The sequence below is a fragment of the Thermosinus carboxydivorans Nor1 genome (assembly GCF_000169155.1).
Classification (GTDB): Bacteria; Bacillota; Negativicutes; order Sporomusales; family Thermosinaceae; genus Thermosinus; species Thermosinus carboxydivorans.
In genome coordinates this window covers 115,343-172,681 of sequence record NZ_AAWL01000002.1, presented here as the reverse complement: position 1 = coordinate 172,681, position 57,339 = coordinate 115,343, and the positions used below count along the sequence as shown (strand labels likewise).

Here is a 57,339-nt window from a genome sequence, read left to right as displayed (position 1 = left end):
ACAGGAGGTGCAAAATATGTCAGTAATTTCCATGAAACAGCTCCTGGAGGCTGGTGTCCATTTCGGTCATCAAACCAGGAGATGGAACCCCAAAATGGCTCCTTATATTTTTACGGAGCGTAACGGTATTTACATTATTGATCTGCAGAAAACGGTCAAAAAAGTGGAGGAAGCATATAACTTCATCCGCGACGTGGCTGCCCAAGGTCAGTCAATATTGTTTGTAGGTACGAAAAAACAGGCGCAGGAAGCGGTGAAAGAGGAAGCGACCCGCTGCGACATGTTCTATGTTAATGAAAGATGGCTCGGCGGTATGCTGACCAACTTCCAGACTATCCAAAAGCGGATTAACCGTTTGCGTGAACTTGAAGACATGGAAGAAAAGGGCGTTTTTGATGTGCTGCCCAAAAAGGAAGTTATGGCTCTGCGGCACGAGATGGAAAGACTGCAAAAATTCCTGGGCGGCATTAAGAATATGAATAAATTGCCCGGCGCCCTGTTTATTATTGATCCGCGCAAAGAGCGCATCGCCGTAGCCGAAGCGCGTAAACTCGGTATTCCCATCGTGGCGATCGTGGATACCAACTGCGACCCGGATGAAGTCGATTATGTCATTCCGGGCAATGATGATGCAATTCGTGCTGTCAAATTGTTGACTTCTAAGATGGCCGATGCTGTTCTTGAGGGCCGTCAAGGCGAACAACTGGCGGCAGAAGAATAACTCGTTTAGGAAGGTAAGGGGGCGGGAAACTGCACCCTTACCTTTATAAGTAGACAGGAGGATTGGATATATGATTACGGCTGAAATGGTAAAAGAACTGCGCGAACGTACTGGTGCAGGCATGATGGATTGTAAAAAAGCGCTGACCGAAACTAAGGGCGATATGGAAAAAGCTATTGACTATTTAAGGGAAAAAGGACTTGCTGCAGCGGCGAAAAAGGCCGGTCGGATTACGGCGGAAAGGCATTGTCGAATCGTACATACACGGTGGCGGCCGTATAGGCGTGCTGCTTGAAATTAACTGTGAGACTGATTTCGTGGCCAAGACAGATCAGTTTAAAGCATTGGCCAAAGATATTTGCATGCAGATTGCTGCGGCTAACCCCAGCTATGTGAGCCGTAGCGACGTTCCGGCTGAAGTAATTAATCATGAGCGGGAAGTTTTGCGGGCGCAAGCGCTTAACGAAGGAAAACCGGCCCATATTGTTGAAAAAATGATTGAGGGACGCCTGGAAAAATTTTATAAAGAAGTCTGCCTGCTCGAACAGCCTTTCATTAAAGATCCCGATAAGACAGTGCAACAATTAATTAACGAGCAAATTGCCAAAATCGGTGAAAATATCACGGTAAGAAGATTTACACGGTATCAGCTTGGGGAAGGCATCGAGAAAAAAGCAAATGATTTTGCTGCTGAAGTTATGGCTGCGGTGAAAAAATAAGAGAACACCTTTGTGTTCTCTTTTTTCCAAAATAGGCTATAATAACCGTGAATAATAAAAGGATTTTCGGTGCAGATATAGAATTTGATTGATGAACGGGGGCTTTTTCGCTTTGAATGTCGCAAATACAAACGTGTGGTGATTAAACTCAGTGGCGAAGCATTGGCCGGTGCCCAGGGCTATGGCATTGACCCGGCCGTTGTTGAATCAATTGCCCGTGAAATTAAGGAAACCAAAGCTACAGGCCTTGAAATCGCAATTGTAGTCGGCGGCGGCAATATTTGGCGCGGCCTGGCGGGAAGCGCTAAAGGAATGGATCGGGCTAGCGCCGATTATATGGGAATGCTCGCGACTGTGATGAATTCTTTAGCCTTACAGGACGCACTTGAAAACTTAGGGGTCGATACACGGGTTCAAACGGCTATAGAAATGCGTCAAGTTGCAGAGCCTTATATCCGCCGGCGGGCGATACGCCACTTGGAGAAGGGACGGGTTGTTATTTTCGCTGCTGGAACGGGAAACCCATACTTTTCTACAGATACCACTGCAGCATTGCGTGCTGCTGAAATAGAAGCTGATGCAATTCTTATGGCTAAAAAGAATGCTGATGGAGTTTATGACAGTGACCCCCGCTATAATCCGGACGCTAAGAAATTTAAGGAACTCGAATATATTGAAGTTCTGAAGCGCGGTTTAGGGGTCATGGATTCAACAGCTACCACGCTTTGTATGGATAATAAAATTCCCATCATTGTGTTCAGCATTGACGAACCCGGCAATATTTTGAAGGCTGCTCTTGGTCAAGAAATTGGCACTATTGTGGGAGGAACGAAAAATGGGCATTAAGGAAATTCATGCCAGTCATGAAGAAAAGATGAAAAAAGCTTTAGAAGTGTTGCGCAAGGAGTTCGCCTCTTTGCGGGCTGGCCGGGCAACTCCCTCGCTCCTGGATAAGGTGACAGTTGATTACTATGGTATGCCGTCGCCGATCAACCAGGTAGCGAATATTTCAGTTCCTGAACCACGGCTTATTGTTATTCAGCCTTGGGAGAAAAGCATGCTTGCCCCCATTGAAAAAGCTATTTTAAAATCTGACCTTGGTCTTACACCTACAAATGATGGAAATGTTATACGTCTTTCCATTCCACAATTGACCCAACAACGTCGCAGTGAACTGGTTAAAGTCGTCCATAAGAAAGCGGAGGAAGCTCGGGTAGCTATCCGCAATTTACGGCGCGATGCCAACGACGCTATCAAAAAGCTGGAAAAAGAAAAACAGGTGTCTGAGGATGAGGCCAAAAAGGCACAGGAGGATATGCAAAAGCTTACCGACAAGTACATAAAGGAAGTTGACCAAGTAATGGCCGCTAAAGAGAAAGAAATAATGGAAGTGTAACATATGCGGCAAAACGGCGAAACAGCGGTCGATACCGTTGGTCGGCCATTACAGGAAGCCCAGACATTATTAGAAAGCCGCGGCTTCCAATGCAGCGTGCGGATTACTTGTCCCCCCCGCCCCACATTTAAGGTGGAACAGGAATGTCTTTATGTTGTGCGTCAGCACTTAGCTGCTGATGGTGTTTATCTTTTGGTTGTTGCTGCCAAAATGGGAAAGGAGGTGTAAACATGGCCTATAAAATTACAGAAGAATGTGTTGCGTGTGGTTCTTGCGCGGCGACCTGTCCGGTTGGCGCGATTAAAGAGGGTAATCCTACCTACGTCATCACCGAAGAGTGTGTTGAATGTGGGGCCTGTGCGGCGGTTTGCCCGGTTGGTGCTATTAAGGCTCCATAATCTCGGAACCCCCTCGCAAGAGGGGGTTTAAAAGTTTAGGCGGCGCAGAAGCCTAGAATTTGGAGGTCTCACTGTGTGGAAAAAGTGGTTTAGCAACAAAAGCGACGTTGACCAGAACCAAAGTTATCTGCAAAATTCGCTTGATCCCAATTCAATTCCTGCACATATTGCGATTATTATGGATGGTAACGGACGTTGGGCTCAGAAACGCGGATTGCCGCGAACTTTGGGCCATCACGCTGGAGCGGAGACACTACGTAACATTGTAAAGACGGCGGCCGAACTCGGCGTCAAGGTATTGACGGCTTATGCTTTTTCCACCGAAAACTGGAAACGACCAGCCGAAGAGGTAGATGTCCTCATGCGGCTGTTATCAGACTATCTTGATAGTGAAATTGATGAGCTGGATAGTAATAACGTCCAAATCCGTTTTATTGGCAAAACGGATGAATTGGCACCCAGTTTATACCATAAAGTAACGCAAGCCCAAAAACGAACTAGCAAAAACACCGGTCTAATCTTAAACCTAGCCGTTAATTACGGCGGTCGGGCCGAACTCACACGGGCAGTGCAATTAATCGCCCGAAAAGTTGCCGCAGGCGTTATAGCACCCGACAACATTTCTGAACAGACCATTCAGGATCATCTCTATACGGCTGATTTGCCTGACCCGGATCTGTTAATACGTCCTAGCGGCGATTTGCGTCTAAGTAATTTTCTGTTGTGGCAATCAGCCTATACGGAATTCTGGTTTACTAACACCAATTGGCCTGACTTTACTCCGGACCATTTAATCCAGGCTATCGCTGATTATCAACGGCGCGACCGACGCTTTGGCGGACTGAAAACATCAAAGTAGGTGTTTGAATTGCTTGGCAAACGTATTTTAACAGCCCTAATCGGCATACCAGCGGCTATTTATCTCATAAATTCAGGCGGGTGGATGTTTATCGGAGCGGTTACACTTTTAGCGGTTATTGCTTGGCATGAGTATTCCACCATGTTAGGTTGCCGGCAAATAAATGGCCACTACGGGCTGGGACTTGCCGGAACATTGCTCCTAATTGGCTGTGCTGTTTTGGGCAATCACCAGGAAACAATATTTATTATATTTTTGTTCCTTTTTCTTTGTTTGGCTAAAGCGGTTAGCAGTTCTAGCAGCTTCACTATAGAGGATGCGTCTTTTACTTTTTTCGGCATTGCCTATGTGGGCTTGACATTTTCCCACCTTGTTTTGCTCCGATTTTCCGACAACATTACCTCATATACTGCAGGTAACGTAATTATGCCGGCCGGTGCTGTTTACCTATGGTTAGCTTTCGTCGGAACATGGGCAAATGATACTTTTGCTTATTTTGTTGGTACTAAGTTCGGCAAAACCAAGCTGTGTCCCGCTATTAGTCCCAATAAGACGTGGGAAGGCGCTATTGGCGGACTAATAGGCAGCTTGCTGGGGACGGCGATTTTGGGGAGTTTATTTCACATCCCGTTATCTCACGGATTAATCATTGGTTTATTGGCAGGAATAGCTGCCCCATTAGGCGACTTAGCAGAATCGGCAATTAAGCGCTATACGGGTGTAAAAGATTCCGGCCGGTTGCTCCCTGGACATGGCGGCGTACTCGACCGTTTTGACAGCATAATGTTTGCAGTTCCGGCGGTATATTACTACATATATGCTTTTCTATTGAACTAACGGGGTGGTGAGCATTGAAAAATATTGCTATTCTGGGAAGTACGGGTTCGATTGGGACACAGGCACTGGAAGTGATTGCTGGGCGCCCCGATGAGTTTCGGCTTGTTGCCCTTGCTGCGCACAAAAATGATGAACTTTTGGCTCGGCAAATTGAGCGTTTTAACCCTGACCTGGCGGTTTTAGTAGATAAAGAAGCCGCTCGCCGGTTGGAGCAGAGGAATGTAGGCAAGACACGTATTCTAGCAGGGGAAGAAGGTTTGCTGGCAGCCGCCACGTATGACCCTGTCCATACGGTTGTGACATCGATGGTAGGGTTTGCAGGCCTCAAACCTACTTTAGCTGCCATTGCAGCGGGGAAAACAATTGCTCTGGCAAATAAAGAAACATTGGTGGCCGCCGGCGAACTGGTCATGACAGAGGCACGAAGGCGCGGAGTGACGATTTTGCCTGTCGACAGTGAACACAGCGCAATTTTTCAGTGTTTGCAGGGGGAACATAAAAAAAATATTAACAAACTAATTCTGACTGCTTCAGGCGGCCCCTTTCGCTGTTGGACACGGGATAGAATGAGTAAAGTGACGGTGAAGGAATGCCTTGCTCATCCTAATTGGTCAATGGGCAAAAAAATCACCGTTGATTCAGCGACCTTAATCAACAAAGGGTTGGAAGTGATTGAAGCCCGGTGGCTATATGACGTTCCTTATGAACAGATTGAAGTAGTCATTCACCCGCAGAGCATTGTTCACTCCATGGTCGAATTTGTTGACGGCAGCATCATGGCGCAAATGGGGCGCCCGGATATGCGGCTGCCTATTCAGTATGCTTTATCGTATCCTGACCGTCTTCATAATTCTTTTCCGCGCCTTGACATTTATAACCTTGGGCCATTAACTTTTGAGGCTCCCGATTTAGTTGCTTTTCCGGGACTAAAAATCGCGTATGATGCCGGTCGTGCCGGCGGTACCGTGCCGTGTGTCATGAATGCGGCGAATGAGATTGCCGTAAATGCCTTCCTGCACGGCGAAATTACCTTTCTCGATATAACTTACGTGATTCAAGAGGTACTTAATAGCCATGAAAAAACAGATGCACCAGGGTTGCCAGAACTGTGCGCCGCCGACCGGTGGGCCCGCAAGGAAGCACAGAACATAATCGCTTCTTTGAAGTAAATTATAGGGGCAGGTGAATATTATTTGTCCACTACCGTAATTGCCACTGTCTTTGTTTTCGGTCTGCTGATTTTCTTTCACGAACTGGGGCATTTCATTACTGCTAAAATGGTAGGCATGCGTGTCCATGAATTTGCTATCGGCTTTGGGCCTAAGCTGTGGAGTTGCAAAAAAGGAGAAACGGTTTATTCGCTGCGGGTTATTCCGTTAGGCGGATTTAACAAAATTGCCGGGATGGATCCGGATGAAGAGCAGGATGAGCGCTCTTTCCATGCTAAGCCGATTTGGGCCCGTATGTTGGTAATTGTTGCCGGTTCGGCCATGAATTTCGTCCTGCCGGTTCTCCTGTTTATGCTTGTGTTTATCTTTACCGGTATTGATACCCCTTCCGACGAGGCCATCATTGGCAGTGTTTTTCCGGATCGCCCCGCGGCCCAGTCCGGACTAGCCCCGGGCGACCGCATTCTGGCGGTGAATAATCAGGAAGTTTCTTCATGGCGACAGTTTGTCAGCCTAGTACAGCCTAATGCCGGCAAAGAGCTGATCATCAAATTCGAAAGAAATGGACAAAGCCATGAAATCCGGGTGGTACCAGAATATGATGCTAAAGCGAATCGCGGCATCATTGGCGTTGTTCCGCAGATTCTGAACTATCGTCCGGGAGTGGCTGAGTCTTTTGGCTTGGCCGTAAAACAAACGTATATGGTAGCAAGCAATATGCTGGCCGGTATCGGGCAGATGATTACCGGTAAAGCTCCTGCTGACGTTGCGGGTCCGATTGGCGTTGCTCAAATGGCTGGGCAGGTAGCACAGCTTGGTGTTACGCCGCTACTTCAATTCGCGGCCTTTTTAAGTATCAACTTAGGGCTAATTAATCTGTTTCCTGTGCCCGTTCTTGACGGCGGCCATGTTGTTACCCTTGCCGTCGAGGCCATTCGCGGCAAACCATTAAATCGCAACAGTCTGCAGTTTATTCAAATGATCGGCTTTACCTTGCTAATGCTCCTGTTGATTGTCGCGACCTTTAAGGATATTAGCCGGCTCCGTCTGTTTTAATAATTTCTAAAAACTATGGATGGGATGATATAGTTTATGCGGCGAAAAAAGACTTGCCCAATCCGCATCGGCAATGTGATTGTTGGCGGAAATGCCCCCATTTCCGTGCAGTCCATGACGAATACTAAAACAGAAAATGTCGAAGCAACGGTCGCGCAGATACGGCGCTTAGCCGAGGCCGGCTGTGACATCGTCCGGGTTGCTGTGCCGAACATGGCGGCGGCCGAGGCTATTGAGTCTATCAAAGAACAAGTTAGTCTTCCCGTCGTTGCTGATATTCATTTTGATTATCGGTTGGCCCTTGCCGCTATAGAACGCGGCGCCGACGCGCTACGGTTAAATCCAGGGAATATCCGTGAGCCTGAGCATGTTATGGCTGTGGTAAAACAGGCTAAGAAAAGACGTATTCCGATCCGTATTGGGGTTAATGCCGGCTCGCTGGATCCGGCGCTACTCGACAAGCATGGGGGACATCCAACTCCCGAGGCGATGGTAGAAAGTGCCTTGCAGCATGTAACAATTTTGGAAAACTTAGATTTTTATGATATAAAAATTTCGCTTAAAGCCAACGACGTTCCAATGACGATTGAAGCCTACCGGCTCATGTCTGATACCGTCGACTATCCGCTTCACCTCGGAATTACCGAGGCCGGCACGGTCCGGTCTGGTATTATTAAATCGGCGGTCGGTATAGGCGCCCTGTTAGCTGAAGGAATTGGCGATACTATTCGGGTATCACTGACCGGCGACCCGGTAGAAGAAGTCAGAGTAGGCAATGAGATATTGAAATCACTTGGTTTGCGCAGTTATGGTCCAACGTTGGTTTCTTGCCCTACATGCGGGCGGTGCGACATCGACCTCGAGAAGTTGGCCATACAGGTTGAGCAGCGGCTAAGCGGCATCCGTAAACCGATTAAGGTAGCGGTTATGGGCTGTGTTGTCAATGGCCCCGGTGAAGCCCGTGAGGCTGATATTGGTATTGCTGGCGGCAAGGGACAGGGACTGGTATTTCGGAAAGGTGAAATTGTCAAGAAAGTAGATGAAGATGAACTGATACCGGCGTTATTTGCCGAATTAGACAGGCTTATTAAGGAGGCAGAATAAAATGCGCGCATCAAACCTATATGCTCCTACACTACGGGAAACACCTGCAGAAGCAGAAGTAATCAGCCATCAATTAATGCTGCGAGCAGGGATGATCAGAAAAGCGGCTGGCGGGATCTATACCTACCTACCTTTAGCCTGGCGGGTATTAAAAAAAATCGAGACCATTATCCGCGAAGAGATGGACGCTAAAGGTGGCCAGGAACTGTTAATGCCCATTGTCCAGCCGGCAGAGATATGGAAGAAGACTGGGCGCTGGGACGTTTACGGCGACGAAATGTTCCGACTGAAAGATCGCCATCAACGCGATTTCTGTCTCGGTCCTACCCACGAAGAAATGATTACCACTCTTGTCCGGGATGAAGTGCGGTCTTACCGACAATTACCGCTATTGCTTTACCAAATTCAGAACAAGTACCGCGATGAAATCCGGCCGCGCTTCGGTCTGATGCGGGGGCGTGAATTTATTATGAAAGATTTGTATTCCTTTGACCGTGACGAAGAAGGACTTAACGAAAGCTATAATAAAATGTATGACGCCTATACCCGGGTGTTTACCCGCTGTGGTCTCACCTTCCGGCCGGTTGAGGCTGATTCGGGAGCTATTGGCGGCAGTGGGTCCCACGAATTTATGGTCTTGGCCGAGTCGGGTGAAGCGGCAATTGTTTACTGTACAACCTGTGACTATGCGGCTAACGTGGAGAAAGCCGAACTAAAGCCTATCCACGCGATGGAAGAAGAGCAGTTAGCGTTGGAAATAGTCGAAACTCCCGGCCGCAAAACCATTGGGGATGTTACGGCGTTTTTGGGAATTAGCCCCGAAAAAACGGTTAAAACGCTGGCGTATCAGACGGAAAAAGGACTGGTACTGGCTTTGGTTCGCGGGGATCATGAAGTTAATGAAATTAAACTTAAAAATGAGCTCAATTGTCTACAGCTCGAATTAGCGTCGGAAGCAGCGGTAATCGGAGCTTTAGGCTGTGAGCCTGGTTTCATCGGGCCGGTTGGCGTAAAAGATATTACAATTGTGGCTGATGCTACGGTCATGAACTTATTTAACGTTGTTTGCGGCGCCAATAAAGTAGACAAACATTACCGCAATGTCAATCCCGGGCGGGACTTTACGGCAACTATAGTAGCAGATATCCGGTTGATTCAAGAGAACGATCCTTGTCCGCGCTGCGGTGCTCCCGTCAAAACAGCGCGTGGCATTGAAGTCGGACAGGTCTTTAAGCTCTATACAAAATACAGCAATGCCTTAGGCGCTACTTATCTTGACGAAAATGGTCAGGAGCGGCCTATTGTCATGGGATGCTACGGTATAGGCGTAACTAGGACAATGGCAGCTGCTATCGAGCAAAACCATGATGAAAATGGGATTATTTGGCCGGTGCCTATTGCTCCTTTCCATGTTGTAGTTATTCCGGTCAACGCCAAAGAAGAAGCGCAAATGTCGCTGGCTGAAGAAGTATATACAGAGTTGAACAAAGCGGGAGTGGAAGCCATATTAGATGATCGCAATGAGCGTCCCGGTGTTAAGTTTAAGGATGCTGACCTGATTGGCTATCCCTTGCGAGTTACTATTGGACCAAAGGCGCTGAGCGAAGGCCGTGTGGAAGTCAAAGTGCGCCGTACCGGCGAAATTATTTATTTCGACAAAGCAAATTATGTTAGGGAGGTTCAGGCGCTTCTTGCACGATTATAGTCATGACCAAAACGCGTGATAGTATCTATCACGCGTTTTGATTTACTCTGCCTCTTAGTCATTGGCCACTAGCCTACGTTAACGTGTTTGGGATTATCGGGCAGCTTGCTGATTTTAAAGGTGTTCTTTCTATAGAGAGATTGTGCTAAAATAGGATAGGAGTGCCATAGTGGGAGAGGTAATTCATGCACAACTATTGTATTATACCCGACCGCGATTGCCGAGAATTTTGGAAATTTGTCGATAACTTGGCAATCGCGAACAAATATAAGGATATTATAAAACGAAGCATCATAACCCGGGTTGAAGTGAATACCGCCGAGGGTACATGGGATTTATTTATTAATCTTGCCCAACCATTGCCGTCGAAGGTCTTTGATTTGGCAGCTCAATATTTGTCTGCGTCATGCGGCTTAAAGAGGGTAACTTTTCATCAAACAGTGGGCGATCTTGACACATTTCTTACTAACGAATGGCCAAAGTTAGTCGCTCAGGTGTCTCAGGGTAACCAGGCCATTGCCGTACTGCTTGGTCACGCTAATTACCATTTTGATGGGTATACGCTTACCATTGAAGTTGAAGGCGAGTTATCGGCTGAGATGCTGATCAGCAAGAAAATAGATAAAAGTATCAGGGACTATATTCTTTATGAATTTGGCCAGCATTGCCAAGTAAAGTTTTTTTCTTCCAAGCCGGCGGCCGATATCATTTCTGATGAAGACCTGATGACGCCTGAATATCTGGAAGCACTTACAGAATGTCAAGATCTGCGGGAGAAGCAGGACGACAATCCAGTTATTTTCGGTCGAAATATTAAAGACGATCCGGTGCCAATCAGTAGTATTCAGGATGAAGCTCGCAACATTGTTATTGAGGGAGAGATCATCGGCTTTGAGACGCGTGCCCTCCGTTCCGGTCGGACGCTGCTCACCTTTGATCTAGCCGATACCACAGATGGCATAAGCGGCAAGGTGTTTTTTGATGATGCTGAAGAAGCCAGCAAAGTAGCTAAAATCCTCAGTGAGGGCATGTGGGTCAAGGTAAAGGGCACCATTCAGTTTGACAAGTTTGGCAATGAATTGATGATGTTTGCTGATAGTATGTGCCGAACTCATAAACAGGAACGCATGGATACAGCCGCCATCCCGCGGGTGGAACTTCATGCCCATACGCGGATGAGTAATATGGATGCCGTTGTCTCTGTGAAACAACTTATCAAGACAGCGGCAAAATGGAAGCATCCCGCTATTGCCATTACGGACCATGGCGTAGTTCAGGCTTTTCCTGAGGCCTATGAGGAAGCCGCGAAAGCCGGTATAAAGGTAATCTACGGAATGGAAGGCTACCTCTTTGACGATGATATAACGCAGGCCCGTCATATAATTATTTTGGCCAAAAATGCAATAGGACTGCGAAATTTGTACCGCCTTGTTTCATTGTCTCACTTAAAATTTCTGCATCGGACACCCCGCATTCCTCGCACGGCACTGGAAGAACACCGTGAAGGCCTCATCTTAGGCTCAGCCTGCGAAGCCGGTGAACTTATTCAGGCCATTCTGGCAGGGGCTTCGGAGGAAGAGCTTCTAAAAATTGCTTCATTTTACGATTATTTGGAAATTCAGCCTATCGGTAACAACGCCTTTCTGGTGCGCGAAGGCAAGGTAGCCGATGACGAAGGATTGCGGCGATTAAATTTACGCGTTTGCGAATTAGGGGAAAAACTTAACAAGCCCGTTGTTGCTACCTGTGACGTTCATTTTCTAAACCCGGAAGATGAGGTCTATCGCCGGATTTTAATGACTGGGCAAGGTTTTGCCGACGCCGACCAGCAGCCGCCCCTTTACTTCCGTACTACCGACGAGATGTTAAGCGAGTTTGCTTATCTGGGAGCGGAAAAGGCATACGAGGTAGTAGTCGAAAACTCCAGGCGCATAAGCGAGTTGATTGAGCATTTTAAACCTATTCCGGATGAACTTTATGCGCCCAAAATTCCCGGAGCGGAGGAGCAAATCCGGTCAATGGCCTACCAACGAGCAATCGAGCTTTACGGTGATCCGTTGCCCGAGATTGTTGCTTCTCGCCTAAAATATGAGTTGGATTCCATTATTAATAACGGTTTTGCTGTCTTGTATCTTATCGCTCACAAGCTGGTCAAAAAATCTTTGGATGATGGTTATCTTGTCGGATCGCGCGGTTCAGTCGGTTCTTCTTTCGTGGCTACCATGACAGGTATTACCGAGGTTAATCCCTTGGCTCCCCATTGGCGTTGCCCGGCGTGTAAACACTCCGAATTTATTACTGACGGCAGTTATGGTAGCGGTTTTGATTTACCTGATAAACATTGCCCTCAATGCCAAACACTAATGCAAAAAGACGGGCATGATATTCCTTTTGCTGTGTTCATGGGTTTTCACGGTGACAAAGTACCGGATATCGATCTGAACTTTTCCGGGGAATACCAGCCGATTGCGCATAAGTATACAGAGGAACTCTTTGGGCGGGACAATGTATTTCGGGCTGGTACTATTGCCACTATTGCCGATAAAACTGCCTACGGTTTTGTTAAAAATTATTTCGCTGATAAAGGTTATGCCGTCCGTAATGCTTACATTAATAAACTTGTCAGCGGCTGCACGGGCGTGAAGCGTACGACCGGACAGCATCCCGGCGGCATAATGGTAGTTCCGCGCGATATGGATGTGCATCATTTTACTCCCATCCAATATCCCGCTGATGACAAAAACTCTTCAACAATTACTACCCATTTCGACTATCATTCCATTAGTAGCCGTCTCGTAAAACTGGATATTCTGGGACATGACGATCCGACCGTTATTAAAATGTTGGAGGATCTTACCGGTATTGATGCTAAACAGATTCCTTTCGACGATGCAAAGACTATGAGTCTTTTCTCGTCAACGGAAGCGTTGGGATTGACGCCCGAGCAGTTGGGCACCACTGTGGGCACCTTCGGTATTCCAGAGTTTGGCACAAAATTTGTCCGACAGATGTTGGAAGATACGAAACCAAAGACATTCAGCGAGTTGGTCCGGATTAGCGGTTTTTCTCATGGTACGGATGTCTGGCTGAATAACGCCCAGGATTTAATAAAAAAGGGCATTGCCAAACTTTCTGAAGCCATTTCTGCCCGGGACGATATTATGGTTTACTTGATTCAGAAAGGTTTAGAACCTCAAATCGCTTTTAAGATCATGGAAGGCGTCCGTAAAGGAAAAGGGGTAAAGCCAGAAGATGTAGAGTATATGCGCTCAAAAGGCGTGCCAGAGTGGTATATTGAGTCGTGCCAGAAAATCAAATACATGTTTCCCAAAGCCCACGCGGTAGCGTATGTAATGATGGCATTTCGCATTGCCTATTGTAAAGTTCATTACCCGCTGGCATTTTACGCTTCCTATTTCACTGTACGGGCTACTGACTTCGACGCCGACCTGATAATCCAGGGCGAAGCCGCCTTGCGTTCCAAAATCAATGAGTTTGAACAGAAAGGCAATAATCTTTCGGCAAAAGAAAAAAGCCAATTAACCATAATGGAAATGGCTTTGGAGATGTACTTGCGCGGGTATATCTTTCACCCTGTCGATATATACCGTTCAGATGCAGCAAAGTTTTTAATCGTTGACAATGGGCTGTTGCCGCCAATAGGTTCGCTGCAGGGTGTTGGTGATACGGCTGCCCGCAATATTGTCCAAGCCCGCAAGGAACGTCCTTTTTCTTCGCTTGATGACTTACGCACTCGTGCGCGGGTGTCAAAGACAGTCATCGACACTTTGAAAGCTCATGGTTGTCTTGACGATCTTCCCGAAACTGACCAGATCATGCTTTTTGCTTAAATTTAGGGGTTAGGATAAAAATTTATAAGATGTTGGGATAGAGTACTTAACACAATCCCTATAATGGCTTTTCGCTTTACCTTTAGCAAGTTTTTGGTTATCATTTAAATGTTGGAGACGAATTTAGGAGGAGGCCTTTGTGCATACGATTGCCCTTATTGCCCATGATCGCAAAAAACAGGAAATGCTTGATTTTGTAATTGCCCACCGTGAAATATTGGCTAAACACAATTTAGTGGCCACGGCGACAACGGGAAAACTCATTAGCGAAAAAACCGGGCTGAAAGTTATCTCATATTTATCGGGCCCGCTTGGCGGGGATTTACAAATCGGAGCGCGGATCGCCTGCAAAGAGATTGATCTAGTTATTTTTTTGCGCGATCCTCTTACGGCTCAACCCCATGAACCAGATATTACTGCCTTACTGCGGGTGTGCGACGTTCATAATGTTCCAGTAGCGACGAATGAACGGGGTGCGCATTTGATGCTTACCGCATTACCATAAACGGGGATTTGGTGGGGAACGAGGATAGGAGAGAGAATTTGTGCCGATATTATTACTGGCTGCGGGAATTGTACTGCTGGACCAGTCGTCGAAAATTTATGTTTTGTCACGAATGCTGCCTGGCGATTCTATTCCGATTATTTCTGGCATTTTTCATATAACTCTGGTCCTAAATCCCGGAGCGGCATTTGGACTATTTGAACACCAAAGGATATTTTTTATCGCCGTAGCAGCCCTAATGCTAGGGGCAGTTGCTTATTATGTTCCACGGATCCCGACAGGCATGATGCTGCTGCGTTGGGGCACGGGGCTTATGGCTGGCGGCGCGGCCGGTAATGTAATCGACCGAATTAGGACTGGCTATGTTGTCGATTTTTTCGATTTTCGCATTTGGCCGGTTTTTAATATCGCTGATATTGCTATTGTTACCGGCGTGGCTTGCATTATCTTTACCCTGTTAAAATCGGGGCAGGAAAAGGATGACAGCCTTGACAAATAAAACATTTTCATTTATAGCAGAAGATGTAGACAAAGGAAAGCGGCTCGATTTGTTTTTAGTCGAGCGGCTGCCAGAATTATCGCGTACTCACATCCAAAGAATAATAGCTGCCGGCGAGGTAACGGTCAACGGCAAAGCAGGCAAGGCCAATTATAAATTAGCGCCCGCCGATTATGTCACCATCCGTTTGCCTGAGCCTAAACCAGCCGAAATAAAGGCTGAAGCCATTTCCCTTGATATTTTGTATGAGGACGAAGATATTATTGTAATAAATAAGCCCCGAGGAATGGTTGTACATCCTGCGGCCGGAAATTATGAAGGCACTCTTGTCAACGCCTTGCTCCGGCACTGTGATAGGTTGTCGGGAATTAACGGCGTTAGCCGTCCGGGGATTGTCCATCGTTTGGATAAAGATACATCAGGAGTAATGATGGTCGCTAAAACGGATCGTGCTCATCTTGATTTAGCGCGGCAAATCAAGGAGCGAACTGCCGGGCGTAAGTATGTGGCAATCGTTCATGGCAATATTAAAGAAAATCAGGGTATTATTAACGCGCCTATTGGCCGGCACCCTACAGATCGAAAAAAAATGGCCGTAGTTTTTACTAACAGCAAGGAAGCAATTACCACATTCCAAGTACTCGAACGCTTTGGCGACTATACGCTGGTAGAATGTAGATTGTTTACGGGGCGAACACATCAAATCAGAGTACATATGGCCTATATCGGTCACCCGGTTGTAGGCGACCCTAAGTATGGCCCTGGGCGTCAACGCTTCGCTATTATGGGGCAAGCGCTGCATGCTGCTGAATTGACCTTTCAGCATCCAGTAACAGGAGAACGTATGAGCTTCACAGTACCATTACCGGATGATATGCGCGCAATATTGGAGGAGCTGCGCCGCAGGTAGGATCTTTAAGGAGGATGGCAATGGCTGGATTAATAGAGAAAACGGTAATTATGGATGCCCAGGCGATAAGACGGGCGCTAATTCGCGTTGCTCATGAAATTATCGAAAAAAACAAAGGTACCGGGGATCTGATTTTAGTCGGCATCCGCACGCGGGGCGTGCCGTTAGCCGAGCGTCTGGCCCAAGAAATAAAAAAAATCGAAGGAGTAGAGTTGCCAGTCGGCATTCTCGATATTACGCTTTACCGGGATGACTTGTCTACGCTTGGCCATCAGCCCATTGTCCATGGGACACAAATTCCCGTCGATATAAATGGCAAAAAGGTTATCCTTGTTGATGATGTTTTGTACACCGGACGGACCGTCCGGGCGGCCCTTGATGCTATTGTCGACATCGGGCGACCGCGTTTAATTCAGCTGGCGGTTTTAATTGACCGCGGCCATAGGGAATTGCCGATCCGGGCCGACTATGTGGGGAAAAATGTACCAACGTCGCGGAAAGAGGTGGTCAGTGTGCAAGTAGAACCGGTAGATAAGGCCGACAAGGTTGTTATTAAAGAATTTGCCGAGTGAAATAAAGGCTGATGCGCTAGCAGCATCAGCCTTTATTTATCATCAATAAGGCTTGTTACAAGATTTTCGTCCGGTGTGACATAAAGAGTTTTTTGGTGCTCATAAATCACAAATCCTGGTTTGGCGCCGGCGGGCTTTTTTACATGCCGGCGTCTGGTAAAATCAACAGGGACATTAGATGATTGCCGGCCTTTGCTAAAGTAGGCCGCTACTTGTGCTGCTTCCCAAAGGTCTAGATCGGCAGGCTCTTCGCCGTGACACTGCAGGATAACGTGTGCTCCCGGGATGTCTTTGGCGTGCAGCCAAATGTCATCGGGGCGGGCAACTTTGAAGGTCACAAGATCATTTTGGGTATTATTCTTGCCTGCGATGAATTTAAAGCCGCCCCGCGTTGTCCCGGTTAAGGGTGTCGATGATGCCGGCACCTGTCGTCGGTTGCGACTATCTTGGGGAAGATAGCCTGCAGCAGCGAGTTCTTGACGGATTTCGGCAATTTCTAGCGAAGAAGTGGCCTGATTGAGAGATAGCTGAATACTTTCCAGATAAGCTAGCTCCTGACGGCATTGTTGCAGCTGGGCGGCAACTAATTTTTGGGCTCGCTTCAGCTTGTTATATTTAGCGTAAAGGGATTGGGCATTTTCAACTGGTGTTAGAAGAGGGTCTAGTTCGATGGTTACATAAGAGTCGTCTCCGTGACTATCATACAGATTTGGCAATTTTACCTGATTAACGCCTTTAGGGATTTGGTAGACATTCGCCATAATAATGTCGGCTAGCTGGCGCCATGTTTCGGCGGAAAGGGCTTCGTCACTTTCTTGCTTAAGGGTAGTTATTTTTCTTTGCAGGCGCGCTAACTCCGCCGACAAAACTTTTTCCAGAACGTCTTTGCCCGGTAGCCGCCGGATTTTATCGAGACCGAGAGCGAAAATAACCGCTTCGTTCATTGTTGGGAAAAAGCAAGTTTTATAGCCGTTTAAATGTTCAAGAGGGTAGGCGGCGAGAGCAATAAGGGAATCTTGATCGTCTACAACCACGGCGGGTTGAATCGAGCCATTGCGCAAAGGACTCACAAGGTCCTGAACTGCTTCGGCCAGAGAAGCAAAGTCGGCCGTATCAAGCTGGTCTATTTTAATATCGGCAGGCAGGCCTGCACGCCACACGAGCTCTTTGGCGGTGAGAGGGCCAATACCCACGGATACGTCAATTATCGCTTTGGTCAATAATCCATTTTTAACCGAACAGAGTTTAGTCAGGAAAGTTTCGGTTGTTATATCCAGTAAGTTGACGCCGTCCCGTGCCGGCGGATGCAGATAGGGCCTGCCGGGAAGCACTTGGCGGCGACGACTCAGGGAAGCCGGTATGCGCCGGATGGCGTCCACAATAGAATTGTCACGTATAAAAATGATATTGCTATATTTACCCATAAGTTCTACCGCTAGTGTTTTACTGGCGATACCGCCGGGATTCATCGCGAACGTCAATCGTTATGTAGGCAATGCGGTCTAGACCGTGTTGGGTGACGGCAGCAATGCGTCCGTCAACCAAGTGTTTACGAAGCAGCATGCAAAATGCTGATGGTATAGCCGGATTTTCCGGCGGGGTGTCGCTTAGGTACAAGCAGGGACTAGCGGGGTTTACAGAAATAATCAAGCGCAGTGTTTCGTGAGGCTGACGTACCCAGATTACCAGTGTATAATCATCTGGCTGAAAAATTTTATCAATCCGTCCGCCGGTTAGTTTGGCATTTAGTTCCCACAGCAGCGGTGCGAGCGTTAATCCTTCGATATTCATAGTCGTCCTCCATCATAATTTGGCATTAGTATAACATTAGCGCTTCAGCAGGTCAAACCTGGTCTAATTATTGTCGCACAGGAATAACATGGTTAAAGAAATCCATGTAGTGAGGTGGCTGGTATATGAATAGCGACAAATGGTATGCACGGACTGCAGATGAAGCGATAGCGTTCTGGCAGACCAATCCTTACGATGGTTTGTCATCTAGCGAAGTAAAAGCACGCTTAAATAAATTCGGGTTCAACCAAATGGCGGAAAAGCCGCCGGAGCCCTGGTGGAAATATTTTTTGGCCCAGTTTCAGGATTTTATGGTTTTGGTACTTTTGGCTGCAACGCTAATTTCTGCTTTTTTGGGTGAATACTCTGACGCCATAACCATCCTGGCGATTGTAATTATTAACGCCATTTTGGGTTTTATCCAGGAATACCGGGCCGAACGGTCTATGCAAGCTTTAAAGCAACTTGCCGCGCCGACGGCCAGGGTAATACGAAACGGCATGATTCAGCAAGTTGCCGCCCGCGAACTAGTGCCGGGAGATATTCTTGTCCTGGAAGCAGGGGACAAAATTGCCGCCGATGGACGCCTGATCGATGACCATAATTTGGAAGTGGAGGAGGCGGCCCTCACGGGGGAGTCGCTCCCTGTCCGTAAAGTCGCAAACCGTCAGTTCGGGGAAAACGCGCCATTGGGTGATCGAAAAAATATGATTTACGCCGGTACCAGTGTGACCCGTGGCCGGGGTAAGGCAGTCGTCTGCGCCACCGGTATGCGAACAGAAGTGGGGCATATTGCCGGGCTTATTCAGGCATCAGAAGAAGCGGACACACCCCTGGAGCGCCGTCTGGAGAATCTCGGACGATGGCTGGTCTGGGGCTGTTTGGCCATCTGCTTTGTTGTTATGGTCACCGGCATCTTTAAAGGAGAACCCTTGTTTCTTATGCTAATGTCCGGTATCAGCTTGGCGGTCGCGGCCATTCCGGAGGGATTGCCGGCGATAGTAACTGTTTCGCTTGCCCTTGGCGTACAGCGAATGATCAAACGCAATGCCATTGTTCGCAAACTGCCCGCCGTAGAGACGCTAGGGTGTACCACTGTCATTTGTTCCGATAAAACAGGCACGCTGACGCAAAATGCCATGACGGTTCGCCGGATTTATGCCGGAGGGCAGCTTTTCGACGTTTCTGGGACGGGTTATGACATTAAAGGAGAATTTTTCTTAAACGGGCAGGAATTTGACCCAAAAAAGGATAAGTCTTTACAACAATGCTTATTAATTGGCACTCTTTGCAATAATAGTGTGGTAAAACAGAACAATGTAAGTATTACAGGACTCTGGCGCAGAAAAAACGGTTCAGGATGGACAGTGGAAGGCGATCCTACCGAGGGGGCGCTTGTTGTTGCCGCGGCGAAAGCTGGTATTTGGCGCGAAACCGTTGAAAGAATGCAAAGTCGCACGGCGGAAATTCCTTTCGAATCGGAGCGCCGCCGGATGTCTGTCGTCTACCGGATGGCTGACGGAAGCCATGCTCTTTACGTTAAAGGTGCACCCGATACGGTTTTGGAACTTTGCCGTTATTATTACAACGGCACGACCGAAGTGCCCCTAACGCCGGAATTAGTTGCGTCCATCACATTGGCCAACGAGAGCATGACATCGCAAGCCCTGCGTGTTTTGGCCGTTGCCTATCGGAACCTTTCCCCTGCTGAAGCGGTAAATGTCAGCGACGCAGATGAGAGGGAACTTGTTTTTGTGGGCCTTATCGGCATGATTGATCCGCCACGGGAAGAGGCCAAAAGAGCTATAGCCTTGTGCAAGCAAGCCGGCATCAAAACTGTGATGATTACTGGCGATCATCGCAACACCGCCATTGCTATCGCCAAAGAACTGCAAATGTATAAGGATGATTCTGATAAAGCCCTTACCGGAGCGGAACTTGACGCTTTAAGCGATGTCCAGTTAGCAAAAATAGCCAATCAGGTATCAGTCTATGCCCGTGTGTCGCCGGCCCACAAGCTGCAAATTGTTCGTGCCCTCCGGCAAAACGGCCATATTGTGGCGATGACGGGCGATGGTGTTAACGATGCCCCTGCTATCAAGGAAGCCGACATCGGCATCGCCATGGGGATCACGGGAACTGACGTATCTAAGGAAGCTTCCTCCATGGTGCTCTTAGATGATAATTTCGCTACTATTGTCGGTGCGGTGGAGGAAGGCCGGGGCATTTACGATAATATTCGCAAGTTTATCCGCTATCTATTATCATGCAATATCGGCGAAGTGCTTACAATGTTTATTGCCGCCCTTGCGGGAATGCCTCTTCCGCTATTACCTGTCCAAATCTTGTGGGTCAATCTTGTTACGGACGGCCTGCCGGCCATGGCGTTAGGCGTTGATCCCAGCGACCCGGATATAATGAACCGGCCGCCCCGCCATCCAGCGGAAAGCATTTTTTCGCGTGGCTTAATCCGTAAAATTGTTACCCGCGGTATTCAAATTGGGTTAAGTACGGTCTTAGTTTTTGCCGCTGTATATTATTGGAAAGGCGATTTGCCGCTGGCGCGCACGATGGCCTTTAGTACATTGGTCTTCTGTCAATTGTTCCATGTTTTTGATTGTCGTTCCGAAGTATTAACCATTCATGAAATCGGCATACTTACCAATAAGTTTCTTGTATTGGCTGTTTGCTGTTCCATTACCATGCAATTAGCCGTAATCTATATTCCTATCTTGCGCGGTATTTTTGAAACAGCTCCTTTGTCGCTTATCGACTGGGTATGTGTGCTGGTTGTTTCCGGCTGGACCTTTATTCTTAGCACGTTACGGCATTTCTTGCGGCGGAGCCCCGGACGACGCTATGCCGTAAGTTATAGATAATTGCCAAGAGCGCATCAGGAGGAAAGAATAATGCAGTTTACAAAATGGCACGGACAAGGCAACGACTTTGTTATTGTAAATGGCTTTCAAGAGAAAATTGAGGACTATGCCCAAGCAGCGGTTAAAATTTGCGACCGCCACTTTGGGATAGGCGCCGATGGGTTAGTTATCGTCGGGCCGTCACAAGTTGCTGATTTTCGTATGCGCATATTTAACTCCGACGGTAGCGAAGCGGAAATGTGCGGCAATGTAACTCGCTGCGTCGCTCGCTATGTCTATGAGTACGGTCTTACGGATAAAACCAAAATTACTTTGGAGACTCTTGCCGGCCCCATCAAGCCCGAACTTATTTTTGAAAACGGTGTTTTGCGAACCGTCCGGGTTGACATGGGTGAACCGCGGTTAAAGCGGGCGCAGATTCCTATGATTGGCGAACCCGACTCAGAAGCCATTAATGTACCGCTGATAGTTAACGATAAGACCTATGATATTACTTGTGTGTCGATGGGCAATCCTCACTGCATAATTTTTGTGGACGATGTGGATGAAATTAATTTAGCGGCTGTAGGGCCGCTTATCGAAAACCATCCAACCTTTCCCCGTAAAACAAACGTTGAGTTTGTTCAGGTTCTAAACGACCATGAAATGCGGATGCGCGTCTGGGAGCGAGGCGCGGGTATTACCTTGGCCTGCGGAACCGGGGCGAGCGCAACACTGGTGGCAGCCGTATTGAACGGTAAGACGGGACGGGTGGCCACCATTCACCTGGATGGCGGCGATTTAGTTCTTGAATGGGGCAACGATAACCATGTTTATATGTCTGGTCCAGCCGTAGAAGTATTCCGTGGCGAATACTTATTGAGTTTGTAGATGACGGAGCCTCTCATTGAGGCTCCTTTTTAACTACGTACCTGGTATTTAAAGGAAATTTTTTGCAAACGATAAATATAATAATAATAAAAAAATAAGAGAATAGGGGGTGACGAAATGAGGATAGTTTGTGCCGCTGTCGTGGTTATGCTCTTGCTGTGCAATCAGGCTCTGGCAATTGCACCTGTTAACGCGGTGATGATGAAAGAAGCGCAAAGATATGGGATAGAGAAGGCCTATGTGTCCCTAGATGAATTTCTTATCGCTTGGACAGCCTATGAAGGACAGGCAGTTGTATTGGATGAAATGACTGAGCGCGCCCATTTGTATACACCGTATCTGCTTTTGGCCTGCGATGCGCGGGAAAAGACCCAAAAGTCTCAGCCTGTAAAACTAAGCGACAGCGAAAAGATATTGGCCGATTATGCCGGTTTTCTATCGTTCAGCGTCACTTTGGTCGGGGATAGTAAAGACTTTGCAAAAACAGTAAACGCCATTATAAAGCAGGGTCGGCGGAGTATTACTGCCGATCAGATTAACATACCTGGTGAAGCTACTGTCATTGTTAACAAAGGGGCGCAAAAACTCTACGTTATGCAAGCCTATCTTTATTTTAAAGAACGGAATATAGACGCGAACAAGCCAGCCATATTGGTTGTTACAGCGTATGACCAAAAAAAACGCGGCTTTTATTTTGACTTGCCAAACATTAAATAGAACGCGAATTAGATACTTTACGGAGGGCAGATGCTCCTCCTTTTTCTATTGCTTTTTTCCGGCGAAAAAAGGAATTATAGGAAGTAAGGCGAAGTAATTTAAAAAAAACATGGTTTAAATATATTTTTTGCCGTCAATAATAACAACGCGAAGGAAGGTGCATCATCTAGTGCTCAAAAGTATGACCGGATTTGGTCGTGGGGAATATATCGACAGCAATCATCGCTTTACCGTCGAAATCAAAGCTGTAAATCATCGTTATACCGAAATTGGTATCCGAGCGCCAAAAAATCTGAGTGCTTTGGAGGACAAAATTCGCCGTAGCATTGCCCAATCTTTGTTCCGAGGTCGCGTTGATATATATATTGCCATGGAAGAATTTGGCGAGCAGCGACGAATGGTTAGGGTTGACAAAGAATTGGCAATGGCTTACCATAATGCAATGAGAGAATTAGCCAGATTATTGAACAGCTCGACCGTGGATTTTACCCCGCTTATTGCAAGATTTCCTGATGTTCTGAAAGTGGAAGAAGAAGAGCAAGATGTTCTAAAGTTATGGCCCAAACTATCGGAAGCAATGGATGCAGCCATTGGCAATCTTCTCGCTATGCGTTTGGCCGAAGGCGCCAACATACAAGCTGATTTGACAATGCGAATTGCCAAAATAGAGACTTATGTTCAGCAGATTGAAGAGCGGATGCCCGAAGTGCTGGAAGAATATCGCGCCAAACTGCTGGCGCGTATGCGCGATGCCTTGACCGCTATAGGGGTAGAGCCTGACGAGACGCGGCTGCTCCAAGAAGTGGCTTGTTTTGCTGACCGGACTAATATTGCGGAAGAATTGGTGCGGCTAAAGAGTCATCTTGCCCAGTTTCGTTCTACTCTGGATGTCGGTGAAGCTGTGGGAAGAAAGTTGGACTTTATCGTGCAGGAGATTAACCGCGAAACCAATACCATTGCCTCCAAGGCCAACGATTTCACTATTGCGAATATTGTTGTTGAAATTAAAAGTGAGATTGAGAAGGTCAGAGAGCAAATCCAAAACATAGAGTAATATAGAATGTAATATAGTGTGAGTCGTGGCCAGAATTTTGTTAGGGGGAATTTATTATGGAAATTAAACTTATTAATATCGGTTTTGGCAATATTGTATCGGCTAACCGCATTGTTAGCATTGTTAGCCCCGAATCGGCTCCCATCAAACGAATTATTCAAGAGGCCCGTGACAGAGGGATGTTAATTGACGCGACTTATGGCCGCCGTACTCGCGCCGTCATTATCGCCGATAGTGATCACGTCATTCTCTCAGCTGTTCAGCCCGAAACGGTTGCCCATCGTTTGGCCAGCAAGGATACAAGCGAAGATACGGCCGAATAGATACTGAAAGGAGACTCGCAAATGACGCAGCAAGGGATCTTAATTGTGCTTTCCGGGCCGTCCGGGACAGGAAAAGGGACGATTTGCCGGGAATTGCTGCGTAATGATCCTAATTTAAATTACTCAATCTCAGCCACTACCCGCTTACCCCGTGCCGGGGAGGTGAACGGGGTTAACTATTGGTTTGTATCTCGCGAAAAATTTCAGGCCATGATTGAAAACGATGAGCTTCTTGAATGGGCCGAAGTGTATGGGAACTTTTATGGAACACCGCGGCGGTATGTAATGGACTTACTAAGCAGTGGCAAGGATGTTGTGTTGGAAATCGATATCCAGGGCGCGTTGCAGATTAAAAAGAAGTTTCCGCAGGGCGTATTCATATATATCTTGCCGCCTTCTTTGGACGAACTGGCGGAGCGCATTCATAAACGCGGGACTGACAGTGCGGAAGCGATTAAACAACGGTTAAGCTGTGTTACGGCCGAACTTAGTTGCGCTTATAACTATCATTATTTTGTGGTAAACGATGAAGTGGATCGCGCAGTGCAAAAAATAGCCGCAATCATAACGGCGGAAAAGTGCCGGGTGGAGCGCAACAATGGGTTGATTGATAGCATTTGTCAAACTTCACGGCGCGCAGCGAAACTTTAGAAGGAGGGATTCAGGTTGATTCATCCGTCCTTAGACGTATTAGTAGATAAAGTTGACAGTAAATATACATTAGTTGTTCTTGCCGCAAAGCGAGCTCGGGAAATCATGAACGGCGAACCGCCGCTTGTTGAAAGCAAATCGAATAAACCCGTCACCATAGCCTTGGAAGAGGTTGCTCAAGGCAAAATCACTTATGAGCGTACCAAGACAGGTATTAAGTAGGAGGACACCGTGTTGAAGGGCAAAAATATTGTCCTGGGCGTTAGCGGCGGCATTGCCGTGTATAAAAGTGTGGAAATAGTTAGCCGCTTGCGGAAAGCCGGAAGTTCGGTTCATGTTATTATGACCAAATCGGCTACCAAATTTGTTACGCCCCTTACTTTTCGGGAGATAAGCGGTAATCCAGTAGTAGTTGATATGTGGGAAGAACCCAAAAACTGGAATGTTCAGCATATTGCATTGGCCACTTTGGCCGATTTATTTTTAATAGCCCCTGCAACCGCCAACATAATTGGCAAAATTGCCAACGGAATTGCCGATGATATGCTTTCAACGACCGTGATGGCTACCCAAGCGCCGATAGTATTGGCGCCAGCCATGAATAGCAATATGTATCTAAATCCTATTGTCCAACATAACTTGCAAAAACTGGCTGAATTGGGCTATCACATCATTGAACCCGCAACAGGCATGCTGGCCTGCGGGGTGGAAGGCCCCGGGCGCTTGCCCGAGCCGGAGATAATTGTTGCCAAAGTGGAGGAACTGCTCCGGTCGCGTGGAGTATTGGCGGGCAAGCGAATTTTGGTTACTGCCGGCGGTACCCGTGAACCGCTTGACCCTGTTCGTTATTTAGGCAACCGGTCAAGTGGCAAAATGGGCTATGCTATAGCTGAAGCGGCAGCTCGCCGCGGTGCGGAGGTCATTCTCGTCTCCGGCCCCACCGCATTAACCCCGCCACTGGGTATTTTCGTAAAGAAGGTGGAAACGGCGGAAGAGATGCGGCAGGCCGTTTTGACCGAATATGCTGCCTGCGATGTAGTTATTAAGGCGGCGGCTGTGGCCGATTATCGACCGCGTGAAGTAGCAGAGCATAAAATTAAAAAAACCGGCGAGTCGCTTACCCTTGTTTTGGAAAAAAACCCTGATATTTTACGGGAACTGGGGGCGTTGAAGCGGCACCAAATCTTGGTGGGGTTTGCCGCTGAAACGCAGGACTTGCTTAGTAACGCTAAGGAAAAATTGGCCCAAAAAAATCTTGATATGATAGTAGCTAATGATGTTACGCTACCGGGGGCGGGGTTTAACGCCGACACTAATATTGTTAAGCTTATTTATCGTGATGGTAGTGTTGAAGAACTAGAGCGAATGCCGAAAACGCGTGTTGCCGAAATTATTCTTGATAGAGTTTGCGATTTATTGACAAAAAAAGGTTGATTTTTTCCTTGTTTTACTTTAAAATTGCTTTGGTGAAAATTACATATACTATACTCATCAAGAGTTGGTGGAGGGACTGGCCCGATGAAACCGCGGCAACCATTTGGCAAGTCCAAAACGGTGCCAATTCCGGCGTACGGCGCGAGATGGGGAGTATACGACAAAAGTCTCCCTTGTGGGAGTTTTTTTATTGATTAGGAGGTGCACAAATGGAAAAAAAGCGGGTATTATTTACATCGGAATCGGTTACCGAAGGGCATCCGGACAAAATTGCCGATCAAATTTCTGACAGTATTCTCGACGCAATCCTTGCCCAAGACCCCATGGCTCGTGTCGCTTGTGAAACTTTAGTAACAACCGGACTTGTCCATGTGGTAGGGGAAATCACAACTTCTTGCTATGTCGATATTCCGAAGATTGTGCGGGAGACCATTAAAGAGATTGGTTATACCCGTGCAAAATTTGGTTTTGACGGCGATACCTGTGGTGTAATGACATCAATTGACGAGCAGTCACCTGATATTGCGATGGGCGTAAATAAAGCACTGGAAGCTAAACGTGGCGAGATGGATGAAGTCGAGGCGATCGGTGCCGGTGACCAAGGCATGATGTTCGGCTATGCAACTAATGAGACCCCTGAGTTCATGCCACTGCCCATAGCTTTAGCTCATCGTCTGGCTCGCCGGCTGGCTGAGGTTCGTAAAAATGGCGAACTTGCTTATCTGCGTCCCGATGGAAAAACCCAGGTGACAGTAGAGTATGTAGACGGCAAGCCGGTCCGCGTGGACACCATTGTCGTTTCGGCCCAACATAGTCCTGATGTGGATCTTGCCACCATTGAAAAAGATATCATCGCCAAAGTTATTACTCCTGTTGTTCCCGGGGACATGCTGGATGCTCAAACCAAATATTATATTAATCCTACCGGCCGGTTTGTCGTTGGTGGACCACAGGGAGATGCCGGCTTGACTGGGCGCAAAATTATTGTTGATACCTATGGCGGTATGGCCCGTCACGGTGGCGGTGCTTTTTCCGGCAAAGATCCCACTAAAGTCGACCGGTCAGCTGCTTATGCAGCTCGCTATGTGGCTAAAAATGTTGTAGCCGCCGGCTTGGCCGATAAGTGTGAAATTCAGTTGGCCTACGCAATCGGTATTGCCCGCCCTGTATCGATTATGGTTGAAACTTTCGGCACTGCTAAAATTGCCGAAAGCCGCATTGTCGAACTTATTCAAAAACATTTTGACCTTCGTCCGGCCGGTATTATCAAGAGCCTTGATTTGCGTCGCCCAATCTACCGCCAGACGGCAGCCTATGGCCATTTTGGCCGAACGGATATTGATCTTCCGTGGGAACGAACCGACAAAGCGGAAATTTTACGGCGGGAAGCAAATCTTTAATTTAAACCGCTGGTACTGGCAATACTAACATCATAGTGATAAACCAAAGGGGGTTAGTATTGCAGTGCCTGCTTCAAAAGCAATTAAGAAGTCGGTATATTCGGTGGGTGGTCTTAAGGGTGATCATTGTCGTGACCGCATTGAGCACACCTTGAGCCATCTTGACGGGGTTACCGATGTCGATGTTAATCTAAATACCAGACAAGTTACCGTTGAGTATGACGCTAATGTAATCGCCAGCGGCTATATTGAAGAAACTTTGCAAATGCTCGGGTATTCCATCCGCGGGTAGGCTATTATGCGGTACCGTTTTACGCCGCTGGGGAAGAGTCGCTTGAAACGTTTCTTTAAACGTCAGCCTATGGATACGGGTTTTGAATTAGATGAGTTTCTGGTCGGGTATGAACAAAACGATGACAGGTAGCAGGTATTTTCCGACCTAAGCAAGAATTATACCGTACAGCGAAGTAGGATGTACTGTTTGCTGCAAACAGTACTCTTCTTTTTTATGAGGTGAAGAACATGGGGCGCATTGCGGAAGTGGCCGTTAATATTGCCGTACGTACTATCGCTGCTACCTTTTCTTATCTCATTCCGCCGGAATTGGCGTTTGTTGGCAGGGGGTGGCGTGTGCGGGTGCCTTTCGGCCAACGCGAGGCCGAGGGCTTTGTTGTTGCCGTTAAAGAGCAGGCCGAAGCGGAAGGATTAAAGCCTGTATTAAGCGTGTTGGATGATGAACCTTGGTTTGATGAAAATATGCTGCAAACAGCCGAGTGGATGAGCAATTACTATTTGTGCCCGCTGGCTGAAGCTTTGCGCCTGTTTGTGCCAGGAAAAGGAGAATTAAAAAGCCATATCGCTTACCGCTTGAACGAAAGCGAGAGCAAGCCAAGTTCTTCCTTATCATGCCAAATTTCAGACGAAATGAACCAAGTCCTTAATTATTTACGCGCAAAGAGCTTGACTGCACAACACCAACTGGTTAAAAAGTTTGGGCCGAACGTGTTAACTGCTCTCCGTAAATTGGAGCGGTTGAATTTGGTCGAACGGGCTGCAATGAGCATATCGAAGTTTCGCCCCCGGTATGAGCAGCGGCTAATGCTTGCTGTGAACCGCCGAGAAGCCGCAGAAACTCTTGACCGCCTAACTGGCAAGCCAGCGCAACAGCGGCTGCTGACAGTCCTTATGGAAGAGTCAGAACTAACACCAAATCGCTTAAAACAGTATAGGATTAGTGCGGATACTGTTAAGCGGCTTATTGCGGCCGGCTTAGTCCGCAGTGAACGGCGGCGGGTGATGCGAAATAGTTATGCACAGTTATGCCGCGAGCCGGCCCCGCAAGAAAATAGAATGGCACTGACGAATGAACAGCGTCAGGCCGTTACCCAAATATTAGCAGCTATTGCTTCAAGAGAGCATAAGTCTTTTCTTATTCATGGTGTTACCGGGAGCGGTAAAACGCAAGTATATATTGAAGCGGCAGCGGCAGCAAGACAGCAAGGGCGGCAGGTTATTGTGATGGTGCCGGAAATTGCCCTGACAGGTCAAACCGTTTCCCGGTTTAATGAACGGTTTGGTGAAGACGTGGTCGTGGTTCATAGCCGTCTATCAGCAGGTGAGCGTCACGATGCCTGGCAACGTATCCGGGCTGGCGAAGCGGGGATAGTGATTGGCGCTCGTTCTGCCGTATTTGCTCCTTGTACCCAAATTGGCCTTATTATATTAGACGAAGAACACGAGTTTACATATAAACAAGAAGAGAGTCCCCGCTATCATACGCGTGAGGTCGCCCTCATGCGGGCAAGACAGGCAGGAGCGTCGGTAGTGCTTGGCAGTGCGACTCCGTCATTAGAAAGTTATTATCAAGCCCTTGCGGGGAGACATGTTTTGTTAACATTGTCTGAACGCGTGGATGGCCGAGCCCTGCCGGCAGTAACGGTGGTCGATATGCGCGAGGAACTGGCGGCCGGGCGTCGGGGAGTAATTTCTCAGCCGCTACGCGAACTGCTAACGCAGACCAGGCAAGAAGGAGGGCAAGCCATTATTTTGCTGAACCGCAGGGGTTATGCCACGTTTGTGTTATGCCGAGAATGCGGGCATGTCTTGCGGTGTGAGCACTGTGATGTCTCGCTTGTTTATCACGCTACGGATAAAACGATTAGGTGTCATTATTGCCAAAAAACAAGGCAGGCGCCTAGCCTTTGTCCGGCTTGTGGCAGCCGTTATATTCGCTATTTCGGCACAGGTACGCAAAAGGTGGAAGAAGAATTGGCCGCGCTTTTTCCCGAAGCCCGGGTGGTAAGAATGGATCAGGATACTACGACCGGCAAGATGGCACATGAACGCATACTCTCTGCGTTTTCGCGGGGAGAATATGATATACTGCTAGGAACACAAATGGTTGCAAAAGGTATTGATATTCCCAATGTAACCGCTGTTGGCATTATTGCCGCTGATACATCATTGAATCTTCCGGATTTTCGTGCAGCGGAAAAGACATTTGCCTTAATAACGCAGGCGGCCGGCAGAGCAGGGCGGGGTAGTCAGCCCGGTCATGTTGTCGTCCAGACGTATAATCCCGAACACTATGCAATTAAAGCCGGCGCCGCCCACGATTACCACGCGTTTTATAATATTGAAGCTGCTTATCGCCGTCAACTGCATTACCCTCCTTTTGGAGGATTGATTAAATTAACTGTACACGGGACTGAAGAAACTCTTGTCTGTGGCCATGCGCAAAATTTGGCCGATGAATTGAACCGGGCGCTTAGTAGTATCGGAAAAACGCAAGTAGTAGGCCCGTTTCCTGCCCCAATTGCCAAGATTGAAGACATTTTCCGCATGAATATTTTGATCAAAAGTAATGCGATGGCAGAAGTTAAAGAAACTCTCGTCAGTATGGGGGTTGCTTCGCGGCGCGACGTTATCCTTGATATCGATCCACTTAACCTATTATAGCTATTATAGGTAGATAGCGTTTTTCCACTTTTTATGTTAGAATTGGACATAAGTAAGTAAGTACCGATTAAGGAGGTTGGCATGTCAGTCCTAGAGATAAAAAAAGCCGGCGATAAAGTTTTAAAAGAAAAAGCCGCGCCGGTAGGCAAAATTGACCGCAAAGTCAAACAATTACTGGATGATATGGCCCAGACCATGTATGCTGCGGAAGGAGTAGGGCTGGCAGCACCGCAGGTAGGCGTTTCATTACGAATTATTGTTGTCGATGTCGGTGACGGGCTTATCGAATTAATTAATCCTGTGATTGTTGCAGCAGAAGGCAGTGAAACAAATACCGAGGGCTGTCTCAGCGTTCCGGGGGTATATGGTGAAGTGGAAAGGTACGCCCAGGTAGTTGTCGAAGGTTTGGAGCGTTCAGGAAAAAAAGTGCGTATTACCGGGACCGGTTTGCTGGCACGAGCACTGCAGCATGAAATTGATCACCTTGACGGCGTGCTTTTTATTGAAAAAGCCAAAACATTATATAAGGGGCAAGGACAGGAATAATGGGGAAGCTGCGTGTTATATTTATGGGCACTCCTGATTTTGCCGTGCCGACACTAGAAAAACTGTTGGCTGCCAAGCACGACATCGTTGCCGTCGTCACTCAACCTGACCGTCCCAAAGGTCGGGGGCAGCGGATGGCAGCTTCGCCCGTTAAAGAGTTTGCGATAAGCCAGGGACTCCCTGTTTTACAACCAGAGAAAATTAAAGATCCTGTCTTTATTAACCACATGCTGCAGCTACGACCGGACGTTATCGTTGTCGTAGCTTTCGGCCAAATTCTCCCTCAAGGGTTGCTCGATCTGCCTCCGCTTGGCTGCATTAATGTTCACGCTTCTTTGCTTCCCCGATACCGGGGCGCAGCCCCTATTCACTGGGCAATTATAAACGGTGAAACGAAAACAGGCGTTACTACCATGTGGATGGATATTGGCATGGATACGGGGGACATGATATTAAAAGCTGAAACTCCTATCGGACCTGACGAAACGACAGGAGAGTTGCACGATCGGCTAAAATGGATGGGAGCTGAATTGTTAGTCCGATCGCTAGAACTGCTAATGGCTGGCAATGCCCCCCGGATACCGCAGGATAACAGCGCGGCCAGTTACGCGCCGCTGCTAACTAGGGATATTGAACAGGTGGACTGGCGCCGGTCGGCCCTAGAGGTCCATAATCTGGTTCGCGGTCTTAACCCCTGGCCCGGGGCGTATACGACGCACAGCGGTAAAACACTTAAAATTTGGCGTACACGGATTATCGACGGGCATGCCGGATCTGTTCCGCCTGGTACGGTGGTTGACGTGCGCCATCACGGGGTAGTAGTTGCTACCGGTCGAGGCCTTATTCAGCTCACGGAAGTTCAACCGGAAAGTAAGAAAAGGATGCAGGCCTGCGAGTACGCGCGGGGGTATAACCTTTGCGCAGGTGACATTTTAGGATAGAGGTGTAGATAATGATTGAAGTAGTACCCCGTCCTAAAAAACGATTGTTTTTAACCCTCGCCATCACCAGTTTGGGTTTAGCGGCCCTTTCTACATACGGCTTATGGAAAGTCAGTTTTCCCGGCCTGGCAAATATTAGCGCCTATCTGCCGCTTATATTAGGGGTTTTGTTAGCCGGCATTGTCCTGGCTATTACCGTAGGGGTAACAGGTATTATTTTGGCTATCTTGGGTGTACCCACTCCCGGAATTTTTCAGGGACTAGCCTGGTCAACCATCAATCTTCTCTTCCCGTTGGCGACCTCCATAGGCCGGTTGTTCGATATCAATAAGGAGCGGGTAGAGCGGTCTTTCATTGAGGTTAGCAATCATCTGGTCCGTAAGAGGGCGGTCAAAGTACAACCGGAACAGTTGCTTATTCTTACGCCCCACTGTATCCAGCAGGAGGCTTGTCCCCATAAAATCACTCGCGATGTTGCCAATTGCCGTGCCTGCGGCGCTTGTCAAGTCGGCGATTTGCTTGACCTGTCCCGCCGGTATGGGGTTCATCTCGCTGTCGTCACCGGCGGTACGCTGGCCCGAAAAATAATTAAAACCATTCGCCCCAAAGCGGTTCTGGCTATCGCCTGTGAGCGGGATCTGACGAGCGGGATTCAGGATGTCTTTCCCCTTCCGGTAATCGGCGTTCTTAATGAACGGCCTTGCGGTCCATGCTGCAATACACGGGTTAATCTGGAAGTCGTGGAACAAGCTTTGCGGGATTTTCTGAAATAGGGGATTAATGTGAACGCAAGAGAAGTGGCGCTAAAAGTTATCAACCGTGTGGATATCGACGGTGCTTATGCGAATATTGCCCTGGCTCAGGAAATGAGCCAGCGGGATCTTACTGATCGGGACCGACGCTTCATTACCGAACTGGTTTACGGCACGGTAAAAGCAGGCGCAACTCTAGATTGGATTTTGAGCCACTATAGTAGCCGCCCGCTGGACAAGATTCACCCGGTAATCCGCAATATTTTGCGTATGGGGATTTATCAGATCTTTTTTTTATCGCGGATTCCTGTTTCGGCCGCGTGCAATGAGGCTGTAAAGCTAGCCCAAAAATATGGTCATGCCGGGACAGTCAAATTTGTAAATGCTGTTTTGCGCAGTGCCGGGCGAAGCCCCGACAAGGTCGTTTATCCTGATAGGGAGCGGGACCCAGAAAAATACATTGCTCTTCGCTATTTTCACCCTGAATGGCTGGTTAGGCGCTGGGTTGCCAGATTTGGCGCCGCTATATGTGAGCGCCTGTGTGAGGCTAATAACGAGACGCCACCCCTTTCACTGCGAACCAATACCTTAAAGACAAGCCGGGCAGACCTATTGCGCCGCCTCGCCGGCGAAGGCGTGGTTTGCGAGCCTTCGGCCTGGGCGCCGGAAGGAATTTTATGTCACGAGTATCCTGCTTTAAGCAAGTTGGCATCGCTTCGCGCCGGCTTGTTTCAAGTTCAGGATGAGAGTTCAATGACGGTAGCCCATGTACTGTCACCGCGGCCAGGGGATTTTGTAATCGATGCTTGCGGCGCTCCGGGCGGTAAGAGTACCCATATCGCCGCTCTTATGGGAAATAAGGGAAAGGTGCTAGCTACAGACATTTACGAGCATAAGCTGGCTTTGATGCGTGATAACGCCGTCCGTTTAGGCATTTCCATTCTTGAAACGCAATTATTGGATGCCGTTAAACTTGGCGAATTATATCCCGGACAAGCTGACCGGGTGCTGGTCGACGCCCCCTGTTCCGGCCTTGGCGTCTTGCGGCGCAAACCTGACTCACGGTGGCGCAAAAACGAACAGATGCTAACAGACTTACCGCGTCTGCAACTCGCCATTTTGGCCAGCGCGGCCAAATGTCTAAAGCCTGGGGGAATTTTAGTCTACAGTACTTGTACTACGGAGCCGGAAGAAAACGGAGAAGTGGTAAAAAGCTTTCTAGCAACAAACCCTGAATTCATCCTTGAACCGGCTGGCCGCTATCTACCTGTGGGCCGGCAGGAGGAAATGGTACAGCTTTGGCCGCATGCGGACGGTGTAGACGGTTTTTTCATTGCCCGGATGGTGCGCAGAGGATAGGTGACCACTATGAAAACCAATATCTTTGGTTATTTTGCCCAAGAAATTTCCGACCTTATCGCTCAGTACGGCCTGGAAAAATATCGTGGACGCCAAATCGCCGAGTGGATTTACCGCCGGGGAGTGAGCCGCTTCGCCGATATGACCAATTTGCCCTTAAAAAAGCGGGACCTGTTGGCAGAGAATTTTACGATTGACACAGTCTATGTCATGGCAGCGCAGCATTCCGCCGACGGAAAAACGAGCAAGTTCCTGCTAAAGTTTACTGACGGCGCTGCTGTGGAAACGGTACTTATGCGTCATTCTTATGGCAACAGTCTTTGCGTTTCCACCCAGGTAGGATGCGGTATGGGGTGCATTTTTTGTGCTTCTACCTTGCAGGGTGTAGCTCGTAACTTAAGTGGCGGAGAGATATTGGCACAGGCTATTTATGTTAATAACCTGCTGCTCAGCGCGCAAACACGCCTTAATTCCATTGTTATCATGGGTTCCGGCGAACCTTTAGCTAACTATGACAATGTTTTACGGTTTATTCGCCTGTGTCATGAACCATATTGTCTTAACCTAAGCTACCGCAGCATTACATTGTCCACCTGCGGCTTAGTACCTGAGATGCGTAAACTTGCTGCTGAGGGTCTACCCATTACTTTAGCCGTGTCACTTCACGCGCCTAATAATGAGCTGCGCTCGCAAATAATGCCGATTAACCGGCGTTATCCTATCGAAGAAGTTGTTGAGGCAGCAGATTATTATGCGGCAACGACAGGGCGGCGGGTCACTTATGAATATACGCTTATAAAAGGCGTTAACGACGGACTCGAGCAGGCGTATGAACTTGCCAGGCTGCTAGCCGGGCGGCTGGCCAACGTGAACTTGATTGCTGTTAACGCCGTGCCAGAACGAGGGCTGTTGTGTCCCGATGAAAAACAGATTGCCGCCTTTGAGCAAACTCTATTGCGGCAAAATATTAATACCACAGTCCGGCGAAAAATGGGCGCAGATATTCAAGCTGCTTGTGGTCAGTTGCGAAAAAAAGTTTTAGCCCAGCAAGAAGCAAGGTAGTCCCGACCTTGCTTTTCTTGTTCGGCCAATATATAACGTATATAAATGGCGGTTTTTGACTAAAATGGAAATATTGCGTATAATAGACACAGTAATTGTTATGGAGTGTATTATGGCCAAGTTTTTACGCGCGTTGGAAGCATTTTTTACGAATTATATCGAAGGTTTATTTAACAAGGGAAAGACCGCAGGGCTTCAACCGGTGGAGCTCGCTAAGGAACTTGTTAAAGAGATGGAAAACCAACGGTCAGTAGGAGTAGAGAATATTTACGTGCCTAATCATTATACCGTTTTTCTCACTCCTCCCGATTACGAACGTATTACACCTTACGGACAAACTATCGCCGACGAAATTGCGGCATATCTTGCCAAACAAGCTAACCAGCGGGGCTATGTTATGCAGGGGCGGCCCAAGGTGGAGTTTATGTCCGACGCAAAGTTGCAGCAGGGCCAATTCCGGTTTGCCAGCCGGTTTACCGTTGTTTCGCCTAGCGAAAATTTAGCGGAAAAATCGCGAGATTTATCAGAAACTAAGGTTTATAAAAAGCTCGCCTCGCTCGAGGCGGCGCGCAAATCGGTTCCGCTTACCGGCATGATTACAGTAGTAGAAGGGCTAGATGCCGGCTTGAAGACTGATGTTGGCGTTGACCGCGTCAATATCGGACGGAGGGAGGGGAATGAGCTGCCGCTCACTGATATGAATACCTCCCGTTTGCATGCTTACATTGTTTTTGAGGAAGGCGCCCATGTCATATATGATGCAAGAAGTCTCAATGGGACTTATGTAAATGGGCATCGGATTACACGCAAGAAATTGTGCAACGGTGACCGCATTAAAGTAGGCAATTCGCTGATCTTGTACGAGGTGAATTAACGTGCCGGGAAAAGCGTTAGCTATGGCTATAGCCGGGACGATATTGCAGTATACTTTGCTGCTGCTTCTGTACTATTTTTTATTTCGGGTAGTCAAAATTATCTATCTTGACTTGCAAAACCCTAAAATAACAAACCCTACACTAGTTCATCCAGCCGATCTCAAGCCGGCGACACTTAAAGTGCAGGCGGCTTCGGTGCAACTCGCTCAGCCTGTTTTTGAATTGGCAGAAACGACGTCGATTGGGCGCAGTGATGCGAACGATATCGTAATTAATGAAGCCTACGTTTCTCATGAGCATGCTTGCATAAGTTTTTACAAGCAGCAGTATTGGCTTGCTGACCTTAACAGTACCAACGGAACATTTGTTAACGGCCAGCGAATAACCGGAGAAGTGCCTTTACGCAGTGGGGATATCATTAAAATCGGGTCAGTCAGTTTTAAGTTTGAGAGGTGATAGGATTGCCGGCCTTTGCAAAATCCGACATCGGACAGGTCAGAAAAAATAATGAGGATAGTTATGCCTGTATTTACCCTCGTTTATATATTGTTGCAGACGGAATGGGTGGCCATGTAGCGGGTGAGATCGCCAGTAGCCTGGCAACCAAAACGGTCAGCGAATATGTGCAGCGGCACGATGATGATAGTCCGGAAGTTATTTTAGATCAAGCAGTAAACGAGGCCAATAGAATTATTTATCAAATGGCCCAGTCTAATCCGGAATATGCCGGTATGGGGACGACCATTGTTGTTGCTTTTGTCGATGGGGAAAAAGTTTACTGGGCTTATGTAGGGGATAGTCGCATTTATTTAATTAGTGAGGATGGCATGCGGCTTCTCACCGAAGACCACTCTGTCGTTTGGGAACTGGTAAAAAGCGGTACCATCACCTTAGAAGAAGCGAAAAATCACCCACATCGGAACATCCTCACCCGTGCCTTGGGGACGAGTGAATCAGTACGGGTGGATCTGGGTAAAACTGATTGGCGGGTGGGTGATTTTTTGCTGTTATGTACTGATGGTTTGACCAATATGGTCAGTGAACAGGATATCTTTCAGACCATCCAACGCTATAAAGCAGACGGAGAAAAGGCTCTTGACGAATTAGTCGGGCGGGCTAACGCAGCTGGCGGATTAGATAATATTACGGCAATCCTAGTGCAGCGAGAAAAGTGAGGTTTCGCAGCATATGCAAAGTTCAGACTCTATTCGACGCTGTGAGCGGGGGCTGCTATTTATTGCCGGCCTAATTCTCCTTAATGGCATTGCCGCAGTACAATTGGCTGGCGGCAGCATAAATCTTTCCTACCTCGCAGCAAGTGTTGCGCTTTGTTTAGCATGGTTTGCCGCCCATAATATAGTGAGAAGTAATAAGGGCTGCAAGGGTGACCCGCTGCTTCTTCCCACTGTCGCCGTCCTCGTCGCTATAGGGTTGACGATTATCTTACGCCTGAAACCACAGCTTTTTTTGATGCAAACATTGTGGGTTGCCATAGGGCTCGTTGCTTTTCTTGTTGTCTGTAACCTTGGCCGGCGACTGGAGGAAATAGCCATCTATAAATATACGCTCGGCATGATTGGGATTGTCCTGCTTCTTGCCACTATTCTTTTTGGTGTAGAGGTTGGGGGCAATAAGAATTGGATTGTACTCGGCCCAGTACGTTTTCAACCATCTGAATTTGCTAAGCTTTTTATTATTTTGTTTCTAGCTTCTTATTTGAATGAGCGGCGGGAGGTACTAGCTTTTGCCACCAGGCACTTCGGCCCCTTAGGTATTCCTCAAATGCGGTTTATTGGGCCGCTTGTACTGGTATGGGGCTTTGCAATGCTAATGCTTATTTTTCAGCGTGATCTAGGCTCGGCATTGCTTTATTTTGCGACAACATTGATCATGGTCTATTTGGCAAGCGGCCGTATTAGCTATATTGTCATAGGCGTGATATTATTCCTCGCCGGCGCAGTAATCTGTTACTATATTTTCCCGCATGTTCGGACAAGAGTTGATATTTGGCTTAACCCATGGGCAGACCCTATGGGACGGGCCTACCAAATTGTGCAATCCCTATTTGCGTTTGGGGCAGGTGGAATACTGGGAAGCGGTCTTACTTACGGCTTTCCCGACTCTATTCCTGAAGTGCATACTGACTTTGTCTTTGCAGCCATTGCCGAAGAAATGGGCTTTGTCGGCGTTGCTGCAGTCTTGACTACATATCAAATACTTATTTATCGCGCTTTCCGTATTGCCCTGAAGGCCATTTCTCCCCTTCTGACCTTGGTTGCCGGCGGACTTGCCGTTTTTTTGGCGCTACAGATTTTTTTGATCATTGGCGGAGTTGTTAAATTCGTACCACTTACCGGCATAACGTTGCCATTTATCAGCTATGGCGGCAGTTCTGTCGTCTCCAATTTTATGCTTGTCGGCCTTTTATTCGCCGTTTCAGAAATGAGGGCGGTTGATGCGTAACGATATTCCGGCAAATTTGCGTAGAGTAGCTTTAATATTGACAGGTTTATTGGCAATCTTATTTCTCTATATCAGTTTTATACAAATTTTTGAAGGAAACCAGCTGACCGCGCATCCTTTGAACCGGCGAGCAACGGAAGCGGCGCGCCGAGTGCCGCGCGGTGAAATACTTGATCGCCATGGTGACAAATTAGCTTATAGTGAACGCGATTCTGAAGGAACTTATCATCGCGAATATCCATATGGCGCCATTTTTGCCCACTTAGTCGGATATGATAATCCCAAATATGGGAAAGCGGGGCTAGAGGGGACATTTAACGGGGAGCTTTCCGGACTAACGCATCCCGAGCGGCATCTCGGCGCAATTGTCCGTTTATGGGGGCCTATTCCCGGCAATCACTTGGTTCTTACCGTAGACAGGGCTTTACAGCAAGCAGCATATCAGGCTTTAGGCGGGCACCGTGGCGCGGTAGTAGTCATAGATCCTAGAACAGGTGCTATTTTGGCAATGGTGAGTAAACCGGCGTTTAATCCCAACACGCTCGACCGGGATTGGGAAAAAATAACTTCGTCTGCTGATAGTCCGCTGCTCAACCGGGCGACGCAAGGACTGTATCCGCCGGGATCCACTGTCAAAATTATGATAGCGGAGGCGGCATTGAGAGAAAAAATAACTGATATTAATAAAGTATTTAAATGCGACGGAAAATTAAAAATCGGACCTGATTATGTCTTGAATGAGGCGAGTTTACGCGCGCATGGCAGAGTAAACTTAGAGGAAGCATTGGCCGTTTCCTGTAACGTTACTTTTGGCTCATTGGCCCTCGAGTTAGGACGCACGAGGATGGCCAACCTTTTTGAACGTTATGGGTTTACTCGTTCTATTGGCGAAGAGTGGCAGGAAAGCCCTGTCCGGCTACCGGTTTTTAGCCGATTGGGCGATGGCGACCTGGCGCAAACAGGAATTGGACAAGGGAGTCTTTTGGTGACGCCGCTTCGTATGGCGCTAATTGCAGCCGCTTTTGCTAATAATGGGAAGATTATGAAGCCCTATGTAGTCGAGAAGATTGTCGCGGCTGACGGCACCGTTATAAATGAGTTTAAACCTAGCGAGTGGTTGACGCCGGTTGAACCGAATCTTGCCAAAGTTGTTGGGCAGATGATGGTGACTGTTGTCGCAGAAGGCACGGGTAGTGCGGCTCGTATTGGCGGTATTAAAGTTGCTGGTAAGACGGGAACAGCCGAAAATCCGCACGGCGCACCGCATGCCTGGTTTATCGGCTATGCGCCGGCCGACAATCCTGAAATCGCGGTTGCGGTATTAGTCGAAAATGGCGGGGCTGGAGGGGAAGTTGCCGCGCCTATAGCCCGCCAAATTATAGCTCACCAATTATATTGAGGGGGTGACGTTTTTGCTAATTAATCGAACTCTGGATAATCGCTACACCATCCTGGAACGTATCGGTGGTGGCGGTATGGCTGACGTTTATCGTGCTCACGACAAATTGCTTGACCGTTCGGTAGCGGTAAAAGTGTTGCGCTCCCAATTTACCAACGACGAAGAATTCGTCACCCGCTTCCGCCGGGAGGCTCAGGCTGCTGCCCGTTTGTCCCATCCGAACATCGTTAACATTTATGACGTCGGCCACGACGAGGATATATACTATATCGTCATGGAGTACATCTCGGGGGAAACACTCAAAGACAAGATTTTGCGCGAGGCTCCTTTGCCGGTCGAAATGGCGGTACGCATTGCACTAGAAATCGCGGAGGCATTGGAACATGCCCATCAAAGCGGATTAATCCACTGCGATATAAAGCCGCACAACATTCTGATGACACGCGCGGGCAGGGTGAAAGTTACCGATTTCGGCATTGCTAGAGCGGTAACATCGGCGACTATGACCCAGACAGGGACGATTATCGGTTCTGTTCACTATTTTTCGCCGGAACAGGCCAAAGGTTCCGTTATTGGTGCCAAGTCTGATATCTATTCTCTTGGCGTTGTTCTTTATGAAATGCTGACCGGAACAGTGCCGTTCACCGGCGAAACACCTATTAGCATTGCTTTGAAGCACTTGCAGGAAGAACCCAAACCGCCGCGCGAAGCAAATCCGGAAATTCCGCCGCTCCTTGAAGCAGTGGTACTTAAAGCTATGGCCAAGAATGCCGATGCACGTTTTGGCGATATTAGCGAAATGATTGCCGATTTAAAACTAGTACAAAATTATTTGCGGGATGACCGCACCCGACGACTATCGCGCGAAGATTTCCCTACCCAAATATTACCTCGGATTGCCGCGCCGGAAGGGAACATCCAGCATCAGCCTGAAGATGAAGCTAAGCCGCTGCCGACACCGTCTCCTGCCAAATCGCGGGGATGGATCTGGGCGTTGGCCGCGCTGCTTATCTTTGCCTTTGCCATAGGAGCTTTTTTGGCTTATGGCAAGTTTTGGAGCCTCAATGAGGTTACCGTTCCCAATGTTGTAGGGAAACATATTGACAGCGCCCGCAATATTTTGACTAGCCAGAATTTGCGGGTAAGCGTTACTGAAAGCTTTAGCGACAAAGTACCGGCCGGATACGTTATATCACAAAGCCCGGAGGCGGGCGCCGTAGTTAAAGAACAGCGCATGATCAACCTCGTTGTCAGTAAGGGCGGGGAGGTAACGGCTGTTCCCGATGTACGAGGATTAAATAGACGTGATGCTGAGCTGCAGATTCGTAATGCCGGTCTTGTTTTAGGGCGAATTGATGAACAGTTTTCCGCTGATGCTGCTCAGGACACGGTTATTGCGCAGAACCCACGGCCGCCAGCCCAGGTAACCAAAGGAACGGCAGTTGATATTGTTATTAGCAAAGGTGCAGGGCCACGCCGTATTGTTTTGCCTGATTTTCGTGGGTCACCAATAGGTACTGTTAATACCCAACTTGACAGCTTAAAGCTGAAACTTGGCAAGGTAACCGAAGCGCCAAGTGATAAATATCCGCCGGGCACAATCACGGATCAAAATCCGGCGCCGGCTTCCGAAGTTATGGAAGGTTCATCTGTAGACTTTGTTGTGGCGAAAAGCCCGGCCACGGCCGTCAAACGGGCGGTTGTCCAAATTACGGTACCGGAAGGGCCAATTCGTCAGGCTATTCAAATTGTCGTTACTGACACGAACGGACGGCGTGTTGTCTATGAAGCAGTTCATAAACCAGGCGAGCGAATAGAAAAAACAATTGAAGGTGTTGGTCAGGTACGTGTGCAAGTATACATCAACGGTGTTCTTCTGCAGGAACAGACATTGTAGGAGGGCTGGAGATGTTGCGGGGCGTTGTGGTAAAGGCCTATAACAGTTATTACTATGTGCAGACAGGTGACAAGCTGACCATGTGTACATTGCGCGGCCGTTTTAAGAAAGAACGCTTTTCGCTGCTTGTGGGCGACGAAGTAGAATATTTGCCGCTTGATGAAGGCAAAGGCGTAATAGAGACAATCCTTCCCCGCCGTAGCATGTTAAAACGGCCGATGGTAGCCAATGTTGACCAGGTTATTTTAACTTTTGCGGCAGCCAGCCCTGACCCCAGCTTTGTTATAATTGACCGTTTTCTGATATTAGCCGAACTGTCACAGTTAAATGCCCAAATTTGCTTGAATAAGATTGACTTGGCGGATGCGGCTGAGATAGGTCAAATTGTAGATCTTTATCGCAAAATCGGTTATTCTGTTCTGGAGACATCTGTAAAGACCGGCCAGGGAATTGATGAATTACGGCGCCAGCTTTACGGGCGAATTACCGTGTTTGCCGGACCATCAGGCGTCGGAAAGTCTAGCTTGCTGAATGCCGTGGAACCAGGATTGTCATTGGTGACAGGCGAAATTAGCATAAAAATCGGGCGGGGTAAACACACGACCCGTTTTGCCGAACTTCTACCCTTAGCGGGCGGCGGTTTCGTTGTTGATACTCCCGGCTTTAGTTTTACTGAGTTTGCCGATATTGTGCCGACCGAGTTGGCGAGGGCATTTCCGGAGATTGCCGCAGCAGCTCCGGCCTGTAAGTTTAATACCTGTCTTCATCACAAAGAACCACAGTGCGCTGTCAAACAGGCCGTTACCGATGGCTGTATCGCCGCGTCACGCTACGCTTCTTATCTTGAAGTGCTTAGTGAAGTACAGGAAAATAGGAAAGGATATTGAACAATGGTCAAAATTGCGCCATCACTTCTTGCCGCAGATTTTACCCGTTTGGCAGAAGAAGTTTTGAAAGTGGAGCAGGGAGGCGCCGATTTACTTCACTTAGATATTATGGACGGACACTTTGTGCCAAACCTAACTTTTGGGGCGCCTGTAGTAGCAGCGTTGCGCCAAGTGAGTAAGCTGCCATTCGATGTACACCTGATGATAACCAACCCGCAGGATCACATTAATGCTTTTATCAAAGCGGGGGCAGACTTGATTACTGTCCATGCCGAAACACACCCCCATCTGCATCGTTTACTGCAAACTATTAAAGACCAGGGCGTGCGAGCCGGTATTGCCTTAAATCCGTCCACACCGCTTGTCACCATTGAAGAGGTCTTGCCTTATGTAGACATGGTGTTACTGATGAGTGTTAACCCAGGATTTGGCGGTCAACAATTTATTTCGACCGTACTAGATAAAATTCGCCGTCTACGGCAAATGATTACGGAACGAAATTTGCCGGTGGTAATTGAGGTAGACGGTGGCATAAATGCTGAGACAGCTCCGGCTGTTATTGCTGCCGGTGCTACGATTTTAGTGGCTGGTTCGGCCGTCTACGGGGCGGTTGATGCAGCGCAGGCAATCGCTAGCCTAAAGGGTTTGGATTAATTATTGTCGCTTGTTGATTTTTCCTAAAGCAAGTGCTAACATATATACTGGACAATTAAATAGTTGGGGCCTTTGGGGCTAGGTGAAAAAGAGTAATCTTTTAATTCCTGACCGGCGGTACAGCCCGCGAGCCATTATGGTTGATCCGGTGAAATTCCGGAGCCGACAGTATAGTCTGGATGGGAAAAGGCCGGCATTATTATCTATTGCTGTTCTATTTCCTAAAGACTACTCTTTAGGAATTTTTTATTTTTGGGGGATGCCAGATGAACCATGAAAGCTATATGCGCCGCGCGCTCGCCTTAGCACGCAGAGCTGAAGGGCAAACAAGCCCTAATCCGATGGTAGGCGCCGTCATTGTTAAAGACGGAACGATTGTGGGTGAAGGGTGGCATCACCGGGCAGGGACGCCACACGCCGAAATTCATGCCATAAATCAAGCAGGCGATTTAGCAAAAGACGCAACTTTATATGTAACATTAGAACCCTGTTCGCATTACGGGCGTACAGGACCTTGCGTGCAAGCGATTGTTCAGGCAGGGATTACCCGAGTTGTAGCGGCGATGACGGATCCTAATCCGCTGGTAGCGGGACAGGGATTTAAGTTTTTAAGAGAGAACGGCGTGGAGGTAATCGAAGGCGTGCTGGCTACGGAAGCAGCACAGTTAAATGAGGTTTTTATTAAATGGATTACAACCAAAATGCCTTTTGGTATATTGAAGACCGCCATGAGCCTTGATGGTAAGATTGCTACATATACCGGACATTCCCGGTGGATCACGGGTTTACCGGCGCGCACTCGTGTTCATGAATGGCGTAGTAAGTATGATGCCATATTGGTTGGTGTTGGCACCGTGGTTGCAGACAATCCCGAGTTGACTGCCAGGCTGATTCCTAATGGTAAGAACCCGCTACGTATTGTGGCTGACAGTTTGGCACGAACCCCCCTAAATGCCAAAATCGTTACTGACGGAAAAGCGCCTACCATTATTGCTGTAACACCCGAGGCGCCTTCTGACAGGATAGCGGCCCTCAAGGCAAGTGGAGCGGAAGTAATTCAAGTTGCACGCGGACCTGACGGGATTGATCTTCGTAGCTTATTTGCCTATCTGGGTTCACGGTCTGTTACCAGCGTGATGATTGAAGGCGGGGGAGCCCTCGGTGCTTCAGCTTTGGCCGCAAATGTAGTTGATAAAGTTTATTGGTTCATTGCCCCAAAGATAATTGGCGGCCGCTCGGCTCCCGGCCCGATTGGTGGTATGGGTGCGGAATATTTGGAGCAGGCTGTTGAACTTGAGAATACGGCTATTGAATGTGTCGGCGAAGACTTTTTAGTTACCGCCTATATAAAAAAGCGGGAGGGACGGGATGTTTACCGGACTTGTGGAAGAGTTAGGCCAAGTTAAGGTGGTAGCGCGTGGTGCCAAGTCGATACGTCTCACCGTCACAGCGCGGAAAGTATTAGATGATGTGAAAATTGGCGACAGTATAGCCGTTAACGGAACCTGTCTTACCGTTGTAGAGTTTGGTGAAAATTGGTTTACCGCCGATGTAATGCCTGAGACGGTAGCGCGCACTGTTCTTGCCCATCTTAAACCCGGGGATGCGGTTAATCTAGAAAGGACCTTGCGGTTAGGTGATCGGCTAGGCGGTCATATTGTGACCGGTCATATTGATGGTATCGGTTACATCCAGGCTAAAGAGCGTAGTGATAATGCCGTAATTGTGCGTATTGGCGCCGGTCCGGAGGTTATGCGCTACATTGTCCGCAAAGGCTCAGTGGCTATCGATGGGGTGAGTCTTACCGTCATAGACTATGGTTCCGATTGGTTTACTGTCTCTCTTATTCCTCATACCGCTGCTGTGACCACGGTAGGTCTTAAAGGAACGGGCGCCCCAGTCAACCTCGAGGCAGATATTATTGGTAAATATGTGGAAAAATTGTTAGGCCAGAAAGAACCGGACACGCCGACTGCAGGGAAACTATCACTTGCTCTGCTCGCGCAGCACGGCTTTTTGGATTAGCAACAGAAAGGTGGCTTTTCTATGACCTTTAAATTTAATACCGTTGAAGAAGTTATTGATGACATCAGACAGGGCCGAATCGTTGTAGTTGTGGATGATGAGGATCGGGAAAACGAAGGCGACCTTCTTATGGCTGCAGAAAAAGTAACACCAGAAGCCATTAACTTTATGGCAACTTATGGCCGGGGGCTAATTTGCATGCCGATAGTTGGCAGTAGGCTAGATGAGCTGGGAATTGGCGCTATGGTTGCCGAAAATACCGATACACATTGTACTGCTTTTACTGTGTCTATTGATGCTAAAAATGTAACAACCGGTATCTCTGCTTATGAGCGAGCATTGACGATCAAGACAGTACTTGACCCTGCCACTACGCCTGACGACATACGTAAACCTGGGCATGTTTTTCCGCTACGGTATCGCGAAGGAGGTGTTCTCCGCCGGGCAGGCCATACCGAAGCGGCAGTTGACCTTGCAAAACTGGCCGGTCTGTATCCAGCCGGTGTAATCTGTGAAATAATGAATGATGACGGCACAATGGCGCGTGTTCCCCAGTTAATGGAATTTGTCAAGAAGCATAATTTAAAAATTGTGACAATTGCTGATTTAATTAAATACCGTAAGCAACACGAAAAATTTGTTGTCAGAGTTGCCGAAACAGAACTGCCGACTAAATACGGTAAATTCCGTTTAATCGCCTACGAAAGCGAACTGGATGGCCAATGCCATGTCGCACTCGTAAAAGGTGACGTGAGTGGTAAAAAGAATGTGCTCGTCCGCGTTCACTCGGAGTGTTTGACTGGTGATGTTTTTGGTTCGCAGCGCTGCGATTGCGGTGAACAATTGGAGGCTGCGTTGCGCCAGATTGAAAAAGAGGGTCAAGGCGTACTGCTGTATATGCGTCAGGAAGGCCGTGGTATTGGCCTGGCTAATAAAATTCGGGCCTACGCTCTCCAAGATAAAGGCAAAGACACGGTAGAAGCCAATGAACTGCTTGGTTTTCCGCCGGATATGCGTGACTATGGGATTGGTGCGCAAATCTTGGCTGATTTAAATTTATCAAGTATCCGCCTCTTGACCAATAATCCGCGCAAGCGGGCAGGACTGGAGGGTTATGGTCTAACTATTACGGAGCGCGTACCGCTGGAAATTAAAGCCAATAAATTTAATTGCCGGTATTTATCGGTAAAAAAATCAAAATTAGGGCATTTACTCAAACAATACGAGGAGGCATAGCCATGGTAAAGATTTTTGAAGGTAAATTAACGGCACAAGGATTGCGGTTTGGTATTGTCGTTGCTCGCTTTAATGAATTTATTACCAATAAACTGCTGAGCGGTGCCTTGGATGCCCTTCAGCGACACGGAGTATCGGACGAAGATATTGAAGTTGCGTGGGTGCCAGGAGCGTTTGAAATTCCCTTGATTGCCCAAAAAATGGCAGCAAGCAAAAAATATGATGCTGTTATCTGTCTAGGCACAGTCATTCGTGGCAATACCCCGCATTTTGATTATGTATGCGCGGAAGTTTCCAAAGGGGTTGCCCATGTCGCTCTTGCTTCCGGAATACCAACCATTTTTGGTGTGTTGACTACCGAAACAATCGAACAGGCGATTGAACGGGCAGGTACTAAGGCAGGCAATAAAGGGTTTGATGCGGCAATGACAGCTATCGAAATGGCTAATCTTTTAAAGGTTTTGTAAAATATTTCCAGGAAATAAACTTTTCAGTTGTGGGGGCAATATACCGTGAAGATAGGTATTGTGAGTGATACCCATGGTTGTGCAGCAACATGGCGCAAAATATACAATCGTTATTTTTGTGACATGGATGTAATTATTCATGCCGGTGACGTTCTTTACCACGGACCGCGCAATGTTATTCCTGACGAATATGACCCGAAGGCGTTAGCCGAAGAGCTAAACAATTGTCCAATCCCAATTGTTGCAGCTTGCGGCAACTGCGATGCCGAAGTAGATGGCATGGTATTAAACATTCCGATCCAATCCCCATATACTTATCTGCGGCTGGAAAATATATCTGTGCTTGTAACCCATGGCCATAATTTAAGTGATGATGCTAAACAGGTGCTTGCCGAAAAAATGAAAGTTTCTCTTTTTATCAGCGGGCACACTCATGTGGCTGTTCTTGCCAAGCAAAATGGCCGTATCTTTCTAAACCCGGGATCGCCGGCGATGTCTAAGCGTCCTGACGGCATAGGTACAATTGCCCGCATCATCGGAAGTAAGCTCGAGGTTTTAGATATTCAGACCGGTAAGGTATTAATGACGGAAGAATTTAGTTAATAGGGGTATTTAGTTTATATGGAAGATCATGTTATTAGGGCAACTGCGCCAGGGTTGCGTGCCTTTGCAGCTGTTACGACCAATTTAACTGATGAGGCACGGCGGCGGCATAATTGTTATCCCGTAGCTGCTGCGGCACTAGGCAGAACGATGACGGCTGCGCTACTACTAGCAACGAATTTGAAAGCAGACGAAAGTATTACCGTCCGCATTAGCGGGGACGGCCCACTGGGAGAAATTATTGCCGATGCCACCGCACGGGGTTCAGTTCGCGGCTATGTGAAAAACCCGCAGATCGATTTGCCGTTGCAGGAAGGTAAACTTGACGTCGGTAAAGCGGTAGGCGCTGGCAATATTTTTGTTACACGATTTACCGGGTTGAAGCGGCCTTTTACCGGAAGCGCCCCGTTAGTGAGCGGCGAAATTGCGGAAGATGTTACCAATTATCTCTTGACTTCGGAGCAAACGCCATCAAGCGTCGCTTTGGGCGTATTGGTCGGTCCTGACTATACCGTGCAGGCGGCTGGCGGATTTTTAGTTCAAGCTCTGCCGGGTGCGGCAGACGAAGTTATTGATAAATTAGAGCAAAATCTGGCGTCGTTAAGGCCTGTATCTCACTTGATAAAGGCAGGATATGGCGCCGCCGATATACTGGAAAAAATTTTTACAGGATTGTCAATAAACCTGTATGAACCAAAAAAACTTACCTTTCATTGTCCTTGTTCGCGCGAGCGCGTGGAACGGGTTCTTATCAACCTAGGCGAGCAAGAGTTGACAGATATGATCAAAGAAGGACAAGCCGAACTAGTTTGTCACTTTTGCAATGAAAAATATTTTTTTAACAGTCAAGAACTAGCAGCCATTTTGCAACACATAAAACAAGGGGCGACTTGATGTCGCCCCTTAACTAACTAAATTAGATTGCCCGTTGTACTTTTCCGGATCGTAAGCAGCGGGTGCAAGTATTAATCCGCTTAATTTCACCATTCACTACTGCTTTTACGCGCTGAATGTTTGGTTTCCAGGTGCGCTTGGTTTTTAAATTGGAATGGCTAACGTTGAAGCCGCTACGTTCGCCTTTGCCACAGATTTCACATACATTTGCCATCTATTCCACCTCCTTTTAAAGAAGACAACCCATCCTTCAAACTAAACACAATTATTCTATCACAGGAAACTTAGGGTGTGCAAGGGTTGGCAGAATAATATTGCCGTTTCAGGAAGGATTTCTTAGACATATATTGAAAGTAGAACAAAAAAAGAGAGGGGAGGCGTACCCTTTGATTACTAAAGAAATGCCGATAATGGCCGTCTTGCGGCTGCTGCCGCAGGCCCGCGAAGTTTTTATCCCGGCATGGAATGGGATGTATTGGTTGTATGGGATCGGCTACGGAAACAATCGAAAAAGGAGCCAAAATGCATGACGTTGATTTAGAAACGCTGCTAAAAGAATTAAACGCTCTCAAATCGGAAGAATAGTACCAAAGGGGGATACAGTTGCCGGAAAAGTTGTCGACAAATATTAAATATTTGAAGGGTGTAGGGCCGGCAAGAGCTGCTTATTTGGCTAAATTAAACATTTTTTCCATAGAAGACTTACTTACGCACTATCCCAGGCGCTATGAAGACCGAAGCTATTTTAAACCGATAAAACTGCTCGAAGATAACGAAGTTCAAACTTTTCGGGCAACAGTAGTTGCAGTAGAAGAGAGAAAACCACGCCGCGGACTTACATTGACGAAAGTGACTGTTCGGGATGATTCGGCGGTAGCGCAATTGGTCTGGTTTAACCAATCTTATCGCAAAACCCGGTACAGACCTGGCATGGAGCTTATTGTCTATGGCAAAGCAGAACGGCGTTTTAACACTATCCAGCTCGTTAATCCCGAGGTGGAAATCGTAGATGAGGTGGAAGAACTATTGAATGTCGGCCGTATTGTCCCCGTGTATCCGGCCACCGAGAATATTAATCAACGTGTGCTGCGACAATTAGTACGGCAAGCATTGACAGACTGCCACCCTATCCCTGAAATTCTTCCCGGCAATATAATCTGCCGATATAACCTAATAGGGAGGGACCAAGCTCTAGAAAGCATTCACTTTCCGCCGGATAAGGATGCCTTGACCCAAGCTCGGCGCCGATTAGTTTTTGAAGAACTGTTTTTTTTGCAATATGGACTATTATACTTAAAAAATCGAAATAAACACGAATTCCAAGGTATTAAACACGCTCAGGACGGAAAACTGAGCAAAGAAGTTTTGGCCCGATTACCTTTTACACTAACAACCGATCAACAGGTGGCACTACAGGAAATTAAAGCCGACATGGAAGATACGCGACCTATGCAGCGGCTGCTTCAGGGCGATGTCGGCTCAGGTAAAACGGTTATTGCCGCCCTGGCATTGGTTAAGACGGTAGAAAACGGGTATCAGGGGGCGATGATGGCTCCCACCGAAATTTTGGCGGAACAGCATTTTCATACCCTATCCCGTTTATTGGCCAACTTGGGAATAAGACTGGCGTTATTAACAGGCAGACTGACAAAACGGGAGCGTGATCAGGTTCTTGCCAACCTGCGCAATGGGCTTGTCGATATTGTAATTGGTACACATGCTTTGCTCCAGGATGACGTGCATTTTAAACATCTCGGCTTGGTAGTTACTGACGAACAACACCGATTTGGTGTACGGCAGCGGGCTTTACTGCAGGCAAAGGGAAAAATGCCCGATGTCCTGGTAATGACGGCGACGCCAATTCCACGAACGATGGCGCTTACCGTCTACGGGGATTTGGATGTTTCGGTAATTCGCACGCTGCCGCCAGGACGTAAACCTATCAAAACTTACAGTGTTACCGGGGAAATGCGCGGCCGGGTTTATAATTTTGTCGCTCGGGAAGTGGCTGCTGGCCGACAGGCTTATGTTGTTTGTCCGCTAGTCGAAGAATCGGACAAACTGGAAGCGCGGGCGGCGGTACAAATGTATGAGCAATTAGCCCGTACGTACTTTAAAGGTTTGACCTGTGGCTTGGTTCACGGCAAAATGAAGTCGCAGGAAAAAGATGCCGTGATGAATGCGTTTTATTCCGGCAAAATTCAAGTTCTCATAGCCACGACTGTTATTGAAGTAGGCGTAAACGTACCAAACGCGACCGTTATGGTCATAGAGGGCGCCGATCGCTTCGGATTGGCACAGTTACATCAACTGCGGGGGCGTATTGGGAGAGGTGAACACCAATCTTTCTGTATTTTAATTTCCGATAGCAAGAGCGAGGAGAGTAAAGAGCGGCTGGCAATAATGACTACAACCCAAGACGGCTTCGTTTTAGCAGAAAAAGATCTTTTACTACGTGGTCCGGGCCAGTTTTTTGGTACGCGTCAACACGGCATGCCGGACTTAAAAATTGCCGATATTGTCCGTGACCTTGATATCTTGTTGGAAGCACGCCAGGCTGCGCAACAGGCTGTAACACGGCCGGAAATATTCAATGAGCTGCAGAGTGTTCTTAAGCTTCGTTTTGGCGAGGCGTTCAATATGATATTCTACAACTAAAAAAAAGGGCGGCTGCTGGCCGCCAATTATGGGAGAGGAGAAAATTTACATTCTAATTATGCCCCGTATCATCGTTTCTATACACGGTTTAATAAAATTTTTTATTATTATTTTCGCTCATCTTGGCGCACACTAATATAAAACTGGCAAGAGGTGGCGGGGCATGCAAGGCAATTTAACGGAAAATCAGTTACGGACGATAGCTGAAGAATGTCAGGAGTTTGAGCATGTCATAAATGCAATGGGTTATGGGTATTCGCTGCTAAATGTTTCACCAGATAACTATGTCCGTCGCTGTAGCGACTGCGTACATTGGCTAGGTGGATCATGCGGCATTTTCCGTGATGAAATCCGGCAATGGCGTTGACAAGGCACTGCATCGCAGTGCTCTTTTTTATCCAAGAATTTCAAATTCAATAGGCAACGTCTTGAGAATTTCCCGGACATCGTCGCCGGTATCGGGGCTGGGGCGCAGCTTAACCAAACCTTCCTTAGGCTCAAGCGGGATAATCATGACAATATTTTCATATCCTTCAAGCAGCCGAATGAATAAATTGATATCACAAGCTTTTAACTTAATATCGATATCATTGCTGTCCTGTTCATATTTCCGGGCTGTATTGGCAAAACGGCTAGTTCCTTTATAACGTCGGCTCACATTCCTACCCCTTTATTGCCATTTGTTCAATATTTTAGTATATTTAATTGGGAACTGCCAAGAGAAAAAAGATTAGCAAAGGAAGATTACGATGGGAAAAATTTGGGGATGGCTTTTTATATTAATTGTGTGCGGGTTACTGTACTGGTGGCAACCTGAATTTTTTCAGCATGCTTACAGCATAATCGAGAGAGGAGATATTGCCGCCCTCGCCGAATATCTCCGCTCCTTCGGAGCATGGGGTGTCTTGGTCACACTGGCATTATTCGTTATAATGACCTTCACGATCGTTTTTCCGTTTATGATTTTATCTGGAGCCGCCGGCATTGTCTATGGGCTTTTCTGGGGGACGCTCCTCTCATGGATGGGAGAATTGATTGGCGCCCTATTTATGTTTGTATTTGCCCGCTATTTTTTTCGCCATGCCGTTGAAGGGTGGATTGCGAAAAGTCCATACTTGAAACAGGTAGACGATTACAGTGCTGCGAACGGGTTTAAGGCCTTGCTGATAGCACGGCTTTTGCCGTTAGCTCCATCCGGTATCATTACCGCTGTAGCCGCTATTAGCCGGATTTCATTTTATGATTTTTTCTGGGCCACCTTTTTAGGGAAATTACCGCCCGTGGTTATTAAGGTATTATTGGGCCATGACCTTGTTTTTGCCAAAGAAAACATGACTCGGCTGATTTTCATAATTATCTTGGTTATTGCCGTCTACGCCACCTTATGGTGGCACAAACGCAAGAAAAAACAAAATCATGAACATCGGTAACGCGATCTTGAAAAAAATGGGTTACTCGGCAGCATACTGCTAATACTCTTTCTATTTCCGGTAACTGAATAAAATGGAATTTTTGCAGGGATATAATTATCGTTGCCGAATACAATAACAATGCAAATAGGAGGTGATTAACATGCCAGTTGTACAAATTGATATGTTGGAAGGTCGGACTCTTGAACAAAAACGGCAGTTGGTAAAAAAGGTAACAGAGGCCATTGTTGAAACTGCCAATTGTCCGCCCGACGCCGTAACAATCATTATCCGTGAAATGCCCAAAGAACATCTTGGTAAAGCCGGTGTATTGCGTTCTGACATGTAAAAACAACAGCCCATTTCGTATATTACGAAGTGGGCTGTTTTATTAGTTTTTTATTATTAAAAAGATATAAGTTACTTGTCATCCTTCTTTATATGACACTCCATAACCGCCATTAGGGTAGGAAAAATTAATATTATTAGCCGGACATACTAGCCGGCAGGAACCGCATTCGATACATTGCTTGTATAACACTAGAATGGGATCAGCAGGCTGATAATTCCACCTAAATACCCCGGAGGGACATATGGTTAAACACTGTTTGTCTGTGCAATTACGACAGACTTCCTGGTCATTGATGACAACATGTTGCCAGTCTTCATTGGTCTTAAAAAGCAGCAATTTTAATTTTGCATCTAACTCAGCTAAGTTGGACATTATCGCATCACCTTTAACACTTTCCAGACATCTCTTATTGTTTTTAAGATTGGCTGCATACTGGTAACTTTTTGAAATATAAATTTACGCTTTTCGCGCTTCGGCATGGTGTATATCTTGGTAATATGATATGCTGTTTCATTGGCCATACGGGTATATAAATCGAATAAATACGGTATCTCCTTCAATAACTTGCTTGCTCCGGCATTGGCTTTGAAATCCTGCAGGACAAAGCTTTCATCAAGTAAGGTTCGGTATAGTGATAGTTTCTTAACGGAAAAATCGCGACTAGCCTTTGCTGCATAAGCAGCCCTGGCGGCAAAAAAACCTGACCACATGGCCAAGTTTATGCCATGAACGCCATTAACTAGTGAAGCAGCATCGCCGATAATCATCAGCCCCGGGTGTACTAGTTCTGGCATTGCGTAATATCCGCCTTCGGGAATAAGGGCAGCGCCATATTCAATAGTAGTACCACCATCCAGCAATGGCTGCATATGTGGATGCTTTTTTATTCGCTCCAATAGATCATTAGGGTTAAAGCCAGCCTTAGCTAAATCGGCTAAAGATATACCAACATTAATATTAAAACTGTCTTTGAAAGTATGAATAGAACCAGTACCGTTAAACCCAGCAGTGGGGTAACCGATAAGTCCGATTATGGTACCATGACCCGGAAGCAAATTGAACCGTTCTTCAATTACTTTCGCTGGTAAAGCAATAGTTTCCTTTACATAAAGGGCAAAGTTTCTCGGTGAAATCTGCGGCGCCAGCTTAGCACGTTCAGCCAACATTGAATTGGCGCCATCCGCAAGAATAATTATATCGGCAATAAAATCGCTGTTTTGGGGCGGAGATACATGCACACCAATGGCTTGCTGACCGTCGAACAGCACTTCAGATACGTGATGGTTTAGAAGCAACGTAGTTCCAGCGCTAATTGCTTTTGCGGTCAACCATTTGTAAAAATTGACACGTTTTATTGTAAACCGATTATAAGGGGCGGCAGCGAGTTTCGTGCTGCGAAATCTAGCTGTTAAGATCGAATCTTCAGTCATCCACCAGTACGCTTGGTCAGTGACAATACGTTCATACGGACACTCTTCCCAGAAATTGGGGAAGAGTTTATGGACGTGCTCAGCAATGATTGACACGCCACCGCAACATTTTGCTCCTGGATAAGGGCCACGCTCCAATAGAAGCACGTCAAGACCTTCTTTGGCCATAAAATAGGCAGCCGTTGAGCCTGCTGGTCCGGCTCCTACGACAATTGCATCATATTTTTTAGATGGATTGGCCAATTTTAACTGGCTTTTAATGGTATCTTGATTTGATAGATTTTTTGTTTGTTGGGTTTTGTACCATTCTTTTAGCACGCTATCACCAGTTTTAGTGTGTACAGTTGATGAGTACTCTATCCACTCAATTAAAAATGCTCTATTTGATTTGTATTGCTTATTTTACAACTAATTAGTATACATAAACATATATACGAACAACGACGAATCATAAAGATATTTTTATATAAATGATATGCAGCGCCATTTTGGGGCATTTTTTTCTTTTGTTTTTTTATAGTGGAATGATGTATCATACTAAACGTGCCGAAGTTCCTTCAAAGGAACACGGAGGAACCATTACTGGGGTGAATCCGCACATGCGGTAGGGATTTCCCTTATCCCGAACCCGTCAGCTAACTTCGTAGGCAGAGAAAGGGAGTGGTTGATTATGAGAAAAATGCGCACTGTAGCAGCATTAATGGTTGCTGCCATTATCTTCAGCCTTGTCGGCCTTGCGCCGGTAAGTGCCACAGCCCTCGGAGAACGAGTGCTGCAAGTTGGCGCAACAGGCGACGATGTCCGTGAATTGCAGATTAGATTAAACGAGTTAGATTTTTATGCAGGAACTGTAGACGGTGTTTTTGGTCCCCAAACACAACATGCGGTTAAGATGTTTGAAAAAGCAAATAATCTTGAGAGTGATGGCATTGCCGATCAGGACTTGTTAACTTTTATGCAAAAAAAGGTGCCCAAAGTATCCCGCAACTTACCGGAACGTTATAAAACGGTCTTGGATATTGTTGCAACCGCTTATGCTCCAGGTCCGCATGATAACGGCAAATGGGGAAATCTTACTCATATCGGTACTCAGGTTCGGCCGGGCATCATCGCTGTTGACCCGAAAGTTATTCCGCTTGGTACGCGTGTATACATCGAGTTTCCCGACGGTCATGGCATGTATGCCGTAGCCGAGGACACAGGCGGTGCGATTAAGGGCAACCGTATTGATATTGCCATGTGGACGGTTGCCGAAGCGTATAAATTCGGCATCCAAAAAGTTAAAGTTTATGTCTTGGATTAAAAACACCCGGGGTATCCCGGGTGTTTTTAATGACGAAAGAGAGTTTTATGTCGCATTGTTTGCCAGAAAAAATTGGGATATAATAAGTCAGAAGAGGGAGTGATAACATGGATGCTTTAAATAGAGATACCGACCTTAACTATGGACAGTCAAGAAAATATCACATTATTACTTACGGTTGTCAAATGAATGAAAATGATTCGGAGCGGCTGGCCGGCCAGTTGCGCGGTCTTGGTTATAGCAGCACCGATCAAATTGAACAGGCAGACCTTATCTTAATTAACACTTGCTGTGTTCGCGAGAGCGCGGAAAAAAAGATCTATGGCAAAATTGGCGAATTAAAAAGGCTCAAAACGGTTAATCCCAATCTGCTCATTGGTGTAACAGGGTGTCTGTCGCAAAAAGATCGGGACAAGATTTTTACTAAGGCTCCCCACGTTGATTTGGTTATGGGGACTCATAATGTTCACCAACTCACAGACCTGATAAAAGAAATCTCCCAGTCCAGGGATCGGGTACTGGCGGTATGGGATCAGGCAGAGCGGCTAGCGCCCGATGTGCCAACGGTACGCAAGAGTCAGGTTTCGGCTTGGGTACCTATTATGTACGGATGTAATAACTTTTGTACATATTGCATCGTGCCATATGTGCGCGGACGGGAGCGAAGCCGGCCGCTTGCAGACATTCTTGCCGAAGTCCGGCAGTTAGGGACTGAGGGATTTAAGGAGATTACGCTGCTGGGCCAAAATGTAAATTCCTATGGCAAGGATGGGGAAGAAACCATTGATTTTGCCGATTTACTGGCAGCCGTGGACAAAGTGGAAACCATTGCCCGGATTCGGTATATGACTTCGCACCCGCGCGACATGAACGCCAAGGTCATCGCGGTTATTAAGCACGGACAGCGGATTTGTGAACACTTTCATTTGCCAGTCCAGTCCGGCAGTGATATCGTTTTGCAGCGGATGAACCGCGGGTACACGACAGAATATTATCGCAAACTCGTGGAAAAGATTCGTAGCGAAATACCGCATGCCAGTATTACCACAGATATTATCGTGGGATTTCCTGGAGAAACGGATGAATTATTTATGCAGACGCTTGATTTTGTCCGGTCAATTCGCTTTGATGCTGCTTATACTTTTTTGTATTCTCCTCGCTCTGGCACCCCAGCTGCAACTATGCCGGATCAAGTGCCGTTGGCGATAAAAAAGCAACGCCTGCAACAACTAATGGCCGTCCAAAACGAAATTAGTTTAGCTATTAATGAAGCTCTTATTGGTCAAACAGTAGAAGTACTTGTTGAGGGCCCCAGCAAAAACGATCCGGATAAGATGATGGGGCGGACGCGAACTAATAAAATTGTACTTTGGAATAGGGGAAAAGAACAAATCGGGCAGCTTATTTCAGTAAGAGTTCTTAAAGCACAGACGTGGTTGTTAAAAGGTGAAGTGGCTGATTAACTTTGGGGTAGGGAAAAGGAGAATATCATGGCAGAGACCTATACGCCAATGATAGAGCAGTACCGGGAGATCAAACGACAGCATGCCGATAAAATTTTATTTTTCCGCCTGGGCGACTTTTATGAAATGTTTTTTGAAGACGCCGAAATTGCAGCGCGCGAACTGGAAATTACTCTAACCGGCCGCGACGGAGGGGCCGGCAGGCGGGTTCCCATGTGTGGCGTTCCTTTTCATGCAGCCGACACTTATATAGCCCGCCTTATTAATAAAGGTTATAAAGTAGCGA

60 protein-coding genes, 1 pseudogene and 3 riboswitches (1 of these 64 running past the window's edge) are annotated in these 57,339 nt (G+C 47.3%); of the genes and pseudogenes, 55 read left to right on the top strand and 6 right to left on the bottom strand.

Annotation, left to right across the window (positions count from 1 at the left end):
* The first annotated feature begins 16 nt into the window (after window positions 1-16).
* The 17 genes and pseudogenes from rpsB to pyrR all read left to right on the top strand — a co-directional run bounded on the left by rpsB (window position 17) and on the right by pyrR (window position 16,301).
* Window positions 17-721 (top strand): 30S ribosomal protein S2, encoded by a 705-nt coding sequence (gene rpsB, locus TCARDRAFT_RS02390; protein WP_007288407.1) that lies wholly within the window; start codon window positions 17-19, stop codon window positions 719-721.
* A 70-nt stretch (window positions 722-791) separates the two neighbouring features.
* A pseudogene (gene tsf, locus TCARDRAFT_RS02385) lies at window positions 792-1,440 on the top strand (translation elongation factor Ts).
* 84 nt (window positions 1,441-1,524) lie between these two features.
* Window positions 1,525-2,286, top strand: a complete 762-nt coding sequence (gene pyrH / locus TCARDRAFT_RS02380; protein WP_007288405.1) for a UMP kinase — start codon at window positions 1,525-1,527, stop codon at window positions 2,284-2,286.
* Complete coding sequence (frr, locus tag TCARDRAFT_RS02375) at window positions 2,276-2,836, top strand: ribosome recycling factor (RefSeq protein WP_007288404.1); 561 nt, start codon at window positions 2,276-2,278, stop codon at window positions 2,834-2,836. The genes pyrH and frr overlap by 11 nt, the downstream gene beginning before the upstream one ends.
* A gap of 3 nt (window positions 2,837-2,839) precedes the next feature.
* Window positions 2,840-3,064, top strand: a complete 225-nt coding sequence (locus tag TCARDRAFT_RS02370) for a hypothetical protein (protein WP_040682952.1) — start codon at window positions 2,840-2,842, stop codon at window positions 3,062-3,064.
* 2 nt (window positions 3,065-3,066) lie between these two features.
* Complete coding sequence (locus TCARDRAFT_RS02365; protein WP_007288516.1) at window positions 3,067-3,234, top strand: DUF362 domain-containing protein; 168 nt, start codon at window positions 3,067-3,069, stop codon at window positions 3,232-3,234.
* 73 nt (window positions 3,235-3,307) lie between these two features.
* Window positions 3,308-4,093: an isoprenyl transferase gene (locus tag TCARDRAFT_RS02360; RefSeq protein WP_007288403.1), complete on the top strand. Its 786-nt coding sequence runs from the start codon at window positions 3,308-3,310 to the stop codon at window positions 4,091-4,093.
* Window positions 4,094-4,930 carry a phosphatidate cytidylyltransferase gene (locus tag TCARDRAFT_RS02355; RefSeq protein ID WP_232199071.1) on the top strand — a complete coding sequence of 279 codons (837 nt, stop codon included), beginning with the start codon at window positions 4,094-4,096 and terminating at the stop codon, window positions 4,928-4,930.
* 14 nt (window positions 4,931-4,944) lie between these two features.
* A complete protein-coding gene (locus TCARDRAFT_RS02350; protein WP_007288401.1) occupies window positions 4,945-6,099 on the top strand; it encodes a 1-deoxy-D-xylulose-5-phosphate reductoisomerase in 1,155 nt (384 codons plus the stop codon).
* Between the two features lie 24 nt (window positions 6,100-6,123).
* A complete protein-coding gene (gene rseP / locus TCARDRAFT_RS02345; protein ID WP_007288400.1) occupies window positions 6,124-7,155 on the top strand; it encodes an RIP metalloprotease RseP in 1,032 nt (343 codons plus the stop codon).
* 36 nt (window positions 7,156-7,191) lie between these two features.
* A complete protein-coding gene (gene ispG / locus TCARDRAFT_RS02340; RefSeq protein ID WP_007288399.1) occupies window positions 7,192-8,259 on the top strand; it encodes a flavodoxin-dependent (E)-4-hydroxy-3-methylbut-2-enyl-diphosphate synthase in 1,068 nt (355 codons plus the stop codon).
* 1 nt (window position 8,260) lies between these two features.
* Window positions 8,261-9,964, top strand: a complete 1,704-nt coding sequence (locus TCARDRAFT_RS02335) for a proline--tRNA ligase (RefSeq protein ID WP_007288398.1) — start codon at window positions 8,261-8,263, stop codon at window positions 9,962-9,964.
* Window positions 9,965-10,149: 185 nt separating this feature from the next.
* Window positions 10,150-13,815 carry a PolC-type DNA polymerase III gene (locus TCARDRAFT_RS02330; protein WP_007288397.1) on the top strand — a complete coding sequence of 1,222 codons (3,666 nt, stop codon included), beginning with the start codon at window positions 10,150-10,152 and terminating at the stop codon, window positions 13,813-13,815.
* A gap of 139 nt (window positions 13,816-13,954) precedes the next feature.
* Window positions 13,955-14,320 (top strand): methylglyoxal synthase, encoded by a 366-nt coding sequence (locus TCARDRAFT_RS02325; RefSeq protein ID WP_007288396.1) that lies wholly within the window; start codon window positions 13,955-13,957, stop codon window positions 14,318-14,320.
* 40 nt (window positions 14,321-14,360) lie between these two features.
* Window positions 14,361-14,819: a signal peptidase II gene (lspA, locus tag TCARDRAFT_RS02320; RefSeq protein ID WP_007288395.1), complete on the top strand. Its 459-nt coding sequence runs from the start codon at window positions 14,361-14,363 to the stop codon at window positions 14,817-14,819.
* Window positions 14,800-15,729: an RluA family pseudouridine synthase gene (locus TCARDRAFT_RS02315; RefSeq protein WP_007288394.1), complete on the top strand. Its 930-nt coding sequence runs from the start codon at window positions 14,800-14,802 to the stop codon at window positions 15,727-15,729. Before lspA ends, TCARDRAFT_RS02315 begins: the two co-directional genes overlap by 20 nt.
* Before the next feature lie 20 nt (window positions 15,730-15,749).
* Entirely contained in the window at window positions 15,750-16,301 is a 552-nt protein-coding gene (gene pyrR / locus TCARDRAFT_RS02310) for a bifunctional pyr operon transcriptional regulator/uracil phosphoribosyltransferase PyrR (protein ID WP_007288393.1), read from the top strand.
* Between the two features lie 32 nt (window positions 16,302-16,333).
* On the opposite strand, the gene TCARDRAFT_RS16155 is transcribed toward pyrR, so the two are convergent.
* Entirely contained in the window at window positions 16,334-17,770 is a 1,437-nt protein-coding gene (locus tag TCARDRAFT_RS16155) for an Rqc2 family fibronectin-binding protein (protein WP_007288392.1), read from the bottom strand.
* On the bottom strand, window positions 17,745-18,092 hold the full coding sequence (locus TCARDRAFT_RS16150) for an NFACT family protein (RefSeq protein WP_007288391.1): 348 nt from the start codon (window positions 18,090-18,092) through the stop codon (window positions 17,745-17,747). Before TCARDRAFT_RS16150 ends, TCARDRAFT_RS16155 begins: the two co-directional genes overlap by 26 nt.
* Before the next feature lie 125 nt (window positions 18,093-18,217).
* On the opposite strand from TCARDRAFT_RS16150, the gene TCARDRAFT_RS02300 reads away from it, so the two are divergent.
* From TCARDRAFT_RS02300 to hslO, 30 genes are all read left to right on the top strand, one after another.
* Complete coding sequence (locus tag TCARDRAFT_RS02300; RefSeq protein WP_007288390.1) at window positions 18,218-20,971, top strand: calcium-transporting P-type ATPase, PMR1-type; 2,754 nt, start codon at window positions 18,218-18,220, stop codon at window positions 20,969-20,971.
* Between the two features lie 30 nt (window positions 20,972-21,001).
* The gene (gene dapF / locus TCARDRAFT_RS02295) at window positions 21,002-21,841 is read left to right on the top strand and encodes a diaminopimelate epimerase (protein ID WP_007288389.1); all 840 of its coding nucleotides are present in this window, start codon (window positions 21,002-21,004) and stop codon (window positions 21,839-21,841) included.
* A gap of 117 nt (window positions 21,842-21,958) precedes the next feature.
* Window positions 21,959-22,558 carry a hypothetical protein gene (locus tag TCARDRAFT_RS02290; protein WP_007288388.1) on the top strand — a complete coding sequence of 200 codons (600 nt, stop codon included), beginning with the start codon at window positions 21,959-21,961 and terminating at the stop codon, window positions 22,556-22,558.
* A gap of 169 nt (window positions 22,559-22,727) precedes the next feature.
* Entirely contained in the window at window positions 22,728-23,612 is an 885-nt protein-coding gene (locus TCARDRAFT_RS02285; RefSeq protein WP_007288387.1) for a YicC/YloC family endoribonuclease, read from the top strand.
* Between the two features lie 56 nt (window positions 23,613-23,668).
* Window positions 23,669-23,935, top strand: coding sequence for an extracellular matrix/biofilm regulator RemA (gene remA, locus TCARDRAFT_RS02280; protein ID WP_007288386.1), 267 nt, complete (start codon window positions 23,669-23,671; stop codon window positions 23,933-23,935).
* A gap of 21 nt (window positions 23,936-23,956) precedes the next feature.
* Window positions 23,957-24,586 carry a guanylate kinase gene (gmk, locus tag TCARDRAFT_RS02275; RefSeq protein WP_007288385.1) on the top strand — a complete coding sequence of 210 codons (630 nt, stop codon included), beginning with the start codon at window positions 23,957-23,959 and terminating at the stop codon, window positions 24,584-24,586.
* 15 nt (window positions 24,587-24,601) lie between these two features.
* Window positions 24,602-24,808 carry a DNA-directed RNA polymerase subunit omega gene (gene rpoZ, locus TCARDRAFT_RS02270; protein ID WP_007288384.1) on the top strand — a complete coding sequence of 69 codons (207 nt, stop codon included), beginning with the start codon at window positions 24,602-24,604 and terminating at the stop codon, window positions 24,806-24,808.
* 9 nt (window positions 24,809-24,817) lie between these two features.
* Window positions 24,818-26,020 carry a bifunctional phosphopantothenoylcysteine decarboxylase/phosphopantothenate--cysteine ligase CoaBC gene (coaBC, locus tag TCARDRAFT_RS02265; protein ID WP_007288383.1) on the top strand — a complete coding sequence of 401 codons (1,203 nt, stop codon included), beginning with the start codon at window positions 24,818-24,820 and terminating at the stop codon, window positions 26,018-26,020.
* Window positions 26,021-26,071: 51 nt separating this feature from the next.
* A riboswitch (SAM riboswitch) is annotated at window positions 26,072-26,173 on the top strand.
* A 56-nt stretch (window positions 26,174-26,229) separates the two neighbouring features.
* Window positions 26,230-27,420: a methionine adenosyltransferase gene (gene metK / locus TCARDRAFT_RS02260; protein ID WP_007288382.1), complete on the top strand. Its 1,191-nt coding sequence runs from the start codon at window positions 26,230-26,232 to the stop codon at window positions 27,418-27,420.
* Between the two features lie 64 nt (window positions 27,421-27,484).
* On the top strand, window positions 27,485-27,712 hold the full coding sequence (locus TCARDRAFT_RS02255) for a heavy-metal-associated domain-containing protein (RefSeq protein WP_007288515.1): 228 nt from the start codon (window positions 27,485-27,487) through the stop codon (window positions 27,710-27,712).
* Between the two features lie 230 nt (window positions 27,713-27,942).
* On the top strand, window positions 27,943-30,378 hold the full coding sequence (gene priA / locus TCARDRAFT_RS02250) for a primosomal protein N' (protein WP_007288381.1): 2,436 nt from the start codon (window positions 27,943-27,945) through the stop codon (window positions 30,376-30,378).
* Window positions 30,379-30,459: 81 nt separating this feature from the next.
* Window positions 30,460-30,924, top strand: a complete 465-nt coding sequence (gene def, locus TCARDRAFT_RS02245) for a peptide deformylase (protein WP_007288380.1) — start codon at window positions 30,460-30,462, stop codon at window positions 30,922-30,924.
* Window positions 30,924-31,865, top strand: coding sequence for a methionyl-tRNA formyltransferase (gene fmt / locus TCARDRAFT_RS02240; RefSeq protein ID WP_007288379.1), 942 nt, complete (start codon window positions 30,924-30,926; stop codon window positions 31,863-31,865). The genes def and fmt overlap by 1 nt, the downstream gene beginning before the upstream one ends.
* A gap of 11 nt (window positions 31,866-31,876) precedes the next feature.
* Window positions 31,877-32,638 (top strand): DUF116 domain-containing protein, encoded by a 762-nt coding sequence (locus TCARDRAFT_RS02235; RefSeq protein ID WP_007288378.1) that lies wholly within the window; start codon window positions 31,877-31,879, stop codon window positions 32,636-32,638.
* 9 nt (window positions 32,639-32,647) lie between these two features.
* Window positions 32,648-33,976 (top strand): 16S rRNA (cytosine(967)-C(5))-methyltransferase RsmB, encoded by a 1,329-nt coding sequence (gene rsmB / locus TCARDRAFT_RS02230; RefSeq protein WP_007288377.1) that lies wholly within the window; start codon window positions 32,648-32,650, stop codon window positions 33,974-33,976.
* Window positions 33,977-33,985: 9 nt separating this feature from the next.
* A complete protein-coding gene (gene rlmN, locus TCARDRAFT_RS02225; RefSeq protein WP_007288376.1) occupies window positions 33,986-35,038 on the top strand; it encodes a 23S rRNA (adenine(2503)-C(2))-methyltransferase RlmN in 1,053 nt (350 codons plus the stop codon).
* 112 nt (window positions 35,039-35,150) lie between these two features.
* Window positions 35,151-35,912 carry an FhaA domain-containing protein gene (locus TCARDRAFT_RS02220; RefSeq protein ID WP_007288375.1) on the top strand — a complete coding sequence of 254 codons (762 nt, stop codon included), beginning with the start codon at window positions 35,151-35,153 and terminating at the stop codon, window positions 35,910-35,912.
* Window position 35,913: 1 nt separating this feature from the next.
* Complete coding sequence (locus tag TCARDRAFT_RS02215) at window positions 35,914-36,369, top strand: FHA domain-containing protein (RefSeq protein ID WP_007288374.1); 456 nt, start codon at window positions 35,914-35,916, stop codon at window positions 36,367-36,369.
* A 5-nt stretch (window positions 36,370-36,374) separates the two neighbouring features.
* On the top strand, window positions 36,375-37,088 hold the full coding sequence (locus TCARDRAFT_RS02210; RefSeq protein ID WP_007288373.1) for a Stp1/IreP family PP2C-type Ser/Thr phosphatase: 714 nt from the start codon (window positions 36,375-36,377) through the stop codon (window positions 37,086-37,088).
* 13 nt (window positions 37,089-37,101) lie between these two features.
* Window positions 37,102-38,376, top strand: a complete 1,275-nt coding sequence (locus TCARDRAFT_RS02205) for an FtsW/RodA/SpoVE family cell cycle protein (RefSeq protein WP_007288372.1) — start codon at window positions 37,102-37,104, stop codon at window positions 38,374-38,376.
* A complete protein-coding gene (locus TCARDRAFT_RS02200) occupies window positions 38,369-39,775 on the top strand; it encodes a peptidoglycan D,D-transpeptidase FtsI family protein (protein WP_007288371.1) in 1,407 nt (468 codons plus the stop codon). The genes TCARDRAFT_RS02205 and TCARDRAFT_RS02200 overlap by 8 nt, the downstream gene beginning before the upstream one ends.
* Before the next feature lie 76 nt (window positions 39,776-39,851).
* Window positions 39,852-41,672: a Stk1 family PASTA domain-containing Ser/Thr kinase gene (gene pknB / locus TCARDRAFT_RS02195; RefSeq protein WP_050769567.1), complete on the top strand. Its 1,821-nt coding sequence runs from the start codon at window positions 39,852-39,854 to the stop codon at window positions 41,670-41,672.
* Between the two features lie 11 nt (window positions 41,673-41,683).
* Entirely contained in the window at window positions 41,684-42,559 is an 876-nt protein-coding gene (gene rsgA / locus TCARDRAFT_RS02190) for a ribosome small subunit-dependent GTPase A (protein ID WP_007288369.1), read from the top strand.
* A 3-nt stretch (window positions 42,560-42,562) separates the two neighbouring features.
* Window positions 42,563-43,213, top strand: a complete 651-nt coding sequence (rpe, locus tag TCARDRAFT_RS02185; RefSeq protein WP_007288368.1) for a ribulose-phosphate 3-epimerase — start codon at window positions 42,563-42,565, stop codon at window positions 43,211-43,213.
* A 64-nt stretch (window positions 43,214-43,277) separates the two neighbouring features.
* Window positions 43,278-43,408: riboswitch (FMN riboswitch) on the top strand.
* Between the two features lie 71 nt (window positions 43,409-43,479).
* Window positions 43,480-44,619, top strand: coding sequence for a bifunctional diaminohydroxyphosphoribosylaminopyrimidine deaminase/5-amino-6-(5-phosphoribosylamino)uracil reductase RibD (ribD, locus tag TCARDRAFT_RS02180; RefSeq protein WP_007288367.1), 1,140 nt, complete (start codon window positions 43,480-43,482; stop codon window positions 44,617-44,619).
* A complete protein-coding gene (locus TCARDRAFT_RS02175) occupies window positions 44,582-45,238 on the top strand; it encodes a riboflavin synthase (RefSeq protein ID WP_007288366.1) in 657 nt (218 codons plus the stop codon). Before ribD ends, TCARDRAFT_RS02175 begins: the two co-directional genes overlap by 38 nt.
* 21 nt (window positions 45,239-45,259) lie before the next feature.
* Window positions 45,260-46,474 carry a bifunctional 3,4-dihydroxy-2-butanone-4-phosphate synthase/GTP cyclohydrolase II gene (locus tag TCARDRAFT_RS02170; RefSeq protein ID WP_007288365.1) on the top strand — a complete coding sequence of 405 codons (1,215 nt, stop codon included), beginning with the start codon at window positions 45,260-45,262 and terminating at the stop codon, window positions 46,472-46,474.
* Window positions 46,475-46,476: 2 nt separating this feature from the next.
* Entirely contained in the window at window positions 46,477-46,941 is a 465-nt protein-coding gene (ribH, locus tag TCARDRAFT_RS02165; RefSeq protein ID WP_007288364.1) for a 6,7-dimethyl-8-ribityllumazine synthase, read from the top strand.
* A 45-nt stretch (window positions 46,942-46,986) separates the two neighbouring features.
* Window positions 46,987-47,544, top strand: a complete 558-nt coding sequence (gene yfcE, locus TCARDRAFT_RS02160; protein ID WP_007288363.1) for a phosphodiesterase — start codon at window positions 46,987-46,989, stop codon at window positions 47,542-47,544.
* 18 nt (window positions 47,545-47,562) lie between these two features.
* Complete coding sequence (gene hslO, locus TCARDRAFT_RS02155) at window positions 47,563-48,438, top strand: Hsp33 family molecular chaperone HslO (RefSeq protein ID WP_007288362.1); 876 nt, start codon at window positions 47,563-47,565, stop codon at window positions 48,436-48,438.
* A gap of 22 nt (window positions 48,439-48,460) precedes the next feature.
* Here the strand turns inward: hslO and rpmB are convergent, their stop codons facing one another.
* Window positions 48,461-48,652, bottom strand: coding sequence for a 50S ribosomal protein L28 (rpmB, locus tag TCARDRAFT_RS02150; RefSeq protein WP_007288361.1), 192 nt, complete (start codon window positions 48,650-48,652; stop codon window positions 48,461-48,463).
* Between the two features lie 172 nt (window positions 48,653-48,824).
* Here rpmB and TCARDRAFT_RS14815 point away from each other — a divergent pair, with 172 nt between their 5' ends.
* The 3 genes from TCARDRAFT_RS14815 to recG are packed head-to-tail and all read left to right on the top strand — an operon-like array spanning window position 48,825 to window position 51,096.
* A complete protein-coding gene (locus TCARDRAFT_RS14815; protein WP_232199070.1) occupies window positions 48,825-48,968 on the top strand; it encodes a hypothetical protein in 144 nt (47 codons plus the stop codon).
* Window positions 48,922-49,023: a hypothetical protein gene (locus TCARDRAFT_RS15920; RefSeq protein ID WP_232199069.1), complete on the top strand. Its 102-nt coding sequence runs from the start codon at window positions 48,922-48,924 to the stop codon at window positions 49,021-49,023. The genes TCARDRAFT_RS14815 and TCARDRAFT_RS15920 overlap by 47 nt, the downstream gene beginning before the upstream one ends.
* A gap of 18 nt (window positions 49,024-49,041) precedes the next feature.
* Window positions 49,042-51,096 (top strand): ATP-dependent DNA helicase RecG, encoded by a 2,055-nt coding sequence (gene recG, locus TCARDRAFT_RS02145; RefSeq protein ID WP_007288360.1) that lies wholly within the window; start codon window positions 49,042-49,044, stop codon window positions 51,094-51,096.
* 394 nt (window positions 51,097-51,490) lie between these two features.
* Here recG and TCARDRAFT_RS02140 read toward each other — a convergent pair whose 3' ends face one another.
* Window positions 51,491-51,754 (bottom strand): DUF4911 domain-containing protein, encoded by a 264-nt coding sequence (locus TCARDRAFT_RS02140; protein WP_007288359.1) that lies wholly within the window; start codon window positions 51,752-51,754, stop codon window positions 51,491-51,493.
* 91 nt (window positions 51,755-51,845) lie between these two features.
* Between TCARDRAFT_RS02140 and TCARDRAFT_RS02135 the strand changes: the two genes are divergently transcribed.
* Both TCARDRAFT_RS02135 and TCARDRAFT_RS02130 read left to right on the top strand, forming a co-directional pair.
* Window positions 51,846-52,526, top strand: a complete 681-nt coding sequence (locus tag TCARDRAFT_RS02135) for a TVP38/TMEM64 family protein (RefSeq protein ID WP_040682950.1) — start codon at window positions 51,846-51,848, stop codon at window positions 52,524-52,526.
* A gap of 142 nt (window positions 52,527-52,668) precedes the next feature.
* On the top strand, window positions 52,669-52,854 hold the full coding sequence (locus TCARDRAFT_RS02130; RefSeq protein ID WP_007288358.1) for a 4-oxalocrotonate tautomerase: 186 nt from the start codon (window positions 52,669-52,671) through the stop codon (window positions 52,852-52,854).
* Between the two features lie 78 nt (window positions 52,855-52,932).
* On the opposite strand, the gene TCARDRAFT_RS02125 is transcribed toward TCARDRAFT_RS02130, so the two are convergent.
* Window positions 52,933-53,229 carry a ferredoxin family protein gene (locus tag TCARDRAFT_RS02125; protein ID WP_040682949.1) on the bottom strand — a complete coding sequence of 99 codons (297 nt, stop codon included), beginning with the start codon at window positions 53,227-53,229 and terminating at the stop codon, window positions 52,933-52,935.
* A complete protein-coding gene (locus TCARDRAFT_RS02120; RefSeq protein ID WP_007288357.1) occupies window positions 53,229-54,605 on the bottom strand; it encodes an FAD-dependent oxidoreductase in 1,377 nt (458 codons plus the stop codon). The genes TCARDRAFT_RS02125 and TCARDRAFT_RS02120 overlap by 1 nt, the downstream gene beginning before the upstream one ends.
* Before the next feature lie 216 nt (window positions 54,606-54,821).
* Window positions 54,822-54,953, top strand: a riboswitch (cyclic di-AMP (ydaO/yuaA leader).
* 4 nt (window positions 54,954-54,957) lie between these two features.
* Between TCARDRAFT_RS02120 and TCARDRAFT_RS16145 the strand changes: the two genes are divergently transcribed.
* The 3 genes from TCARDRAFT_RS16145 to mutS form a co-directional block, all read left to right on the top strand.
* Complete coding sequence (locus TCARDRAFT_RS16145) at window positions 54,958-55,590, top strand: peptidoglycan-binding protein (RefSeq protein ID WP_007288356.1); 633 nt, start codon at window positions 54,958-54,960, stop codon at window positions 55,588-55,590.
* Between the two features lie 107 nt (window positions 55,591-55,697).
* A complete protein-coding gene (gene miaB, locus TCARDRAFT_RS02110; RefSeq protein WP_007288355.1) occupies window positions 55,698-57,053 on the top strand; it encodes a tRNA (N6-isopentenyl adenosine(37)-C2)-methylthiotransferase MiaB in 1,356 nt (451 codons plus the stop codon).
* Between the two features lie 27 nt (window positions 57,054-57,080).
* A protein-coding gene (mutS, locus tag TCARDRAFT_RS02105; RefSeq protein WP_007288354.1) for a DNA mismatch repair protein MutS crosses the window boundary here: on the top strand, window positions 57,081-57,339 show its beginning. 2,327 nt of this gene lie beyond the right edge of the window; only the first 259 of its 2,586 coding nucleotides appear in the window; the start codon lies at window positions 57,081-57,083; the stop codon falls past the right edge of the window.

Excerpts from the sequence above, each read along its gene's own strand:
- rpsB (WP_007288407.1), top strand. The coding sequence starts at position 17 with ATGTCAGTAATTTCCATGAAACAGCTCCTGGAGGCTGGTGTCCATTTC.
- frr (WP_007288404.1), top strand. The coding sequence starts at position 2,276 with ATGGGCATTAAGGAAATTCATGCCAGTCATGAAGAAAAGATGAAAAAA.
- TCARDRAFT_RS02370 (WP_040682952.1), top strand. The coding sequence starts at position 2,840 with ATGCGGCAAAACGGCGAAACAGCGGTCGATACCGTTGGTCGGCCATTA.
- TCARDRAFT_RS02365 (WP_007288516.1), top strand. The coding sequence starts at position 3,067 with ATGGCCTATAAAATTACAGAAGAATGTGTTGCGTGTGGTTCTTGCGCG.
- ispG (WP_007288399.1), top strand. The coding sequence starts at position 7,192 with ATGCGGCGAAAAAAGACTTGCCCAATCCGCATCGGCAATGTGATTGTT.
- TCARDRAFT_RS02335 (WP_007288398.1), top strand. The coding sequence starts at position 8,261 with ATGCGCGCATCAAACCTATATGCTCCTACACTACGGGAAACACCTGCA.
- TCARDRAFT_RS02330 (WP_007288397.1), top strand. The coding sequence starts at position 10,150 with ATGCACAACTATTGTATTATACCCGACCGCGATTGCCGAGAATTTTGG.
- TCARDRAFT_RS02315 (WP_007288394.1), top strand. The coding sequence starts at position 14,800 with ATGACAGCCTTGACAAATAAAACATTTTCATTTATAGCAGAAGATGTA.
- pyrR (WP_007288393.1), top strand. The coding sequence starts at position 15,750 with ATGGCTGGATTAATAGAGAAAACGGTAATTATGGATGCCCAGGCGATA.
- TCARDRAFT_RS16155 (WP_007288392.1), bottom strand. The coding sequence starts at position 17,770 with ATGAATCCCGGCGGTATCGCCAGTAAAACACTAGCGGTAGAACTTATG.
- TCARDRAFT_RS16150 (WP_007288391.1), bottom strand. The coding sequence starts at position 18,092 with ATGAATATCGAAGGATTAACGCTCGCACCGCTGCTGTGGGAACTAAAT.
- TCARDRAFT_RS02300 (WP_007288390.1), top strand. The coding sequence starts at position 18,218 with ATGAATAGCGACAAATGGTATGCACGGACTGCAGATGAAGCGATAGCG.
- dapF (WP_007288389.1), top strand. The coding sequence starts at position 21,002 with ATGCAGTTTACAAAATGGCACGGACAAGGCAACGACTTTGTTATTGTA.
- TCARDRAFT_RS02290 (WP_007288388.1), top strand. The coding sequence starts at position 21,959 with ATGAGGATAGTTTGTGCCGCTGTCGTGGTTATGCTCTTGCTGTGCAAT.
- remA (WP_007288386.1), top strand. The coding sequence starts at position 23,669 with ATGGAAATTAAACTTATTAATATCGGTTTTGGCAATATTGTATCGGCT.
- gmk (WP_007288385.1), top strand. The coding sequence starts at position 23,957 with ATGACGCAGCAAGGGATCTTAATTGTGCTTTCCGGGCCGTCCGGGACA.
- metK (WP_007288382.1), top strand. The coding sequence starts at position 26,230 with ATGGAAAAAAAGCGGGTATTATTTACATCGGAATCGGTTACCGAAGGG.
- priA (WP_007288381.1), top strand. The coding sequence starts at position 27,943 with ATGGGGCGCATTGCGGAAGTGGCCGTTAATATTGCCGTACGTACTATC.
- def (WP_007288380.1), top strand. The coding sequence starts at position 30,460 with ATGTCAGTCCTAGAGATAAAAAAAGCCGGCGATAAAGTTTTAAAAGAA.
- fmt (WP_007288379.1), top strand. The coding sequence starts at position 30,924 with ATGGGGAAGCTGCGTGTTATATTTATGGGCACTCCTGATTTTGCCGTG.
- TCARDRAFT_RS02235 (WP_007288378.1), top strand. The coding sequence starts at position 31,877 with ATGATTGAAGTAGTACCCCGTCCTAAAAAACGATTGTTTTTAACCCTC.
- rlmN (WP_007288376.1), top strand. The coding sequence starts at position 33,986 with ATGAAAACCAATATCTTTGGTTATTTTGCCCAAGAAATTTCCGACCTT.
- TCARDRAFT_RS02220 (WP_007288375.1), top strand. The coding sequence starts at position 35,151 with ATGGCCAAGTTTTTACGCGCGTTGGAAGCATTTTTTACGAATTATATC.
- TCARDRAFT_RS02205 (WP_007288372.1), top strand. The coding sequence starts at position 37,102 with ATGCAAAGTTCAGACTCTATTCGACGCTGTGAGCGGGGGCTGCTATTT.
- TCARDRAFT_RS02200 (WP_007288371.1), top strand. The coding sequence starts at position 38,369 with ATGCGTAACGATATTCCGGCAAATTTGCGTAGAGTAGCTTTAATATTG.
- pknB (WP_050769567.1), top strand. The coding sequence starts at position 39,852 with ATGGCTGACGTTTATCGTGCTCACGACAAATTGCTTGACCGTTCGGTA.
- rsgA (WP_007288369.1), top strand. The coding sequence starts at position 41,684 with ATGTTGCGGGGCGTTGTGGTAAAGGCCTATAACAGTTATTACTATGTG.
- rpe (WP_007288368.1), top strand. The coding sequence starts at position 42,563 with ATGGTCAAAATTGCGCCATCACTTCTTGCCGCAGATTTTACCCGTTTG.
- ribD (WP_007288367.1), top strand. The coding sequence starts at position 43,480 with ATGAACCATGAAAGCTATATGCGCCGCGCGCTCGCCTTAGCACGCAGA.
- TCARDRAFT_RS02175 (WP_007288366.1), top strand. The coding sequence starts at position 44,582 with ATGTTTACCGGACTTGTGGAAGAGTTAGGCCAAGTTAAGGTGGTAGCG.
- TCARDRAFT_RS02170 (WP_007288365.1), top strand. The coding sequence starts at position 45,260 with ATGACCTTTAAATTTAATACCGTTGAAGAAGTTATTGATGACATCAGA.
- ribH (WP_007288364.1), top strand. The coding sequence starts at position 46,477 with ATGGTAAAGATTTTTGAAGGTAAATTAACGGCACAAGGATTGCGGTTT.
- hslO (WP_007288362.1), top strand. The coding sequence starts at position 47,563 with ATGGAAGATCATGTTATTAGGGCAACTGCGCCAGGGTTGCGTGCCTTT.
- rpmB (WP_007288361.1), bottom strand. The coding sequence starts at position 48,652 with ATGGCAAATGTATGTGAAATCTGTGGCAAAGGCGAACGTAGCGGCTTC.
- TCARDRAFT_RS15920 (WP_232199069.1), top strand. The coding sequence starts at position 48,922 with ATGGGATCGGCTACGGAAACAATCGAAAAAGGAGCCAAAATGCATGAC.
- TCARDRAFT_RS02135 (WP_040682950.1), top strand. The coding sequence starts at position 51,846 with ATGGGAAAAATTTGGGGATGGCTTTTTATATTAATTGTGTGCGGGTTA.
- TCARDRAFT_RS02130 (WP_007288358.1), top strand. The coding sequence starts at position 52,669 with ATGCCAGTTGTACAAATTGATATGTTGGAAGGTCGGACTCTTGAACAA.
- TCARDRAFT_RS02125 (WP_040682949.1), bottom strand. The coding sequence starts at position 53,229 with ATGTCCAACTTAGCTGAGTTAGATGCAAAATTAAAATTGCTGCTTTTT.
- TCARDRAFT_RS16145 (WP_007288356.1), top strand. The coding sequence starts at position 54,958 with ATGAGAAAAATGCGCACTGTAGCAGCATTAATGGTTGCTGCCATTATC.
- miaB (WP_007288355.1), top strand. The coding sequence starts at position 55,698 with ATGGATGCTTTAAATAGAGATACCGACCTTAACTATGGACAGTCAAGA.